Below are 43,679 nucleotides of genomic sequence, written 5' to 3'. Positions count from 1 at the left end.
AATCCCCTAGGGGATACCACCTTCTTTTTTCTAAAAGAACATAAACCACTTAAATGTGGTTTTTTTGTGCCTAAAATTAGGCGAGTTGGTAGCGTGTTAAAAAAGCTCCAATGACGAATATGAGTAAATTTCCCAAAAGAACTCATCGCTAATATCTCATCGATATCTGTAACCTAATTCAAACAGCTCTTATCCATCATATATCCTATTACGGATATACTCGATCACACCAATTACAGCAACCAAGCGAAAACACTATAAAATCCTCCAATTGATAACTTCAAATCCGCCTTAGAGAGCTTTCAAACTAGAACGATTCAAACCAATACTAAGCACTGCCTACTCACAACCTGCTATTCAATTCATCAATTAGTGACTTTATTAAATTCATTAACTAAATCGCTATTCAACTCTGTGCTTATAAAGTCTTATTTAACTGTAAATTTGAGACAAAAAAAGAAGCCATTAAGGCTTCTTCTATAAACAATGACGAAATTATTTTCCCAAGAGGACTGACATTATACAGCAGCTTTACTTAGGCTTTGATAATGCGACAACCTGAATATAGCCAGCGACAGTAATACCAATAAGCCAACTGAACCCACAACAACACCTTGCCATTCAGCTTGAACCCAAAACATCATCAAGTAAGGCCCTCCAAGAGCTGCGCCGAGATAATAACTACAAAGGTATAGTGATGTTGCTTTAGCCCTGTGAGAGGACGCCCTGATGGCCACAAATGAGTTACAACAGCTATGGGTTAAAAAGAATCCACTTGCTGTTAATAAAAAGCCTATAACGATAGCAAATAAATTATCAACTAAGGTCAGTAAAGTACCCAAGAACATCACAACTAATGCGCCGCGATATAAAAATTCCACCCCAAATTTAACCACCCACTTTGCAGATAAGTACGAAGTAAAAGTGCCACTGAGATAGCATAAGAAAATTAATGTCGCACCGAAACGACTAAACCCATACGGCTCAGCCATGAGGTGTAATTGAATAAAACTAAACTGGTTTACCATCATCATAAACGCTATGCCACCAATGACATACACTAAGCGCATTTGATGATCCGTTAAGTGATAAACAAAGCCGCCAATATCTTGTTTTATCTTCAAAAAGGTACTTTGCTTATCTAATTGTGGGGCATTTTTTTGCTCACATCGAGGTAATAGATAAGTCACCAAGGCGATACCCGTTAAGGTCACCAAAAAATTCACCATCATTGCTGACTGCCAATCAAAGTATTGTGACAATAACCCACCCATCAGGCGTCCACCAATACCACCAAGACTATTGGACATAATGTAAATACCTGCAGCTTTTAGCATAAAGCTCGCTGGCAGTTGCTCTTTAAAATAAGCCATCGCAATGGCTGGTACGGCAGCTAACAAAACCCCTTGCAGTAACCTCACCATCAACAAAGAGTCAAAGTCTTGTACAAAAATCAGTAAGATATTAGAGGCTGCGAGTAACCACATACTCACCATGATCGGCATTAACCGCCCGACTCTATCGGAAATAACCGCATACAACAGTAATGAAAATGCCAGTGAAAAACTGGTAAAAGATAGAATCAATGTAGCTCTAGCACCTGAAACCTCAAAGTGTTCAGCAATGGATGGCAACATCCCCTGCATGGCATATAGGTTTATATAAACCACGACAGATGCTAAGCACAAAGCCCAAATTAAGCGTATTTCAGATTTTGGCCGACAGGTTTTAGTCCTTGTAGATGCAGACAATTCAGGCACAACTTAAGCCTTAAATAAAAATTGATGAAGAATTTGATTATTACCCGAAAACCAACATAAGCAATGGCGGAAATATTAAGATGTGACTTATGCCCTAAAATGATTCTTAGGGCATTATATTTATAGGTTGAGTGAGTTAAACCTAACGAAAACTAATGAGGGACTTTTTTCATCACAACTTCAGTGGTGAACTTGTCGTTGTGGATGACTTGAAACTTTTCATAGGTTTGAAAAATTACCTGCTCATTGTAGGTAATCATTGCCACCACCCCATAATCCACCGCATCATCAATACCTTCAGCAGGTAAAGTAAACTTAAACGGCACTGGAGCTCTGGCAATATCGAAGGTCTTTTGTGAAATGATTGAACCTGGGGTATTAAAGTCAATAATGGCAATATTGATTTTACAGCCTTGAGGCAAGGCTATTTTTTCTAAGTAGCCCGCATAGCCATTAATAACCACTGGTGGCTCAGGTTGAACGGTGACACAAGCACTTAGCATTAATGTTAATAACGAAAATATCGCCATTTTAAATGAAAATTTCATAAATTATCCTTTTGTCATTCTAAGTAGGCCTTCTTGGGTTGCTGATGCAACTAAACGGCCTTGTTGGTCAAAAAACTGCCCCTTTACAAAACCGCGACCACCGCTAGCATTGCTGCTTTCAACACTGTAAAGCAACCAATCAGAAAAGTTAAACGGTCTATGGAACCACATCGCATGATCAATAGTCGCCATCCTAACGCCAGGCGTTAAAAATGAAACCCCATGAGGCTGAGCTGCGGTGACTAAAAAATTAAAATCAGAGGCATAAGCCAATAAATATTCTTGTACATTATGATCCGTTGGGATTTTACCACTGGCACGCATCCAGATATATCGTTTGGGCTCAGTGGAATCAGGCGCGATGGGGTGCGAAGGGTTAACTAAACGCATCTCAATCGGTGAGTCAGTCATAAACTTTTCAAGTATTCTTGCTGGGATCTTATCTCGCATACTCACAGCAAGTTCTTGCTGATTAAGTATGCCTTCAGGCCCGGGGACATTAGGCATTTCAGCTTGATGTTCAAAGCCTTCCTCTGGAGCTTGAAAAGAACAGGTCATATAAAAAATTGGCCTACCCTTCTGAATCGCTTTTACGCGTCTTGCACTGAAGCTGCCGCCATCACGCATATTTTCAACATCATAGACAATCGGTAACTTTTCATCACCGGCTCGTAAAAAGTAAGAATGTAAAGAGTGCACATGGCGATCTTCACTGACGGTTTGCTTAGCAGCGCTCAGCGCTTGCCCCATCACCTGGCCACCAAAAACATGACCAAAACCCAAGTCTTGGCTTTGACCGCGAAACAGCCCTAATTCAATTCGCTCTAGAGACAACAAAGACAAAAGGTCATTTAATACTTGGCTCATAATATTCCTAGCAGTTTATTTACTTATCACTAATATCATAGGTTAACTTAATAACCTTGGTTACTGGAAAATTTAATCGTAAATTGAGTCACATATAAAATTAAATCTACCTAGAAGAAAAAATAGCATAACTTTTTCATCATTTGCGAGATCATAACCCCGTACAAAATCTCAAAAAATTGCTATGCTATTAGTCCATTCTAATTTAAATCAACACCCTGAAGCCTTAATTATATGCAATCTTGGATTTTAGCTATTAGACCACGTACTTTACCGGCTGCGATTGGTCCATTATTAATTGGTAATATTTTAGCACTACATTTAGAACTTTTTAGTTTTACAATTGCTTGTATCTCGATGTTGTGTGCTATTTTATTGCAAATAGCCGTAAACCTAGCCAACGATTATTTTGACTACAAAAACGGTATTGATACCGATGAGCGTGTTGGTCCAGTTCGAGTTACCCAAAGTGGCATGATATCTCCCAACAGTGTTCGAAATGCGATGATTTTGTGTCTTATTCTCGCACTTATCGTCGGCTCAGCACTGATTTTACACGGTGGTTGGCCTATCGCTATTTTAGCTGTAGCCTCATTATTAGGTGCCGTCTGTTACAGTGGCGGCCCGTATCCATTAGCTTCTCACGGTTTAGGTGAAATCGCCGCATTTGTTTTTTTTGGACTAGTGGCCGTAGTAGGTAGTTATTACTTACAGGCTGGGGAAACCAGTATCAGCGCTTGGTTACTTGGCAGCGCCATTGGTATGTTCAATGCCGCGATTATGCTCGTCAATAATACCCGTGATATCCAAACAGATACCAAAGCTGGCAAAAACACCTTAGCGGTTCGTATCGGCCAAGCTCAGGCAAGAGTGCTTTATCAAGCCTTAGTGTATTTACCCTTTGGGCTCATCATTGGCGGTTTTCTGATGGGCTACCTTGCTGGTTTACCGGTTTTACTCGCCGGGCTTTCCATCGTTTATGCCCGTCAGTTAAGTGGCGAGTTCAGTAACACCAGTGGTGAAGCACTCAATCCAATTCTAGGCAGAACCGCAAAACTCACAATGATTTTTAGCTTGTTATTTAGCATAGGTTTAGTGTTTAGTTTGCCGCAATAATAAAATATCACCAATAAAAAGGGCTTCTACTATTTAGTAGAAGCCCTTTTTTAATCTATTGATTTACAATAAGTCTTAAACTGCTTTTGCAATTTAAACTTTAGATAAGGTGCGCGCTTTAGCACTCCAATCTAAATGATACTTTTCACCCGCTGGCTTGTCAGTGCGTTCAAACGTATGAGCACCAAAGAAATCGCGCTGACCTTGAAGTAAGTTAGCAGGCAAAGTTTCACATCGGTAACTATCATAATAAGCAATTGCCGAGCTAATACATGGCGCTGGCGTGCCTTGCATCACTGATGCGGCAACCGTTTTACGCCAATTCATATGTTTAGCCGATAAGCTAGCACTGAAGGTATCAGCCATTAATAAGTTCGGCAGCTCAGCATTATCTTGGTAAGCCTTGGTAATTTCTTGCAAGAAAGTGGCACGAATAATACAGCCTGCACGCCAAATTTTGGCTATTTCAGCAAAATCTAAAGTCCAGTTTTGCTCTTTCGCGGCCATTGCCATTAGCTGGAACCCTTGTGCATAGCAGCACACTTTGGCGCAATATAGTGCATCTTCTAAGTTAGCAATAAATGCTGCTTTTTCTGCATCAGAAAGGGTTACAACCGCAGGGCCAGCAAGTTTGCTGTTAAGCTGTACTCGTAAATCTTTTTGAGTACTTACCGCGCGGGCATAAACAGCTTCGGCAATCGTAGGCGCAGGGCAACCAATTTGTAAACTGCTTACCGCAGTCCAAAGGCCTGTGCCTTTTTGACCCGCTTTATCAAGGATCATCTCAACTAATGGCTTGCCTGTTAGTGGATCGTCTTGCTGCAATACTTCTGCACTTATCCCCATCAGATAGCTATTCAAGCTGCCATTATTCCAGCCATTGAAAATATCACCAATTTCATGGGCACTTAAGCCTAATCCGTCATGAAGCAATTGAAATGCTTCGCAAATTAACTGCATGTCCGCATATTCAATGCCGTTATGTACCATTTTCACATAGTGACCAGAACCGGCAGGACCTATGTATGTTGTACAAGGCTCGCCTTCAACAACTGGGTTACCAGGCTCAAAACGTTCAATGGGTAAACCTGTAGCAGGATCGACTTTAGCTGCTATGGCATTCCAGACAGGTGCTACATACTGCCATGCAGCTTTATCGCCACTAGGCATTAAAGAAGGGCCAAATCGAGCGCCAACTTCACCGCCAGAGACTGCAGAGCTAAAGAAAACAAACTGACCTTTATAACGTGCTTCACGTTCTACAGTATCAGTCCATAAACTATTACCGGTATCAACGACAATGTCATCTGACTCAATGCCCGCTTCAATTAATGATTTACACACTCCATCAACAGGTCCACCAGCAGGAACTGACAGCACAATAACACGTGGCTTAGTTAGAGATGACAGCATTTCGGTAAGATTATTACAAGCCAGCATTCGGGGGGCTGAATTGGCTTTTCTTTCCGCTTGTTCTTGATTAATGGCAGCATTAACTTTGACAGTATCTAAATCAAAAGCAGCAACCTGGTAGCCATTATCAACGATGTTTAACGCGAGATTCTTGCCCATAACACCAAGGCCAATAACGCCGATGTCTGAACTGAATGGTAGGGTATTCATTTATTATTTTCCAAAGGTCGCAGAGATTAATCGCGTATAGCGAATCCATTTGGACGGTGATTATACTGATTTGTGTAACTAAATTACAGTCATAATACGTGCATACACTTTTGCCAAAAGCGGCATATTAGATCACCAACAAGACTCTGAAAAAAATTATTCATATAAGACAACACCTTAATCTAGATTTTTAACTTTAGATAAGGAAGTGATGCTTTGTTTATCCGAGTAAAAGTTATTTTGCATTTCCTTTTACTGGCATTAAAAACACATATCAATCATTAAACCTGTTCACTTAACCAGCAATCCTAAATTGTATAGGTAAAGTGTACTTTCTCTAAATCCACCAGTTTTAACCAATTAAGCTAATGATTTAAAATTAGATTTTACCCCTCTGCCAATTAACACTTCTTGAATAAATTCCATTAAAAAATGTGATTAGGTTAATAAATACTACAATTAACCTGCAACCTATACCCCGAAATTGGTATATTCAAAAAATTCACATCAGCTACGGAAACTAATCAATGATTAACGCGACCACTCAAGACAAGCTTCAGCATCTTGATTACATGACATTATTAGTATTTTTAAGGCTATATGAATTTAAAAGTGGCAAGCTCACTGCTGAAGCTTTTAATGTTCCTCAATCAAAGATAAGCCGCTGTTTATCACGCTTGCGAGATGCATTTGATGACCCCTTATTTGTCAAAAAAGTAGCCGGTCTTGAAATTAGCGATAAAGCACAACGGCTCTACCCCATCATTAAAAAAATCGAGATAAACCACCTCGACTTAGCCCAAGAAATTGATAAAAGTAATGACAAACTTGATAACAAAGTTGTTATCCATGCTCCATCGGGCTTCACCAATGGCCTACTAAGAAATCTCTATCAATGTAGTTGCATGAGCGCCTGTGTGAAATCAGCGGTACTGCAAGACAATGGTCCCAATGATGAAGAAATGCTGCTAAATAGCCAATGTGATGTGGTGATAAGTTGCCAAGCATCTAGCCATGTAGGGATTCAAAATCAGAAAATATGTGAAGTGCGAGATACCTTCATTGTCGCAAGAGATGATCACCCAATTTGGAATGAGATATACAAACCTATTCTTGATAGAGTGCTGAACTACCCGGTTATTTTGACCGAAGTGTTACACTTTAATAGTGACATTGAAGCAACACCACTGAAACAGTTTGCCGATAGCCGTAAACGCGAGCTCGACGTTGCAGCCAAAACCAATAATCTCAATGAAATTAGTGACTTCCTCGTTGGCACTGATGCCATCACGTTAGTGGTATCACAAGGCGCGGTTGATCACTTAACTCAAAATGAAGCAATTAGGGCGCAAATGATACCGAAAACAGAGCGCGCCGAACTGATGCGTAATAAGCCTAATATGAACCTGTATATGCAAACCCGAAAATCAGAGCGCAAGTTAACTGATTGCGTTAAACATAAAATTGCACAACTGCTTACTCAGGGCGCCAATGGCAGCGATGAAGCCTGTCTATTTGAAAAATAAACACCAGCGACATAAACGCCGAGCAATGCTCACAACATTTAGGTGAGCAAACAATGCAAAGGCTATTACTGAGTTCAATAAATAATTTGATGCCGTTGCATCAAAAATAATAACCACAAGGTTTTTCAGTAAACTTATTCATAAAAAGCAGACTATTTGATTAAAAATAGTCTGCTTTTTTGTATCTATCCTTAAGGCCTTATCAGCTTGTTACTTCACTTAATCTCTGTAATGTTAATACTGCCTTTGCCATAGGCTGGGTGGCCTTTTTGCTGCTCTTCAGGTAATCGATTAATGCAATAATTGATATAGAAAATATTAAATACCACGGTGAAAAACTTGTTCATTTTGAAATCAATTCCAAAATTCACATGGGCATAGTCTTGTAATGCAGAACGGGCCCTAAATGACCAAAACACGTACAAGAAGAAAGCGCCAAAAAGTAACAAACTACCTACTCCACTCAATAACCCCATTGCACTGTGTGACAGCACACCACCAAAGCCAAAGCAAACCGCGATAGCGATAATAAAGTCGTCATCAGCGGTGCGAATTGATGTAATTGCATCCATTTTGGGATACTTAGCAAATAACCAAATTATCGGGTAAATACCACCAGTAAAAATGGTTAACCAAAATAGTCTGCTGGTTTTAGTATTAATCTTTTCTGGCAGTTCTTTAATGTTGTTCATAAAACTTGATCAAACCTTTGTCATATTTACTGGTTAACAGTCATCTTTCTCAATTTCAGCCACGAGTAACTGAATTCGAGAATACATCTAGTTTAACGATAGATAGAATACCCTTGCCGATTATAAAATAAAAAACATCTCAGTTTGATTAAATAACACTATAAATCAGCACTTAACTCTCAGTTTAGACCAAATTTAGTCCTTAATATCTTTATATTCGATAAAAAGGCGTTATCCATAAAAAAACGAGCCATCAGGCTCGTTTGTTAACATGACACACAAACTAAACCGTGAGTTCCTTGGCCAACGCATCAGCATAGCCCATCTTAGTTAATGCCGTGCGAATAATATCTAGCGTCATCGGATCTTCAATAGTGGCAGGCATAGTATATTCGTTATTGTCAGCAATCTTACGCATGGTGGCGCGCAAGATTTTACCCGAGCGGGTTTTAGGCAGTTTTTGCACCGCGCTGACTAATCGAAAAGACGCCACTGGGCCAATTTCATGTCTCACCAATGCTAGTAACTCTTGATATAAAACTTCATCAGATAACTCGACGCCATTTTTAAGTACCACTAGCCCTAACGGTACCTGACCTTTGAGTTTATCTTGCACCCCAATAACCGCCGCTTCTGCAACCGCTGAATGTTGGCACAATACCTCTTCAAAGCGCCCAGTAGATAATCGGTGCCCAGCAACGTTAATAATGTCATCTATGCGGCTCATAATATACAGGTAGCCATCTTCATCAATATAGCCCGCATCGCCCGTTAAATAATAACCTTGATACATAGATAAATAGCTCTCCACATAGCGTTTATCGTTGTTCCATAAGGTGGTTAAGTTACCCGGTGGCAACGGCAGTTTAATCACCACATTACCACTTTCATTGGCGCTAACTTGCTCGCCCATGGCATCGAGTACTTCGACCTGATAACCGGGTACTGGTCTTGCGGGCGATCCCGCTTTAATCTCGATAGGATCTATCCCCATCAAATTCGCCGCAACTGGCCAACCGGTTTCAGTTTGCCACCAGTGATCGATAACAGGTTTGGCCAATTTATCTTGGGCCCAATTGAGCGTGTCGGGATCGCAGCGTTCACCCGCAAGAAATACTTGCCCTAAACACGATAAATCAACACCTTTAACTAATGCTCCGTCAGGATCTTCGCGTTTAATGGCTCGAATGGCCGTCGGCGCGGTAAAAAAGCTTTTTACATTATATTGTTCGATGATCCGCCAAAAAGCCCCCGCATCGGGGGTACCAATGGGCTTACCTTCATACATCAATGTTGTTGCGCCAACTAATAATGGCCCGTAAACAATATAAGAATGACCCACAACCCAGCCCACATCTGATGCAGCCCAAAACACATCGCCAGCGCCGATATTATATATGTGCTTCATAGACCAGATTAGCGCCACCCCATGGCCACCATTATCTCTCACCACGCCTTTGGGTTGGCCTGTTGTACCTGAGGTATAAAGCACATACAGCGGATGGGTCGCTTCAACGGCGACGCAATCCACTGACGATGCATGGCTCACAGCACTTTGCCAGTCAACGTCCCTTGGGCTTTGTAAGTCTGCAGTATATTGAGGTCGATTGAGAATAACGCAATGGTCAACTTGGTGAGACGCTTGAGCTAAGGCATCATCTAATAGCGGTTTGTACTTCACCACGCCTGACGGCTCAATACCACAAGATGCCGATAAAATAAGTTTCGGTTTAGCATCATTAATCCGGGTGGCTAATTCATTGGCTGCAAAGCCGCCAAACACCACAGAGTGAATGGCGCCTATGCGGGCACAGGCCAGCATGGCATAGGCGGTTTCTGGCACCATCGGCATATAAATGACCACTCTATCGCCCTTTTCAATGCCAATGGATTGCATGTAACCGGCTAACCGGCTCACTTGGGATAGTAATTCTTGATAACTAATACTGTACTGATTTTGGGTTACAGGACTTATGTATTCAATGGCAATGCGATCACCGTGGCCAGCTAACACATGACGGTCAACAGCGTTATAGCAGGTATTCATTTCGCCACCAGCAAACCATTGATAAAATGGCGCATTAGCCTCATCTAACACACTATCAAACAGCTTATCCCAGGTAATGGCCTTGGCAGCCTTTCCCCAAAACCCTTGTTTATCCTGTAAAGAATCTTGATGCATTTCAATCCCTAAACCAGCCATAAGCTACTCCCCACTGAACGATTGACCTTTCACGCTAAGTCATACCTTTAAATAACTTACCGTGAGTAATATTGAATTAACTTCATTATGGCGTGGTTAAAAAAGTTTCCCCATTAGACCAAGGGATATAGAAATCTCAGCAATAACACATAAATAAAAACTTCAGTGTTATGATGCTAACTTAATGATAATTATAAGTTAGCACTAAAAATCACCATTAATTATTAACCTAATTAATGGCGTCTTTGCTACAATATTGAATTCACTATTCTGTCACTGCGCCATTCTTGCGCGCGGTAATCCCTAGGCCTTGGCAAGCTGTATTTACATTGTTTTTTAACAAAAACAGCCTTGGCAACTGGCGACAAACTTTACCTTTACGTAAACTTCATATATCTTGCATCAAAAGACGTACTTTTGGTGAAACGATGAGCGCAAATTTAAACCCACAATCCACTTATTCAATTAGTGATTTATCAAAGGAATTTGATATCACCACACGTAGTATTCGGTTTTATGAAGACCAAGGCTTAATAAAACCTAAGCGCCGCGGTCAAACACGTATCTATAGTTTAAAAGATCGTGTGCGCTTAAAACTGATATTACGAGGTAAACGTTTAGGTTTTTCGTTAGCGGAAACCCGTCGTTTGTTTGAGCTTTACGATGCAGATAAAAGCAGTACTTCTCAACTACAAACAATGCTCGATTTAGTAGAAGAGAAAAAAGCTTCTTTGCAGCAGCAAATGGACGATATCAAGGTGGTACTTATGGAACTGAACTCTGCTGAGCAGCAATGTAAGTCAGCCCTAGAGGAAAGTGTTAAATAGCGACTCATCATCGACAGCAAAAGATCCGTTTAACTGAATAATAACAGCAACAATATAAAAATTATAAGCCTAAGGAACAAGATAGTTTCACGGCGCAAATAGCTAATATTCAACAGGACACAAGACAATGACATCACTCTATACAAGCCTTAATTTCGGCCTGGGCGAAGACGTGGACATGCTTCGCGATGCCGTACATGATTTTGCCAGCAACGAGATTGCGCCCATCGCGGCGCAAGTTGATCAAGATAATGCTTTTCCTAACCACATGTGGCCAGTTCTAGGAGAGATGGGACTCCTTGGCGTCACCGTGCCTGAAGAGTATGGCGGCGCGAATATGGGCTACCTTGCCCATGTCGTCGCCATGGAAGAAATCTCCCGCGCCTCTGCTTCTATTGGCTTAAGTTACGGCGCACACTCAAACCTTTGCGTTAATCAAATTAACCGTAATGGCAGCGCTGAGCAAAAAGCCAAGTACTTACCCAAATTAGTTAGCGGTGAACATATCGGCGCACTGGCCATGAGTGAACCTAATGCGGGCTCAGACGTGGTGTCAATGAAGTTAAGCGCCCGTAAACAAGGCGACCGTTACATTCTTAATGGTAACAAAATGTGGATCACCAATGGTCCTGATGCTGACACCTTAGTGATTTATGCCAAAACTGATGCAGACAAAGGCCCACATGGCATCACTGCATTTATTGTTGAAAAAACCTTTAAAGGATTCAGCACCGCACAAAAACTCGATAAATTAGGCATGCGCGGCTCCAATACCTGTGAATTGGTATTTGAGAATTGTGAAGTCCCTGAAGAAAATATCTTAGGCGGCCTTAACAATGGCGTAAAAGTACTGATGAGCGGCCTTGATTACGAACGCGTGGTGTTATCAGGTGGGCCGTTAGGGATCATGAATGCCTGTATGGATATTGTCATGCCTTATATTCACGAGCGGGAACAATTTGGTAAATCCATTGGTCAATTCCAATTAGTCCAAGGCAAGCTTGCCGATATGTACACCGGCATGAACGCTGCTAAATCCTACATCTATAACGTGGCCAAATCTTGTGACCGCGGCGAAACCACCCGTAAAGATGCTGCTGGCGCAATTTTATATAGCGCCGAGCTTGCCACAAAAATGTCACTGGATGCGATTCAGTTACTAGGTGGCAATGGTTACGTCAATGAATATGCCACAGGGCGTTTATTACGTGATGCCAAGTTATATGAAATTGGTGCGGGAACCTCAGAAATTCGCCGCATGTTGATTGGACGTGAGCTGTTTAATGAATCCAAATAGCTGTTAAATTTGGATAGCTAATCCAAATAGCTGTTAAATTTGGATAGCTAATCCAAATAACTTCTAGAATTTAGCTAGTTAGCAGCACACTAAAAAATACAATCAACACCAAATTATTCAAAAGTTAACGTCAATAGCAAAGTGTTTAGTGCGTAGCGTGGTTGAGACCCCATCCCCCTTTAGACTCAGCCATGCTAACGCCTCACTTGACTCATTAAGGATATGAATTGTGACGCAATTGAGCAGCCGTATTAACGCCCGTAGTGACGAGTTTAAAGCCAAGCATGATGACATGGTGGCATTAGTTGATGATCTAAAAATCAAACTCACCCAAATTGAACAAGGTGGCGGTCCCGTCGCCCTTGAACGCCACCTGTCACGAGGTAAATTACTGCCCCGTCATCGAGTCGAAAAACTGCTCGATCCCGGCTCACCCTTTTTAGAAATATCCCAATTCGCCGCCTATGAAGTTTATGATGAAGCTGTGCCCGCAGCCGGTGTGATTGCCGGTATTGGCCGTGTAAGCGGTGTTGAATGTATGATTATCGCCAATGACGCCACCGTTAAAGGCGGTACTTACTACCCTATTACGGTGAAAAAGCATTTACGGGCCCAAGACATTGCCAGTCGCTGTCATTTACCTTGTATCTACCTAGTGGATTCAGGCGGGGCAAACTTACCAAGACAAGATGAAGTGTTTCCCGATCGCGATCATTTCGGGCGTATTTTTTACAACCAAGCGCAAATGTCAGCTAAAGGCATTCCGCAAGTGGCTGTGGTCATGGGTTTGTGTACAGCAGGTGGCGCCTATGTTCCCGCCATGGCAGATGAGTCGATTATCGTAAAAGAGCAAGGCACTATTTTTTTAGCCGGCCCGCCATTAGTTAAAGCCGCTACCGGCGAAGAAGTAACCGCCGAAGAATTAGGCGGCGCTGAAGTACATACTAAGATTTCTGGTGTTGCCGACCATTTAGCCCAAAATGATGACCACGCACTTGAGCTTGCCCGTAAAGCCATTTCACGCTTAAACCATCAAAAGCAAATTACAGCCCAGCTAAGTCCATCAAAGCCACCTAAATTCGATATCAGTGAATTGTACGGCATTGTCGGTACCGACCTTAAAAAGCCCTTTGATGTTAAAGAGGTTATTGCCCGGGTTGTTGATGACTCAGATTTTGATGAATTTAAAGCCAATTACGGTAATACGCTGGTTTGCGGCTTTGCCCGCATTCATGGCTACCCTGTCGGCATTGTGGCTAACAACGGCATTTTATTTTCTGAATCTGCCCAAAAAGGCGCGCACTTTATTGAATTGTGTTGCCAACGCAAAATCCCATTACTGTTCCTGCAAAACATCACTGGTTTTATGGTAGGTAAAAAGTACGAACATGAGGGTATTGCTAAGCACGGCGCTAAAATGGTTACCGCAGTATCTTGTGCCAATGTGCCTAAATTTACCGTCATCATTGGTGGCAGTTATGGCGCGGGTAACTACGGCATGTGTGGCCGTGCATTTGAGCCCACCATGATGTGGATGTGGCCCAATGCTCGCATTTCAGTCATGGGCGGCGAACAAGCTGCTGGTGTATTGGCCACAGTTCGCCGTGACGGTTTAGCCCGTAAAGGCCAAGACTGGTCTGATGAAGACGAGCAAGCCTTTAGAAAACCGATTGTTGAGCAATATGACAAAGAAGGTCATCCCTACCATGCCAGTGCACGCCTGTGGGATGACGGCATTATCGACCCTGCTCAAACGCGTGATGTAGTGGGTTTAGCGTTATCGGCGGCGTTAAATGCGCCTATTGAAGATACCAAGTTTGGTGTGTTCCGCATGTAATTGCGGTTATTCATTCAATATCAATAGGAGCATGCAAACATGGCAATAGCCAACCCATATCAATACATTCAATGCCAGCTTAACCAAGGCGTTGGTGAATTAATTTTAGACCGCGTTGAAAAACATAATGCCTTTGATGAAGTGATGATTAATGAAATGATCACCGCCATCGAAGCCTTTGCCGAAAACGACCAATGCCAGCAATTAATATTGCGCGCCAACGGTAAAAACTTCAGTGCTGGCGCTGACCTTAACTGGATGCGCAAGCAAGCCAAAATGGACTTTGAGCAAAACCTCAATGACGCCCATGAACTGGCTAAATTAATGCACGTGCTAGATAAGTTTCCTAAGCCGACTATCGCCTTAGTCAATGGCGCAGCCTTTGGCGGCGCACTGGGATTAATTTGCTGCTGCGATATTGCCATTGCCAATGAGCGCGCAAGCTTTTGCCTCAGTGAAGTCAAACTCGGTTTAATCCCTGCGGTTATCAGCCCTTATGTGGTGCGAGCCATGGGCAACCGCCAAGCACGACGTTATATGCTCACCGCCGAGCGCTTCAGTGCCACTGTAGCCTTAACTCATCAAATAATTCATGAAGTTAATGATGATTTAGACGCAGCAGCCCAGCCGTTTATCGAGGCCTTTAACGCTAACAGTCCCCAAGGCATGGCATGGGTTAAAACCTTAGTGTCCCACCTTGAAGATGGCGTGATAAATGACGCCACCCTTGCCCATACTAGCGAGCAGATTGCCCGCATACGTGTATCAGACGAAGGCCAAGAAGGCCTCAATGCATTCTTTGAAAAACGTTCACCATCATGGCGTGCTCAATCGACTAAAAGCAGCGCTAAGACTGATGCACAAGGAGCCCAATAATGTTTACTAAGATTTTAATTGCCAATCGTGGTGAAATTGCCTGTCGCATCATCAACACCGCCCGCGCCATGGGCGTTCGTACTGTAGCGCTTTATTCTGATGCCGATAAAGATGCCCGCCATGTCACCATGGCCGATGAATCTTTCCACATTGGTGGCAGCGCTCCGGCTGATTCATACCTAAAAGCTGATTTGATCATTGAAATTGCGAAAAAGTCAGCCGCTGAAGCGATTCACCCCGGTTATGGTTTCTTGTCTGAAAACGCTGACTTTGCTCGCAACTGTGAGCAAAACGGCATTGTATTTATCGGCCCAGGCAGTGATGCCATTGATGCTATGGGCAGTAAAAGCGCCGCCAAAATGATTATGGGCGCAGCCAATGTGCCATTAGTGCCCGGTTATCATGGTGATGACCAATCAGATGAAACCCTACTGGCTGAAGCTGAAAATGTTGGTTACCCCATGCTGATTAAAGCGGCCTATGGCGGTGGTGGTAAAGGCATGAAGATTGTTGAAAGCCAAGCTGAAGTGCTAGCAGCGATTAACTCAGCTCGTCGAGAAGCGGCATCATCGTTTGGTAATGACAAATTATTAATGGAACGCTACTTACGCCAGCCACGTCATGTGGAGCTACAAGTGTTTGCCGATACTTTCGGTAATACCATCTATTTATCAGATCGTGATTGCTCCATCCAGCGTCGCCATCAAAAAGTGGTCGAAGAAGCGCCAGCCCCAGGGCTGTCAGATGCACTGCGTAAGCAAATGGGTGAAGCGGCAGTAGCCGCAGCTAAAGCCATTGATTATGTGGGCGCAGGCACGGTTGAGTTTCTATTAGATACTGATGGCAGTTTCTACTTCATGGAAATGAACACCCGTCTACAGGTTGAGCACCCAGTTACAGAAATGGTCACCGGGCAAGACTTAGTAAAATGGCAACTAATGGTCGCTAGTGGCAGTGAGTTGCCCCTTACCCAAGCTGAAGTGCGTATTCATGGCCACGCCTTTGAAGCTCGTATTTATGCTGAAGATCCCCGCAATGAATTTTTACCCGCGTCAGGCAAGTTAACCTTCTTGCGCGAGCCGGATCAAAACCGTCATGTACGCATTGATTCAGGCATTCGCGAAAATGATGTCATTAGTAACTTTTACGACCCAATGATTTCAAAACTGATTGTCTGGGACGAATCTCGCCCCCGCGCACTGCAGCGCTTAACCCACGCATTAAGCTCGTATCAAATCAGCGGCCTTAAACACAATATCGAGTTCCTCGCTAATATTGCTGAGCATAAAGCCTTTTCAGACGCCAATTTTTGTACCGACTTTATCGAGCGCTATTCCGACAGTTTAATTGGCAATGTTACTGATGAGTCAGACAACGCACTGGCATTAGCGGGGCTTTATCAAGTATTAGCTCGCCAGCAAACGGCAAAATCCACCGCCACCAACAGCCACGACCCTTACTCACCGTGGGGACAAGTTAGTGGCTTTAGACTCAATAGCGCCAGTGTGCATCATGTTGCCCTACTCAGCGACAGCAGTGACGAGCAGCAATTGCACAATCTCGTCATCACCGATTTAGGCGATGCACTGCATCTTAACCTTAACGGCCAAGCATTATCGCTTGCAGGCACCATTAAAGATGACATGCTGCAGGCTGAAATTAATGGCCATAAAAGCAACATTCCCGTCAGCCATCAAGGTGATGACTTTACCTTGTTCTTACCGAGCGGCAGCTATCACTTTAAAGCGATATTAGCCCAAATAGCTGAAGACACCATTGATAGCGCCGACAAATTAAAAGCGCCAATGAATGGCACTGTGGTCACTCACTTAGTTGAGGTGGGCGATAGCGTCACTGAAGGCCAAGGCTTATTAGTGATGGAAGCGATGAAAATGGAATACACCATTGAAGCGCCATTTGATGGTGTGGTCAGTGAATTTTACTTTCAAAGCGGCGAGCTCGTCACCGATGGTGCCCAACTGCTAAATGTCGAGCCAACAACACTTGATGTCACAGCGCCTGAATCTGCTGACTCGGAGGCATAAATGTTACCGAGCAATCTCCCGACTCAGGTCAGTATTTTTGAAGTTGGTGCCCGTGACGGACTGCAAAATGAAACCACGGTCTCTATTGAAAACAAAATTACTCTTATTGAGCAGTTAGCCGCTGCCGGTGTTAATCGTATTGAAGCGGCCAGCTTTGTTTCACCTAAGTGGGTGCCACAAATGGCCGACTCAGGTGATATTTTACGGCAAATTAAGCGTAAACAAGGCGTGGTCTACTCTGCCCTCACCCCAAATTTAAAAGGGCTGGAACTTGCCCTTGACGCTGGCGCAGATGAAGTGGCCATCTTTGGCGCCGCATCAGAAAGCTTCAGCCAACGCAATATTAACTGCTCGATTGACGAGTCAATCGCCCGCTTTGAGCCAGTCATGGCGCTCGCTAAAGCGCGAAACATTAAGGTACGCGGTTATGTTTCCTGTGTACTGGGCTGCCCCTATGAAGGCGAGATAAAGAGCACAGAAGTGGCCCGCGTGTCTGAAATACTTTACAAAATGGGCTGTTACGAGATCTCCCTCGGAGACACCATTGGTGTTGGCACGCCACTAAAAGCCCGTAAGATGGTTGAAACCGTCGCTAATTTAGTGCCTGTCGATAAACTGGCGCTACACTTTCATGACACCTACGGCCAAGCATTAGCCAACATTCAAGCCTGTTTAACCACAGGCGTAAGCGTAATTGACTCATCGGTCGCAGGCCTTGGCGGCTGCCCTTATGCCAAAGGCGCATCGGGTAATCTCGCCACTGAAGATTTAGTTTATATGCTCCATGGCATGGGCATAGAAACTGGCATTGATTTACACAAACTTGCCCAAGCAGGCAATCAAATCAGCCAAGTATTGGGCCGCACCACAGGTTCAAAAGTCGCCCAAGCGCTAACGGTATAGGCCATTGTTTAAAGTCAGTGCTTAATAGCGCACATTAAAACGATATAAATTTGCAAACCGCAAACTGAAAAGGACAAGATTATGGCAGGACTCAACAAAGTCGTTCACAGTTACCAAGAAGCCCTAAACGGCCTCAATAACGACATGACAATTATGGTCGGTGGCTTTGGCCTGTGTGGTATCCCTGAAGGCCTGATTAATCATATGGTGACCACAGGCGTAACTGGGCTTACCGCAATTTCAAACAACGCTGGGGTTGATGATTTTGGTTTGGGCTTATTGTTAAAGCAGCGCCAAATTGCCACCATGATTGCCTCATACGTGGGTGAAAACGCCACTTTTGAACAGCAAATGCTATCAGGTGAGTTAAATGTCATCTTAACCCCACAAGGCACCTTGGCTGAAAAAATTCGTGCTGGCGGAGCGGGTATCCCAGCCTTTTTCACTGCAACTGGTTACGGCACGCCAATCGCTGATGGTAAAGAAACCCGTGAAATTAAAGGCCGTCATTATGTGCTTGAAGAGTCACTAACCGCCGATTTCGCCTTAGTTCGTGCATGGAAAGCCGATACCATGGGTAACTTAATCTTTCGTAAAACAGCGGCTAACTTTAATCCTATGATGGCTACCGCAGGCAAAATTACCGTGGTAGAAGCGGAAGAAATTGTCCAGCCGGGCGAGCTAGACCCAAACCATATTCATACCCCTGGTATTTATGTTGATCGGGTGATTCAAGCAAGTTTTGAGAAACGTATTGAGCAGCGCACCGTTAAACCTCAACCTGACAACCAAGCATAAGGAGCAAGATCATGGCTTTATCAAGAGAACAACTTGCTCAACGTGTAGCGCAAGAAATGCAAGACGGCTTTTACGTTAACTTAGGTATCGGTATTCCGACCTTAGTGGCTAACTACATTCCTGCAGGCATGAGCGTGATGCTGCAATCTGAAAACGGCCTATTAGGTATGGGCGAGTTCCCAACTGAAGACACCATTGACGCCGACCTCATCAACGCAGGTAAGCAAACAGTCACCGCAGTTGATGGCGCATCATTTTTCTCATCGGCTGAAAGCTTTGCCATGATCCGTGGCGGCCATGTCGATTTAACCGTGCTCGGCGCTTTTGAAGTTGATGTAAACGGCTCAATCGCCTCTTGGATGATCCCAGGTAAATTGATTAAAGGCATGGGCGGCGCCATGGATTTAGTGGCAGGCGCTGACAATATTATTGTCACCATGATGCATGCTGACAAAAAAGGTAACTCTAAGTTATTACCTTTATGCGAGCTGCCATTAACCGGCTACGGCTGCATTAAACGTGTCATGACAGATTTAGCCTTTATGGAAATCAAAGACGGCGCATTTCACTTATTAGAACGTGCTCCAGGTGTGAGTGTTGAAGAGATTCAATCTAAAACTGCAGGTAAGTTGGTTGTGCCAGAGCATGTACCAGAAATGGTGTTTTAACTTCTAGCCAAAAGTTAATTTATTGGCCTTTTAAAAATCAAAAGCGAGCTTCATTGGAGGTTCGCTTTTTTGTTTGGTGTGATTTAAGTTTTATTTGAGAGTGCACCAAACTGCGTTTGGATTGATTGAGGTTTAAAAGATTAACGTCGTGGCGCTTCGCCCACACCAGACGAAAGGGAAACAACAGCATTTCCCTTCTCGATATCCCTTGCCGCTCCAACGAAGTTATTCTGAAAAGCGAATAAGCTGCGCCCTTATTCGAAAATAACTAACGCTTACGATGGGGCGTCCCTTCCCCCCGAAAGCTAGCCAGACATCCATGTCTGGACTTACGCTATTTTCTTCAACAACCACAGCAACTTCGAATGGAGATTGTTGAATCGGCAGGTTTGTTTTTAATTAGATATTCAATTTACTTTACCTAAACTTATTTTCTTCACTTACTGCCTTCTAAATAAACTCTTCCGTATACATAATAAATATACATAATCCAACAGGTATCAATCACTATAAGAATCAACATTGGTGAAAATTTATCAAAGAAACCTAAGATTGCTGAATACAATCCAGTGGAAGCATAAACACATAAGAAAGTAAGTTTGAAATCTGCATCATATTTAAACAGTTTTATTTCTTCCTGTGAAAAAAGCACGAGTAAAAATATAATTCCACTTACAGCTCCGACTGCATAATGTCCCGAAAAAGTGAAAAATAGACTTCCTTGCATAAACATAATTGGAATTATCGACGACTGTATAAAAGAATAGGTATCTTGACGCTCACAGCCTTCATAAGGGTTTTCCATTTATATAATTCCTTTTAATAAGTCGAGGCTTCATTATTTACAGCAATATCAAGCCATGTATTTGTCACTCTATCGCAATACGTCAGGGACAGAGTAAGGATAAGTGGGGCGGAACAAACTTTCTCTATCCAACACCAAATGAACCTGCGGGCTCGACGGCTTCCTTTGTAAGACTTTAAATACGTAGAACTAATTTGCGTGATGGAGGCAAACCATTGCATTAATCATAAATAGCTTTCTGATATGTTGAATCAAAGCCAACTAATAATTTTTCGACATAAAGTAGATTAAGCTCATTTGGCTTGAAATTTTTCCTCGCCGATATTTTGTCTCTGTACTTAATCAGAGCTTCTTTATCTCGCATCAAAAATGCTATATTCGCATTCACAAAGTCATTCCACATTAAAGGAAAATCATCCAAATCTTCCTCAATATCGATGACAGAGTTTGCATAAACAATTGCAGCTTCATATTCACCATTAAAGGCTTTCATTTGCGCTAGATGCCACCTTAAAGAACTTTTATTGGATTGATTAGCAATTATATATAACTCTAAAAGTTCAGCAGCTTCTTTAAAGCAAAACATCTTCTCAAGTGGACGAAAACCGTTATTCTCAGTTTGATCGAACTCTTCATATGTAAAAGCTAACTCATTTTGAATTTTGCTTTTTAGCAAAATTTCACATTCATCAGCAAGTAAATCACTAGAGGTAATCAGCACTAACATGATAATTAATCTTTTAAGCATAAGTTTGAACCATATCCTTTGCTTCATAAACTTAACAATCTGATAAGACTATAGAATATTCACATTAGAGTAAACTAATTAGAAAATCTCCAATTTCACCTGCGGATTCAATTATCTCCGTTGGAAGTTGCTGAGGGCGTTGAAGAAAATAGCGTGAGCCAGACATGGATGTCTGGGTAGCTTTCGTTTGGCCATGGATGGCCTATCGAAAGCGTCAGCTATTTTCGAATAAGGCCGAAGGTGACAACTTCGCCGGAGCGGCATGGGATGGTTCTTAGAAAGAGTAAGAGGGGGATTGCTGTTGTTTCCCCTCTTGGTCGGGTGTGGGTGGATAACCCACGACGTTGATTTAATGTGGCGAAACGCCACGACTTTAGCAACCGTCAGGTTGTAATCAAATCAAAGTAAACTAATCCAAACACTACAATGCTGATGATTAATCTCAGCAGTTATAAAGTACTAATATTAATCATCACGGGTTAGCACTTCTAATAATTCAATTTCAAAGAATAGATCAGAATTAGGCGGGATTTTATCGCCAATTTTGCGCTCGCCATAACCAAGGTGAGCAGGGACTGACAGTTTACGTGTTCCGCCGACCTTCATTGGGTTGTCCCCAATAATACCTTGATACCAACCTTGGATAACCCGTTTAGCGGTGATCACCACTTGAAATGCTTCTGAGCTATCAAATACGCTGCCATCGGCTAATTTACCGGTATATTTACAGGTGATTAATGCACCTTTTTCTGCGGCTTTGCCTTCACCAACCGTGATGTCGGTAATATTAAGTTCTGCAAGGGAGGTCATACGAATGCCTTTTCTATAAAATAATGTCGCTATGATAACAGCAAATTGACTCAATTCAGATGCTAAAAATAACTCATAGTCAGTATTTTGCAGCGTTTTTCATCGCTAAATGCTGTTGTAAACATGCTTAGATACTGCCAAACGTTTTTAGCCTATCTTCATTGTCGCTGGGGTAATGACCGCCATTGTTAAATAAGTGGGATCAAGAAAAATGGTTCTTAGAAAAGTAAGAGGCGGATTGCTGTTGTTTCCCCTCTTCGTCGGGTGTGGGTGGATAACCCACGACGTTGACTTTAGCAACCGACAGCTTGTAATCCTGCCACTAACTCTCAATCACCAATCACCAATCACCAATCACCAATCACCAGCTATCAAGTTACATCCAATCAAACAAACCATCAAACAAACCATCAAACCATCAAAAATCAGCCACAAAAAAGGGAATACCTTGGCATTCCCTACTTCACTAACTCACTAGCTAAAGCTTTGATTACAACTTTAACCAAAACGATGGCAACAAATCTCAACTTAGCCATTCAATCGGCAGATTGAAAACCTAGAAGTGATATCTCACCCCAGCAATGGCTTCTAATTTCACTTTAACATCATCAAGTATATACAAGGTCGGTTGTGCTTCAGCAAAAAAGGTAAAACGCTCCACTTTAGCGTGAGCACCAAACACCGCTCTAGCACCTAACTGAATATCATCTTTATGTGAGTCAGCAATTTTACCCCCAAGGCCCCAATAAAAATTTGGGTTATCTTGGAAATTAAAGGTTCTATCCATAGTAAAAGATAACTCGTCAAATCCAACACCAATCTTGTAATCATCAATTTTGACATTGATACCTGAATCACTACCCACCATTAAACCCACTTGTGGCGCGGCGTTAACTGATGAACTGCTAAAAAGACTGAATAAAGCGATGAGGGTTAAAGCCAGTGTTACGGATCTCATGTGATACCTTGCTAGATGCTAAATGGGGCAACATCCTAGCGAGTTAGCACAAGGGAGTAAATCAATTTGTGCTAACTCAATGACAAAAAACACTATGTATTAAAAGTATCAAAAACAAAAAATGCTGCTTTTACAATGGCTTACTAACAGACTTATAACTCTTTCGCTGCATTATTACTAGCGGCATCAACTGATTTATTTACCGATAAACCTTGAAACTTTTCAGTAAAATTAATCAACTGCCCCGTCAATAAACTCATGCTGTAACCCAGCATAGCGCCAATTAACAATGGCGGTAATATTGCAGCAATATCGCCTCCCATGGCAAAAGTGACACAACAGCCAATAAATGCCCCAGGAATGAATGCCAGCTTTTGATAGCTTGCCTGTAAACACATTGCTGAGGTTGCGATAGCTGTAAAGAGGTAACCAAATGTCGGTGACACAAACAAGCTACTGCCAGCAATAATTAACCAGCCCCAAAATACACCTGATAAATTAGTGCTCATGGCCATGAACATACCTTTTATGCCTGATTCAGCCTGAGCAAAAAAAGTACTACAACTTAAAAAGCCAATCCAAGTAACTAACTGAAATACATCGGCCACACCAGCCCATAATCCCGCCAAAAGCCCTGCTGAAATGGCTATCTGCCAACGATGTTTCATAGTTTTCCCCTTGCACATAGTTTATAAAATAAAATGAAGAGTTCTTTAAAAAATACAATTGCGCATAATGTACGCTATTTGCAGCCTGAGTAAAAGTGATCACACACGTGTTTTAATTAATTGCCCACCTGCCGCAACCACAGCGTTAGCACTATATTCAATATTAGTGATTCAAAATAAACTATTAACCACAATGAAAATTAGGAACGGTTAACGGCTTCGTACAAAAAAACAACAAATAATCAAAATCTTGCAGTCTGCAACTGCTACAAGAAAGTGATAACCATCAAACTTTAGTAACAAATTACCCTCTAATTTGTAGATATTTGTATCTTCATGCTTCAGCCGACATTTATCACCACTGGAGTCCATTAGTCTGGTTATATTAGACATAATGATATCAATGAGGGCTTTAATGAAATCCACTCTCTCAACCTCAAGGTTAGACCTTGCAACCAATAGCCTCGACTGGGTTATGGGTCAAACGATTAAACGCTCTTTAAGCTTGAAAAATGCGGTTGAAGTTGATGTTGACGCCAAAGACTATATCCCTGAACAACCCATCGAAACCCTCTATATTCACATTCCTTTTTGCCATACTTTATGCCGTTTTTGCTCATTCCATAAAATCAAATTTGTTGAAGGCATTGCCAGAGAGTATTTCAAAGCCCTGAGAAAAGAAATTAGAGAAGTTATTGCCAAAGGCTATACCTTTAACCGGGTTTATATTGGCGGTGGTACTACGACCATTTTAGAAGATGAGTTGATTAAAACCATCGAGATGATTAAATCGATCACCACGGTACGCGAGGTCTCTTGCGAAAGCGATCCAATCTACTTTAAAGAAGGCAATCCACATTTACTTAAAGGCTTAGTGGATAGAATGTCCATTGGGGTGCAAAGCTTTGACGATAAGATTTTAAAAGCCAGTGGCCGTTTTGAAAAGTTTGGCTCGGGATTACAGCAAGCTGAATACGTTAGCCGCGCCATTGAGGTCATCCCCACTGTAAACCTCGATATGATGTATGGCTTTAAGGTGCAAACGCCTGAGTCAATTGCTTGGGATCTTGAGCAAACGATTCGCTTAAGCCCTGATCAAATTACTACTTATCCACTGACTATCGGCATTGGTAAAAACCGTAAAAAAGCAGGTAGCCTTGCAGGTGAGCCTAATGAGCTTTGGCCGCAATTTCTAGCTGTTAAACAAGCGTTAGGTGACAAGTACATAATGGAGTTCCCATGGACATTTAGCCGTAATTTTGGCCAACCAGTTGAAAACAAATATGTGCTCGACGGTGAAGATTGCTTTGGGGTTGGCTCTGGTGCCTTTGGCCGCTTTGGCGAGCAATTCAACATTTCCAGCTTTGATATCCCAACCTATATTGAGCGTATCAATGCCGGCCATAGTGGTACCTGTTATACCAAACCTCTTGAGCAAAAAGCGCTAATACAACATCACTTAATGATGATGATGGGTCATGGTGTATTAGATAATCAACAATTTAAAGCCCATACTGGTAAAACATTGTGGCAGGCATTTCCCTTAGAAATGAGTTACTTGCATGCAGCTGGAGCAATAAAGAAACAAGGCAGTAACTACCGCACTACCACTGAAGGGCAATTTATTGCGCTGAAAATGTTCTCCGGTTTCTTAGCGGGAATGGACTATCTGCGCGAGCAAGCAAGGGAGTTGCCGTTATCACAACAGCAAGACCGCGAATTAACTGAATCAGTACTTACGTGCACTAACTAAATGCTATAACTAGGGCGATAAACGTGGTTTTGAGTTAAACTTTAGCAGCCATTGCCACAATACTGAATCGATGTAGCATTCACAGGGATGTGAGTGCTAGTTTCAAATCAATCACTCAAATCAATCACTCAAATCAGCTTTAATTCAAAACTAGCTCAATACAACCCATTGACTATATTACCTATTAGCATAATAGAAGCACATCAATCTCACTTTTCAATAGCCATCCACATTCAATAACGACACCTGACGCTATAATTGCCGCTGTAAAGTTAACAAACCGCCGATAAATAATTACTGAGTTTTTGCTCAAAGTTAGTTATGGTTAAACACCTGTTTAATTCTTGAACATCAATTCTGTCACTATGCGAGTAAGCACAGAAATATCATAAGAAAGGATCCTATTATGCCGATTTATCAAGCCCCCCTTAGAGATTATCAATTCATATTATCTGAATTACTTAATATTTATCAGCAACCTAACTTATCAGGTTTTGATGAAATCGACCCTGAGCTTGCTGATGCTATTTTGCAAGGCGTGGCCGATTTCACTACCGAGATTATGTTGCCGCTTAATGCTTCAGGTGATCTTGAAGGTTGTCAGCTTGTGGATGGCAAAGTGATTACCCCAAAAGGATTTAAACAGGCGTATAAACAATACGTTGATGATGGTTGGGCCACATTAACCTGTGATCCTGAATATGGCGGTCAAGGCTTACCCGAAGTTATTGGCACCTTTGCCACCGAAATGAAAACCGCCACCAATATGGCCTTTGCCATGTACCCAGGGTTAACCCATGGTGCTTACTCAGCTATCCACGTTCATGGTAGTGATGCACTGAAACAAAAATACCTTGCCAAGCTGGTCAGTGGTGAGTGGACTGGCACCATGAACTTAACTGAGTCTCATGCTGGCACTGATTTAGCTTTACTGCGCACTAAGGCAACCCCAGCTGCAGATGGCCAATTTGCCATTAGCGGTGAAAAAATATTTATCTCATCTGGTGATCATGATTTAGCGGAAAATATCATTCACTTGGTATTAGCTAAATTACCTGACGCTCCAGAAGGCGTTAAAGGGATCTCATTGTTTGCGGTACCTAAGTTTATGGTTAACGATGACGGCAGTTTGGGTGAAGCTAATAGTTTATCTGCCACCGGTCTTGAACATAAAATGGGTATTCATGGTAACTCCACCTGTGTGATGCATTTTGATAATGCTCTAGGTGAATTAGTCGGCGCACCTCATCAAGGTTTAAAGGCAATGTTCACCATGATGAATCAAGCCCGCTTAGGCGTCGGCATTCAGGGTTTAGGCGTGTCTGATATCGCTTATCAAAACGCATTGGAATATGCTAAAGGTCGCATTCAAGGCCGCGCGTTATCTGGTGCTAAACAACCAGAGCAAGCCGCTGACTCTATTTTAGTTCATGGCGATGTGCGCAGAATGCTGTTGTCGCAAAAAGCATTTAATGAAGGCACCCGCGCCTTAATGGGCCAGCAAGCGCTTTGGCTAGACTCTGCTGAGCGCCATACTGATCCCGCACAAGCAAAACAAGCTTCAATGCTGGCAGCGCTATTTACCCCAATAGTAAAAGGCTTTGTCACCGACCAAGGCTTTAAAGCCTGTGTTGATGCGCAGCAAGTTTATGGCGGCCACGGATATATTAACGAATGGGGCATGGAACAATTTGTCCGCGATATTCGCATTGCGATGATTTATGAAGGCACCAATGGCGTACAAGCATTGGATTTAGTTGGCCGTAAATTACTCTCAGATAAAGGCGCTGCACTGACATTGTGGTCAGGGATGGTTAAACAACTCATCCAAGAAAACAGCGCCAATGCAAACATGCAGCCTTACATTGCCGGCTTAATGGATGCGGCAGGCGATTTAGAAAAAGCCACTGGCTTTATCGTCAAATCTGCCAGCACTAATCCAGATATTATTGGAGCAGCTTCTATGGCCTACATGCAGTTATTTGGCATCACCACGCTGGCGTGGATGTGGACCCGTATTGCCGCCACCTCGTTTGCAGCTATTGAAGCTGGTACTGAAGAAACGGAGTTCTATAAAGGCAAACTTAAAACCGCTCAGTTTTATATGAGCTACTGGGGCAGTCAGACTCGAAGCTTACGTAAGCAAATTGAAGCAAGTAGCGAACATATTGCCAGCTTTGATGACGCGGATTTTTAATCGCTGATAACGATACATTCAAACTACGCCCTAATAATATCTGAGTTACTGGGGTAGCCAGGCTCGAAGTTTACCTAAGCAAATTGAAGCGAGTAGCGCATATTGCTAATTTTGATGAGGCGGATTTTTAACGCTGCTTTGTAAGTAACTACCAAAAACAAGTCCAAACAAAAACAGCGCCTATAAATCAATATAGGCGCTGTTTTATTTAAGAGTAACTCGTTAACTGCAACGAACTAGTCCCAAAGAAATTCTCTAAAATGCTTACGGCACACCGACTCGTAACTTTCGTTACCGCCAATGGCAACTTGCTCACCATCACGCATAGGCTTACCGTTGCCATCCAGTCTTAACACCATGTTGGCTTTACGGCCACAATGGCAAATAGTTTTAAGTTCTACCAATTTATCAGCCCAGGCTAATAAGTATTGGCTTCCGGTAAACAATTCACCTTGAAAGTCGGTTTTTAAACCATAGCACAGCACTGGAATATCAAAATTATCAACCACATGGGTTAACTGCTTAACTTGCTCTTTACTTAAAAATTGCGACTCATCAATTAATATGCAGTGCAGCTTTTGTTCAGCAAGTTGCTTTTCAATAAAATAAGCAAGGTTATCACCATCACTAAAAACATGGGCTTCGGTTTCAATACCAATACGAGAAGCCACTTTGCCAATACCATAACGATCATCAATTGACGCTGTCATGACTAAGGTATTCATTCCACGTTCACGGTAGTTGTACGATGATTGCAGTAGCGAAGTTGATTTACCTGCATTCATTGCAGAATAGTAGAAGTAGAGTTGCGCCAAAACGGTGTGTCCTTATGGTTATTTACCGTGGCAGTTTATCATTTTTTCAGCAGCGAAATAAGCGTTAGAATAGATAAACTCATGTCGGCATCACAAAAAATCATCTCTGTGCAGCTGCGCTTTTGAGCTAATCACCTCTCGCAGCAGTAATTACATGTTAAATCCAGTTAACATGTCACATTTATTAAACAGTTAACGTTAAAAAAGCCATCATAGTTCACGCTTTTTGTATTACTTCAGATACGATTAAGAAACAATTGATAGATTGTTTGAACAATAAAATATAATAGGAAGTCTAAACACTATGCATAAAACACTTGTTGCTGCAGCTATTGCTGCCACAATCGTCGTAGGTGGATGCTCAATCTCAAATACTGATACAACCCAAGCTGAAAACGTCACTATGATACAAGCAGATAATCCTTTTTTTGCTCCAAGCAGCTTGCAATATCAAACCCCTAATTTTGCTGACATAAAAAATGAGCACTTCTTACCTGCGCTTGAGCAAGGTATCAATGAGCATTACCAGCAAATCTTGGTTATTGCTAACAATCCAGCGCCTGCAACCTTTGAAAATACCATTGTTGCCATGGAAAAAAGCGGTGAACTATTAGGCCGTACATCGAAGGTTTTTTATAATTTAACCGGTTCAACAAGTAACCCTGAGCTACGTAAAATACAGGGCATTATGGCGCCTAAAATGGCAGCCCATTCTGACAACATTAATTTAAATGCTGCACTTTTTAGCCGCATTGAACAGATTTATAACAGCCGTGAAGGCTTAGAAATTAGCCCTGAAGCAAAACGCTTAATTGAAGTTTATCATCAACGTTTTGTTCTAGCGGGCGCTAAACTAACAGAAGCGCAAAAACAGCAAATTCGTGTATTGAATGAAGAGCAGTCAACCTTGACTAACGAATTCTCACAGCGACTAATGCGCTTAAGTAAAGAAATCGCCGTAGTCGTTGAGGATGAGTCAGAGCTTGCGGGTTTATCAGCAACCGCCATTAAATCAGCAGCCATTGATGCCAGTGCAGCAGGCCATGAAGGTAAATACTTACTTAGCATTACCAACACCACTCGTCAGCCTGTATTAGCCCAACTAGACAACCGTCAGTTACGTCAACAAGTATGGCAAGCATCTGCTAACCGCGGTTTAACGGGTGACAATGAAACCGCTTCTTTAGTGGCTCGTTTAGCGCAACTACGTGCCGAAAAAGCCCAATTACTGGGTTATGACAGTTGGGCAGATTACCGCTTAGCGCCACAAATGGCCAAAACCCCAGATGCGGTTTATAAGATGTTTGGCTCAATGGTGCCTGCTGTAGTTGAAAACACCCAAAAAGAAGCCGCAGACATACAAGCAATGATCACCAAAATGGGCGGCGACTTTACCCTTGAACCATGGGATTGGGCTTATTATGCCGAGCGTGTACGTAAAGAAAAATTTGATTTAGATGAGGCATCAATTAAGCCTTATTTTGAATTTAATCGTGTACTGGAAGATGGCGTGTTTTTCACTCTTAAAGAATTGTATGGCGTGACCTTAACACCAAGACCTGATCTGCCTGTTTATCACCCTGATGTAAAAGCGTATGAAATGTTTGATGAAGATGGCAGCAGTATGGCTATCTTTTATGCTGATTACTTTTCTCGTGAAGGTAAACGTGGCGGCGCTTGGATGAACTCGTTTGTGGGTCAGTCTGAGTTATTAAACAACAAGCCTGTGGTAGTTAATGTGATGAACATTAAGAAAGCCCCTGAAGGTCAGCCAACATTTGTGAGCTACAGTGAAGTCACCACCATGTTCCATGAAATGGGCCATGGTACCCACGGTATGTTCTCAAAAGTTACTTACCCATCACTTGCGGGCACCTCAGTATCACGTGACTTTGTAGAGTTCCCATCGACATTTGAAGAAGACTGGGCAGCGCACCCTAAAGTGCTGGCTAACTATGCTAAGCACTATGAAACAGGCGAAGTCATTCCTGAGGCACTACTAGAAAAATTACTTGAGTCTCGCAGCTTTAATCAAGGGTTTGACACCTTAGAGTATATGGCGGCAGCACTAGTTGATTTAGAGTGGCATTCACTTGCTGCTGATGTGCCATTACAAGATGTGGCGAGCTTTGAAGCAAGCGCCCTGAAAAAACACGGTGTTGACATTAAAGCGGTACCACCTCGTTACCGCTCAAGCTATTTTGCTCACGCTTTCCCGGGCGGCTACTCTGCAAGTTATTACGCTTACATGTGGAGTGAAATCCTTGCAGCTGATGCCTTTGCTTACGTACAAACTCAAGGCGGTCTAAACCGTGAAATTGGGATGAAGTATCGCAAAACCATTCGTGAAGTGGGTAACTCAGTACCACCAATGGATGCGTATAAAGCCTTCAGAGGTCAAGAGCCGACGACTGATGCATTACTTGAGCGTCGTGGTTTAAACTAACGCTATTAGAACCTTGTGGCTTAACATCATTTAAGTTTGGTTAAAGCTAATTTTATTTAGCACTTAAACTTAAATCCTAAAAATGCCGCTCATTTGAGCGGCATTTTTTTATCTCAATTTTCACCTAGATCCGAGTACGCTGATTAGCAGTACCTGTTAATCCCTATAATTGCTAACCCTTGCACTCACCATTGGCAGAAACAGTCATTCACTCACAGTGCTAATCGCTGCTTCTCTTCGCTAACAATAACTGCTGCATAAACAAAACATGTGAGCTTAAACCTTTGAGGTTCACTCTAGTGATTCGACTTAGATATTTAGCTTATATATACCACTTTATTATGCAGCCTTGATTTTAAAACATAAAAAATGCCGCTCATCTGAGCGGCATTTTCATACAAGTTAGCTATATCTAAAGTTCGCGATAAGCTTAAATCAAACCGAGTTAGCTTACGCTATTTAGTGATCAACTTCAGTCCAATAACGCTTAATACAAATAGCACACTACAGGTGACCAAGCCCATGGCCACTGACGCGGTAAAACCTAATACACCGTAGCCAATAATACTAATGACCGCCACGATTAACGCATAAGGTAATTGCGTCATTACGTGATCGATATGGTGACAACTCGCCCCCGTTGACGACAAGATAGTGGTATCTGAAATCGGTGAACAATGATCGCCAAATACTGCACCAGATAACACGGCTGCAAGCATAGGTAACATCATAGTGCTATCACTGCCCATCGCCATATCAGCTGCAATTGGCAACATGATACCGAAGGTACCCCAGCTGGTGCCGGTTGCAAATGCGGTTAGGCCTGCTAATAAAAATAATACTGCAGGTAGCATCGCAAATGGAATATTGCCTGTGGCTAAACTGGCCATGTATTTACCGGTTTCAAGGTTGCCAATAACCGTTGAAATCGTCCAAGCAAATAACAAAATATAAATGGCAGGTAGCATTGATTTAGCGCCAAGTTTGATGCCAGTGAACACCATAGGCAGAGCAATTTTTTGCTTCACAGTTAATACTAAGGTGACCGCTAACCCCACCAGTGAACCGTAAAATAGTGACGAGCTCACTTCAGTATTTTCAAATGCTCCTAAAATGCTAAAAGGTAAATCATTAGCTGATAATGCATCAGCGCCTGACGCCACCATGAAATAGAAGGTTGCCGCAACTAACACTAATATAGGTAAGAATAAGCCAATGATTTTACCGGTTTCCGCTTCTGGTAAATCGGCTGTGGCTCCTGGTGGTAAGCCTTTAGATTCGTCGAACAACTCACCCTTTTGGGCATTTTGTTCATGCTTACGCATTGGGCCAATATCTAAACCAAATAACGCCACACACACCAATAATAATAATGCAAAAATGGCATAAAAGTTCATTGGGATCATTTGCAGGAACACACTTAAATGCCCTGTATCAGCAAAGCCATGAGCCGTTAAAATCCCGCCGATCAGGGCGATAATGTACGCCCCCCAGCTTGAAACAGGCGAGATAACACAAATTGGTGCCGCTGTTGAATCCAATAAGTAGGCTAATTTAGCCCGTGAAATGTGGTAACGGTCGGTGATTGGACGTGCAATAGATCCCACCACAATACTGTTAAAGTAGTCATCAATAAACACTACAACACCAAGGAAGATAGTCATCAACTTGGCATCACGTTTATTGCGAATACGTTGATGAGCCCAATCAGCAAAGGCGCGAGCTGAACCACTTACCGTGATTAATGCCGTGATCATGCCCAAAATCACCAAGAAACCTAAAATTTGTAGGTTCCATGAATTGAGCGCGCCATCATCCCAAACTAGACCCGTGACGGTAGTCAGTAAATTTGAGGCTGCAGCGCTAACTGAAAAATCACCGAGTAAAAACACCCCGGTGATAATACCTAAGCCCAATGAAAGTAAGACTCGGCGAGTTAATACTGCGAGCAAAATAGCCACTACTGGTGGCAAAAGCGAGAGAGCCGAATCGGCGTAACTTGTTATCATCATTTCTTATAATTTCTTCGTTGAGTACGAATGGAGAATAACTGATAAGGCAAGTTTACGTTGAATACGTAAACGAAATTCTTTTCAGTAGCACTCCACAGTAATATCAATATCGTTGTCGATATATATTCTTCTACCCTTTCGGATAGAAATTACCATGACAGTGCAGTCCCTTTCGGTAACTGCCCCAATAAATGGTTTTGATAGAATCCATTTACTTCGGCACTAAATCCTTTCCGAATAAGTTATTGGCATCACCCAACTCACCCGTACTGATACTTAATGCACCTCTACTTATGCTAACAACAGAAAGGCTCTGTATATCAACACCCCATCATACAAACATAAGCAGTAGCATCATTGCCAGATAAAACTTGATTATCTTGTAATATATAACATCACAACTAAAACCGCGCACATTGACGCAGCACCAGTGTAACCTTTTATTAGCAAGGGTTCATATTTAACGCAGTGGTAATTTTTGCTCACTGATAGAACAGCACCGCAAATAACAACGCATTAGTATAAATTGGCAGCAACTATCTACGGAACATTAAAAAAGGCTTTTACCTCTCGGTAAAAGCCTTTTAGTGCCGTTTTTTATTAGTGGATATTAACTCACTAAAAAACTAGCGTAAGCCATAATCCTATTATAAAGAGCATTATTTAGGACTCTTATTTAGGGCTCTAATTAAGGACTATAGCAAATTAGTTAGCTCAGGGATCGCTTCAAACAAATCAGCTTCCAGACCATAATCTGCAACCTGGAAAATCGGCGCTTCAGGATCTTTGTTGATTGCCACAATGACTTTAGAGTCTTTCATACCAGCAAGATGCTGAATAGCCCCTGAGATACCTACAGCAATATACAGATCAGGTGCGACAATTTTACCAGTTTGACCTACTTGTAAATCATTCGGTACAAAGCCAGCATCAACAGCTGCGCGCGAAGCACCAACAGCAGCAGTTAATTTATCAGCAAGCGCTTCTAAAATAGCAAAGTTCTCACCACTGCCCATACCGCGGCCGCCGGAAACAATCACCCCAGCACTGCCAAGCTCAGGACGCTCTGATTCAGTTAATGTTTGCGAAACAAATTCTGCCGCTGCTGTGGCAACAAAATCAACCATAACCGCTTCTGCACTGCCGTCATTGGTTGCGGCATCAAAAGCACTGGTTCGTACTGTTAGCACTTTAACCGCATCTAAACTTTGCACTGTCGCTAATGCCGAGCCGGCATAAACAGGACGCACGAAGGTATCTGGGCTTACAACTTCAATCACTTCAGAAATTTGCGCCACATCTAATAACGCCGCGACTCGTGGCAGGGTATCTTTACCGACACTGCTAGCCGCAGAAATAATATGTTCGTAATCACCTGCAAGGTTAACCACTAACTGTGAAAGGTTTTCTGCTAGTTGCGCTTGATACACAGCATTATCAGCAACTAATACCTTGCTTACGCCTGTTAATGCTTGCGCTGCGGTAACTGCTGCAGCGCAATCACTACCAGCAACTAACACATGCACATCACCACCAATGGCAACCGCTGCGCTTACTGCTTTAGCGGTATCTAATTTTAAGCTTGCGTTATCATGTTCAGCTAATACTAAAATAGTCATAATTAGATCACCTTCGCTTCATTTTTTAACTTTTCAACTAATTCAGCCACTGAATTCACCATGATGCCAGCTTTACGCTCAGCTGGAGGGGTGACTTTTATAATGGTTTGATGTGCTTTTAAGCTTACGCCTAAATCATCAATTGAAAGTGTCTCTAATGGCTTACGCTTAGCTTTCATAATATTAGGTAATGATGCGTAACGAGGTTCATTTAAACGTAAATCAACCGTAACCACCGCTGGTAATGGCATTTTTATTGTTTGTAAGCCGCCGTCAATCTCACGGGTTACTTCTGCACTGTCTGCCGTTAATGTTAGCTCTGATGCAAACGTTGCTTGAGGCATATTCGTTAATGCAGCTAGCATTTGACCGGTTTGGTTATTGTCGCCATCAATAGATTGCTTACCAAATATCACTAATTCTGCTTGTTCTTTTTCTTGAACCGCTTTTAAAATTTTAGCAATCGATAACGGCACTAACTCGTCATCAGTCAGGACATGAATAGCACGGTCGGCACCAAGCGCCATCGAGGTACGTAATTGTTCTTGAGCATTTTTAGCTCCAATAGTGACCACAACAATTTCCGTAACACTTCCTGCTTCTTTCAATCTTACAGCTTCTTCAACTGCAATTTCACAGAATGGGTTTAACGCCATTTTCAAATTAGCAGTATCAACATTTGTGTTGTCAGCGTTTACTCTGACCTTCACATTTGCATCGACTACGCGCTTTACAGGCACCAATACTTTCATGGGATTTCCTTTTACACCTTCAATGTATGTGGACGGCACATTGGTTTTAACCAATGTAATATGGCTCAACTTTACGGCCTGTTAACGTTAACGTCAACCTAAGTCAAACACTTGTTTATATTTTTTTTGGCTCAATGTGCGCTTAAAAGAACTGACATCTGCACAATTTATATTAAATAAGGTACCTAAAAGGTAGATTAATTAATTTTTATCTACTTATTGATGATTTTATTTGATCCATTCAGATTTAGTTTCTATTATTAATGACTATTCAAGTAAACTTATTTTTTTACTATTAAATATTGTGCTTTATTGACATGCTTAATGGTCAATTAAATTTGACACTCCAATGCTAAATAATTAAGCAATGTAGCGATTTTGATAGGTATTCTTTAATCTCTAAAGCATTACTTGAAAACTTATTATTTAATAACCATTAGGATGCACATTGATATGAGTGACTTTTTAGAAATACTAACCCATGGTCGTCGTTTTAAAGCTGCAGTTAAAGAGTTGTCTGTAGAAGATTTACGTGAGCTTTCAGTAAAGCTTGAAAAAATCATTACAGAAAGAGAAGAAGACGAAAAAGCAGAACAAGAAGCCAATGCAGAAAGAAATGCACGCATTGCTGAAATTCTAGCGCAAATTGAAAACAGTGGTTTATCAATTGAAGACTTAGGTGAAGTATCAATTAAGCCTGCACCAAAAAAACGTGCGCCGCGCCCTGCTAAATACCAAATTGAAGTTGATGGCGAATTAATCCAGTGGACGGGTCAAGGCCGTATGCCAACTGTGTTCAAAAACCAAGTTGATAATGGCAAAACAATGGAAGACTTCTTAATTCCTGGTATGGAATAACACTTGCTGTTTTGACATCCTTCATATAGAAAAAGCTTACTTTGGTAAGCTTTTTTCTTATCTGTATTCTATTCCCACCTGCTAGCAAGCATTGTAAACTATACTACATTCACCTCTTTTGAATTAGGCTTTACTATGAACGTTTCTCGTCCTGTTTTTTCTTTAGCTATAAGCTCAGCAATATTATTATCTGGTTGTGCTAGTGAATACACTTTTAATAGTAACCTAGACACTAAGGCAATTGATGACTATTTCAAACCTGGAAATGTGGTTCTATATAAAGAGAACCAACGCCCTAAAGGGTCATTTGAGGTGTTAGGCCTAGTTGAAGGTGAATCATGCCAACAAACTGCTGATGGGGTTCCTGCAAGCATTGCAGATGCGAGAACCGATGCACGAAAACAGGCGGTCGAGCTAGGTGCCAATGGGCTAATGATCAAAAAATGCCTATTAACAGAACAACAGGTCGACAGCTGCTACAGCCAAGCAATTTGTGTCGGCCAAGCAATTAAAACCGCTACTGAGCAGTAGATACTTGTTAATAATTTAGTATTAGAGCAACCGACTATTAATGGCTAATGGTCAAAGAAATTAAACCATCAGGCTAGGTGTCTAAGTCATTTTATTTATGCTGTTATCCGAAGCATTTTAAAGACATTAACACCCGCTTTGCTTAAAACCTTACATTGGCTAATGGCTCTTTAGTATTAAATTAACAAAGCATTGAACATTTATTCGGTTCAATGCTTGATTATGCCCCCTCTTAATTTATTAGTAACAACACTTGACGGTTTCTTAGACATGAAAACAGATCCTAACGCGCAAAACTTTAGCTCTCAAATAGAGGCCGTCGGGTATTGTCGTACCCCTTACAAACAAAAGTTTGGTATCCCAAGACAACCAGGGTTGGTAAATATTAAAGGTGTTATTGAATTAGCCCCTCAAGTCAATAACCTTGATGCGGTTAGAGGTATTGAACAATATTCACACTTATGGCTGCTTTTTTGTTTTCATGAAAACCTACAGCAAGGTTGGAAAAATACCGTCAGACCACCAAGATTAGGTGGCAATGAAAAGTTAGGCGTATTTGCCACCCGCTCTACATTCAGACCTAATGGTATTGGCCAGTCAGTGGTTAAATTGCATAAGGTTATTCAGAAAAATGGCAAAGTTTGTCTTGAAATATCCGGCATGGATTTATTAGATGGTACCCCCATTATTGATATAAAACCTTATATTCCATTTTCTGACTCAATAGAAAGTGCGACAGGTGGCATCGCTCAAGATGCGCCAAAATTAATTGATGTACAATTTTCAAGCTTGGCAAAAGCGCAAATTGACGCCCACTCATCTAAGCTCAATAACAGTGATTTAATTCAACTTATTACTGACGTGTTAGCTCAAGACCCTCGACCTGCTTATAAAAAAGCCAAAGCAGATCCAAAATTATATCAAGTGGCCTTATATGATATTGATATTTTTTGGACCGTCACTGAGCAGCAGATTAATGTTATTGAAATTAAACCCACCAGCGTTGGTCAAAACTAATATGAAGTCTGATTTGAACAGCACCCTTGATACAAACAAAAGTCCTGATTATCAAACTCAGCATAAAAAACGTTTATCTTGGATGCCGTGGTTGTATTTTTCCTTAAAAGACAAACAATTTACCTGGGCTAAACCCTGGCAAGATGAAGTTCAGCAACAATTTGAGCAGCTTGAAACCATTAAGTTTGGTCAGCAGTGTTTTATCGCCCCCGAAGCCAATGTGTTTGCAGAGCCTGGGCGCAATATAACTATGGGAAATCAATGCATGATTGCCGCCGAGGTGTTTTTACATGGGCCGATAACCCTAGGCAATGAAGTGGCCATTAATCATGGCTGCTCTTTTGATGGCGGTCGCTGCGGCATCACCATTGGTGATAAAACCCGTATCGCCAATAACGTCACGATTTATGCTTTTAACCATGGCATGTCAGCAGAGCAAGATATCTATCAACAACCCAGTCAATCAAAGGGTATTGTCATTGGCCGTGATGTATGGATTGGCGCCCAAGCTGGCATTGTTGATGGGGTTACTATTGGCAACCAAGCCATTGTTGGCATGGGTAGTATTGTGACCAAAGATGTTCCCGAATTTGCGATTGTTGCCGGTAACCCTGCCAAAATCATTGGCGACCGACGCGATAAATAGTTGCTTTAATTTATCGCCCATATCATTTTGCCATAGCCCTATGGCTATCTTTGTCAGGTATCGCTTAATTATCTGGTGACTTCATCGTTACAGGTGATAAAATGTCGCACATTAATAGCTACTAAGTGGACATTGGGAATGCGAGTTAGCAAGTACCTGCTTTCAACACAAAAAGAAACACCTGCAAATGCAGAAGTCATCAGCCATCAATTGATGTTACGTGCCGGCTTTATCCGTCGTAATGCATCAGGCCTTTATTCATGGTTACCGAGTGGTTTACGTGTATTACGTAAAGTCGAAGCCATTGTTCGTGAAGAAATGAACAAAGTCGGTTCTATTGAAATTTTGATGCCCCTAGTACAGCCGGCCGATCTTTGGGTTGAAACAGGACGTTGGGAAAAATTTGGTCCTGAATTGCTCCGCTTCCAAGATCGTCATAACCGCGACTTCGTTTTAGGCCCAACCCATGAAGAAGTGATTACTGATTTAGTCCGTAAAGAAGTGAGCTCTTATAAGCAATTACCACTGACATTATATCAAGTACAAACAAAATTCCGTGATGAAGTCCGTCCTCGTTTTGGCGTGATGCGTGCACGTGAATTTTTGATGAAAGATGCCTATTCTTTCCATTTAACCCAAGAGTGCATGGATAAGACTTATGCAGACATGCATCAAGCATACTGCAACATCTTTAATCGTATGGGTCTTGCTTTCCGTCCTGTTATTGCTGACACGGGTTCAATTGGTGGTAGTACCTCACATGAGTTCCATGTTCTTGCTAACAGTGGTGAAGACTTGATCGCTTATTCAACTGAAAGTGATTATGCCGCAAACATTGAAAAAGCAGAAACTGCAGCACCAACTGGCACATTAGCCGCACCAACACAGGAAATAACTGTCGTTGATACGCCAAATGCCAAAACCATTGCTGAATTAGTCGAGCAGTTTGAACTTGAAATAACTAAAACAGTTAAAACCTTGATTGTTAAGGGCGCAACTGAAGATGCACCATTGGTAGCATTAGTTATTCGTGGCGATCATGAGTTAAACGAATTAAAAGCTGAGAAGCATGAGCTCGTTGCCTCACCACTTGAGTTTGCCACTGATGCTGAAATGGTTGCAGCTGTAGGTGCAGGTCCAGGTTCAATCGGCCCTGTAGGCCTTGAAATGCCTATTATCATTGACCGTGACGTCGCGCTAGTGAGCGACTTTGCTGCTGGTGCTAACCAAGAAGGTAAGCATTACTTTGGCATCAACTGGGAGCGCGATTTACCAATGGCACAAGCGATGGATATTCGTAACGTGGTTGAAGGTGAAGCAAGCCCAGATGGTAAAGGTGTTTATGCGTTTGCACGTGGTATTGAAGTCGGTCATATCTTCCAACTTGGTACTAACTACTCAGAAGCAATGGGCGCAACCGTACTTGATGAAAACGGTAAGTCAAAAGTGATGCAAATGGGTTGTTATGGCGCTGGTGTTAGCCGTATCGTTGCCGCTGCAATCGAGCAAAACCATGATGACCGCGGTATGAAGTTACCTGAGTCACTGGCGCCGTTCACTGTGGGGATTTTACCGATGAATATGCATAAGTCTCATCGCGTAAAAGACATGGCTGAGCAGCTTTACGCAGACTTAAGTGCCCAAGGCATTGAAATCTTATTAGATGACCGTAAAGAGCGCCCAGGCGTGATGTTCAATGACATGGAGCTAATTGGCTTGCCTCATGTAATTGTTATTGGCGATCGTAATATCGATGCTGGCGTGTTTGAATATAAAAACCGCCGCACTGGTGAAAAACAAGATATCCCGTTTGATCAGATTGTCGACTTTATCAAGTCAGCAATTAATGGCTAATCATTCGCTTTAAAACTATGCCGTAAAAAACGCACCTTTTAAGGTGCGTTTTTTTTGGTTTTCATTTCATATTTTACATGTAACTACTGTCGATTATGTTATTTTGATTGGTATAACCAGTTATTGCTATACATACTGATATCATCAGCTTATCAAACAGAGGAGAGCATAGTTGTCAGATTCAATTGCACTGGTATTAGGTGGCGGTGGCGCACGGGCTGCGTATCAGATTGGCGTGTTAAAAGCGCTAGTTCAGCTTTATCCGCGTAATCATCATATCCCGTTTGATATTCTAAGTGGTAGCTCAGCAGGTGCAATTAACGCAACGTCATTAGCTACCCATGCCTCTTGTTTCCATTTAGGGGTTCGCAAACTTGATTGGGTTTGGCGGCACTTTGAAACCCATAAAGTCTACAGTTCATCGTTTTGGAATGTATTAAAACACTTATCAAAAATGGCCTTAAAAGGGCTACAAAGTGATAAGGTCAATACCGAAGCGGGCAGCCTGCTTGATAATCAGCCATTACGAAAACTACTGAATCAATTAATCGATTTTCAGCGTATTGAACGCAACATCGGTAGTGGCGCTTTAAAGGCCATTAGCTTAGATGCATCAAGTTACAATGACTCATATTCCTACAGTTTCTATCAAGCTAGCCATCATATTAACGACTGGCAACGGGCAAGAAGACAAGGTACCCGCACCACATTAACCACAGATCATTTGATGGCGACCTCAGCTATCCCATTGGTTTTTCCATCGGTAAAATTAAAACAAGCCTATTTTGGTGATGGCTCAGTACACCAATTGTCGCCGTTATCCAGCCCGATACATCTAGGAGCCAGAAAAATTATGGTGATCAATCTAGATAGCCCTCATAAACAAAGGCACAGTGATATAGATGCTCACCCAAAAACAGCAACCATTGCAGGTCATTTACTGGATACCATTTTCTCAGACACTTTAAACAGTGATTTAGAACGCTTAGAGCGGATAAACAGCACCTTAGACCTTATTCCACCCGCCGATGCTAAGCTGGTTAATTTGCGTAAAATTGACACCTTAGTCATTAAGCCCAGTGAAGATTTAAGTGTTATTGCCGCGCGCTACTTTCAAGACTTACCTCTCGCCATCAGAATATTATTGAAATTTATTGGCATTAATCGTCAATCAGACTCAAGTATCGCGTCATACTTATTATTTGAAAAATCCTACACCAGTGCCTTAATTGATCTCGGTTATAAAGACGCTATGAACCAAATGGATACCATCAAAACCTTTTTTGAACTGGAAACCTAAATAGGCTTCTTGGCTAAATGATTAGTGCAGCACGACTCACTTTGAGATGAACTCACTGCCAAATACGCTGCTATTACAAATAATAAAAAGCAAGTTGCCACGCAACTTGCTTTTTTGGTGGAGAGTGTTTCCACAGGTGCCGCTTAATAAGTATTAGAAGCGTGAAGTGCCACCAATATAGAAACCATCTTCAAAAGCACGATCTGAACGACCATCATACTGGAAGGTCATATTTCTATAACCGAAAAAAACCGCCATATTAGGGTTAAAGTCATACTGCACTTTTCCACCTAATTCGGTGTAACCATCGACATCCGAAAAAGACAATACTGACGGCGCATAATAAGCATCAGCATGCAGCGATATTTTATTGCCTAGCGCAAAGCCATAGTGTCCACCGACGGCAATGACACTGCCATTAGGACTATTATCAAACCAAACACTGGATAACTTAGGGCCAATTTCAATTGAATGCGGACCAGTTTGATGGGTCATATGCATGGCAAACTGCGCCAAATTACCCTTTTTATCTGAATACACATAACCGGCTTCAAGATTAACATTAGGGTTAATATTGGTCTTAATGTCAGCAGATACCACGTGCTCACTGAGCCCTAAAGAAAACTCAGTAGCATTAACATTGACGCAAAACACACTCGCTGCAATAACAGCCATCATTTTTTTATTCATTTATAACCTCAAACCTAAGTGCTTATGGGCCAAGATTATACTGAGCTAATTAAATAGTCTTTATAAAAAGGCCTAACACGAGCGCCTAGATGGATTAACACACAATTAAACCACAACCAAGTTACAATAAATAAGAGTTAGCAATACCTGTAAGTTAATATATCAAGTCGCGGTTGAGTATAACTTAATCGGTAAAATTAACTGCTCTCGTTGATGGCAAGCCCAGATCAGCTTATGCGTTTATTAAATCCGTATTTTAAATTGTGCACAATCCAATTTGCAGTTATGATAAAACTTAAAAGTATTATTATCGTTTTAGGAGTTGACCATGAGCCAAACATTTTATCAGCAAAGCGCAGTAGACATTCAAGGTAACACTGTATCCATGGATCAATTTAAAGATCATGTGGTATTGGTTGTTAACACCGCTAGCGAATGCGGCTTCACCCATCAATATAAACCCCTTGAGCACCTGTATCAGTTATATAAAGAGCAAGGTTTAGTGATATTAGGGTTTCCATGTAACCAGTTTGGCTCCCAAGAAAAAGGCGACGAAGCTACCATTAGCAAATTCTGTGAACTGAATTTCGGGGTTAGTTTTCCATTATTTAGTAAGGTGGACGTTAATGGCGCCAATGCCGCACCTATCTATCAGTTTCTTAAGTCTTCAGCTAAAGGGTTGCTGGGCAGTGAGTCAATTAAGTGGAACTTCACTAAATTCTTAATAGACAAAGAAGGCAAGGTGTTAAAGCGTTATGCACCGACCATGAAACCTGAAAATTTAGTAGAACAAATTGAGTATCTACTGAAAAAGTAATAGTTACCGCATTAAATCGACACTTAATGTATTTTTAATCTACTGATTTAATTGCATAAAAAAATTATTGATAAAAAATATAAAAAAATTGATGTTTTTTTGAACTATTTCACTTTGAGATGCTCATAGTATATAGACAGTGTTTTCACTTTCATCATCTCCCTGGGACTTCTAGCGCGGTCCCTTTGATCTCAAAGTGGATCAATAGGCAATCGTTTGATTGCCTTTTTTTATGGCGCTAATTTTTGATGAGACTGGTTTGTTAAAGCAAAGTTTATAAAGCCCCCCTTAATCCTGACGATGTTCGCCATAAAAGAACAATAAAGGTTATCACAAAAACCCAATAAAAACAGATACATAAAAATGTATAGCTTTCGATCATTCTAAATATTTAAAAAATAATAAATTTTATTGAACCATTTGCAGCTTAGCCTCTCTTAGTAATGTAGCTAGTCAGTAATAGGCTAACCCCTCATCAAGGTTATTTCGATACTGAGCTTTTATAGATTTAATCTCCCCAATTATTTCGCTACTCGAATTTGGTAACTCTTTTTCATCATCACTCCCAATTGGGACATTGCTAACACGCTAGCGCACCGTTAACAGTGACCCGCATAGAAATACTTCTGGCAATCCACTGGGTTGCCATTTTTTTTGCGCCAAGTTTATCTCAGCTTGAATATGACCTGAGATTAAACACCAATTCAAACTGCTGATTTAAAACTAAATTGCAGTAATAAAATCCAATCAAACCAGCTAGCCAAAAAAATTTTAAAATAATTTACCGCGGTAATGAA

At 41.8% G+C, this 43,679-nt stretch carries 36 protein-coding genes and 1 riboswitch; of the genes, 20 read left to right on the top strand and 16 right to left on the bottom strand.

Annotation, left to right across the window (positions count from 1 at the left end; translation table 11 throughout):
• Positions 1–518: 518 nt before the first annotated feature.
• The 3 genes from BCU94_RS16635 to tesB all read right to left on the bottom strand — a co-directional run bounded on the left by BCU94_RS16635 (position 519) and on the right by tesB (position 3,175).
• Entirely contained in the window at positions 519–1,751 is a 1,233-nt protein-coding gene (locus tag BCU94_RS16635; protein WP_241901100.1) for an MFS transporter, read from the bottom strand.
• 161 nt (positions 1,752–1,912) lie between these two features.
• The gene (locus tag BCU94_RS16630; RefSeq protein ID WP_076540422.1) at positions 1,913–2,308 is read right to left on the bottom strand and encodes a YbaY family lipoprotein; all 396 of its coding nucleotides are present in this window, start codon (positions 2,306–2,308) and stop codon (positions 1,913–1,915) included.
• A gap of 3 nt (positions 2,309–2,311) precedes the next feature.
• The gene (tesB, locus tag BCU94_RS16625; protein WP_102477013.1) at positions 2,312–3,175 is read right to left on the bottom strand and encodes an acyl-CoA thioesterase II; all 864 of its coding nucleotides are present in this window, start codon (positions 3,173–3,175) and stop codon (positions 2,312–2,314) included.
• Positions 3,176–3,409: 234 nt separating this feature from the next.
• Between tesB and BCU94_RS16620 the strand changes: the two genes are divergently transcribed.
• Positions 3,410–4,291 carry a 1,4-dihydroxy-2-naphthoate polyprenyltransferase gene (locus BCU94_RS16620; protein WP_102439476.1) on the top strand — a complete coding sequence of 294 codons (882 nt, stop codon included), beginning with the start codon at positions 3,410–3,412 and terminating at the stop codon, positions 4,289–4,291.
• A 93-nt stretch (positions 4,292–4,384) separates the two neighbouring features.
• Here BCU94_RS16620 and gndA read toward each other — a convergent pair whose 3' ends face one another.
• On the bottom strand, positions 4,385–5,914 hold the full coding sequence (gndA, locus tag BCU94_RS16615) for an NADP-dependent phosphogluconate dehydrogenase (protein WP_102477012.1): 1,530 nt from the start codon (positions 5,912–5,914) through the stop codon (positions 4,385–4,387).
• Between the two features lie 527 nt (positions 5,915–6,441).
• Between gndA and BCU94_RS16610 the strand changes: the two genes are divergently transcribed.
• Positions 6,442–7,440, top strand: a complete 999-nt coding sequence (locus BCU94_RS16610; protein WP_102477011.1) for a LysR family transcriptional regulator — start codon at positions 6,442–6,444, stop codon at positions 7,438–7,440.
• 215 nt (positions 7,441–7,655) lie between these two features.
• On the opposite strand, the gene BCU94_RS16605 is transcribed toward BCU94_RS16610, so the two are convergent.
• Both BCU94_RS16605 and BCU94_RS16600 read right to left on the bottom strand, forming a co-directional pair.
• On the bottom strand, positions 7,656–8,132 hold the full coding sequence (locus tag BCU94_RS16605) for a hypothetical protein (protein ID WP_102477010.1): 477 nt from the start codon (positions 8,130–8,132) through the stop codon (positions 7,656–7,658).
• 283 nt (positions 8,133–8,415) lie between these two features.
• On the bottom strand, positions 8,416–10,335 hold the full coding sequence (locus BCU94_RS16600) for a propionyl-CoA synthetase (RefSeq protein WP_102436308.1): 1,920 nt from the start codon (positions 10,333–10,335) through the stop codon (positions 8,416–8,418).
• A gap of 428 nt (positions 10,336–10,763) precedes the next feature.
• On the opposite strand from BCU94_RS16600, the gene BCU94_RS16595 reads away from it, so the two are divergent.
• The 8 genes from BCU94_RS16595 (at position 10,764) to BCU94_RS16560 (ending at position 19,586) form a co-directional block, all read left to right on the top strand.
• On the top strand, positions 10,764–11,162 hold the full coding sequence (locus tag BCU94_RS16595) for a MerR family DNA-binding transcriptional regulator (RefSeq protein WP_102436306.1): 399 nt from the start codon (positions 10,764–10,766) through the stop codon (positions 11,160–11,162).
• A 127-nt stretch (positions 11,163–11,289) separates the two neighbouring features.
• Positions 11,290–12,459 carry an isovaleryl-CoA dehydrogenase gene (locus BCU94_RS16590; protein WP_102477009.1) on the top strand — a complete coding sequence of 390 codons (1,170 nt, stop codon included), beginning with the start codon at positions 11,290–11,292 and terminating at the stop codon, positions 12,457–12,459.
• A gap of 229 nt (positions 12,460–12,688) precedes the next feature.
• Positions 12,689–14,296: a carboxyl transferase domain-containing protein gene (locus BCU94_RS16585; RefSeq protein ID WP_102436302.1), complete on the top strand. Its 1,608-nt coding sequence runs from the start codon at positions 12,689–12,691 to the stop codon at positions 14,294–14,296.
• A 39-nt stretch (positions 14,297–14,335) separates the two neighbouring features.
• Entirely contained in the window at positions 14,336–15,172 is an 837-nt protein-coding gene (locus BCU94_RS16580; protein WP_102436300.1) for an enoyl-CoA hydratase-related protein, read from the top strand.
• Positions 15,172–17,217 (top strand): acetyl/propionyl/methylcrotonyl-CoA carboxylase subunit alpha, encoded by a 2,046-nt coding sequence (locus tag BCU94_RS16575; protein WP_102477008.1) that lies wholly within the window; start codon positions 15,172–15,174, stop codon positions 17,215–17,217. The genes BCU94_RS16580 and BCU94_RS16575 overlap by 1 nt, the downstream gene beginning before the upstream one ends.
• A complete protein-coding gene (locus BCU94_RS16570) occupies positions 17,218–18,120 on the top strand; it encodes a hydroxymethylglutaryl-CoA lyase (protein ID WP_102436296.1) in 903 nt (300 codons plus the stop codon).
• Positions 18,121–18,201: 81 nt separating this feature from the next.
• On the top strand, positions 18,202–18,918 hold the full coding sequence (locus tag BCU94_RS16565; RefSeq protein WP_102477007.1) for a CoA transferase subunit A: 717 nt from the start codon (positions 18,202–18,204) through the stop codon (positions 18,916–18,918).
• An 11-nt stretch (positions 18,919–18,929) separates the two neighbouring features.
• Positions 18,930–19,586: a 3-oxoacid CoA-transferase subunit B gene (locus BCU94_RS16560; RefSeq protein ID WP_102436292.1), complete on the top strand. Its 657-nt coding sequence runs from the start codon at positions 18,930–18,932 to the stop codon at positions 19,584–19,586.
• A 436-nt stretch (positions 19,587–20,022) separates the two neighbouring features.
• Here the strand turns inward: BCU94_RS16560 and BCU94_RS16555 are convergent, their stop codons facing one another.
• From BCU94_RS16555 to BCU94_RS16535, 5 genes are all read right to left on the bottom strand, one after another.
• The gene (locus tag BCU94_RS16555) at positions 20,023–20,391 is read right to left on the bottom strand and encodes a hypothetical protein (protein WP_102477006.1); all 369 of its coding nucleotides are present in this window, start codon (positions 20,389–20,391) and stop codon (positions 20,023–20,025) included.
• A gap of 220 nt (positions 20,392–20,611) precedes the next feature.
• The gene (locus BCU94_RS16550; protein WP_133149800.1) at positions 20,612–21,118 is read right to left on the bottom strand and encodes a hypothetical protein; all 507 of its coding nucleotides are present in this window, start codon (positions 21,116–21,118) and stop codon (positions 20,612–20,614) included.
• A gap of 486 nt (positions 21,119–21,604) precedes the next feature.
• Complete coding sequence (locus BCU94_RS16545; protein WP_102477004.1) at positions 21,605–21,949, bottom strand: FKBP-type peptidyl-prolyl cis-trans isomerase; 345 nt, start codon at positions 21,947–21,949, stop codon at positions 21,605–21,607.
• A 556-nt stretch (positions 21,950–22,505) separates the two neighbouring features.
• Positions 22,506–22,907: a hypothetical protein gene (locus BCU94_RS16540; protein ID WP_102440648.1), complete on the bottom strand. Its 402-nt coding sequence runs from the start codon at positions 22,905–22,907 to the stop codon at positions 22,506–22,508.
• A gap of 152 nt (positions 22,908–23,059) precedes the next feature.
• Positions 23,060–23,575 (bottom strand): DUF1097 domain-containing protein, encoded by a 516-nt coding sequence (locus tag BCU94_RS16535; protein WP_102477003.1) that lies wholly within the window; start codon positions 23,573–23,575, stop codon positions 23,060–23,062.
• Positions 23,576–23,990: 415 nt separating this feature from the next.
• On the opposite strand from BCU94_RS16535, the gene BCU94_RS16525 reads away from it, so the two are divergent.
• Together BCU94_RS16525 and BCU94_RS16520 are read left to right on the top strand one after the other, a co-directional pair.
• A complete protein-coding gene (locus BCU94_RS16525; RefSeq protein ID WP_102477001.1) occupies positions 23,991–25,328 on the top strand; it encodes a coproporphyrinogen III oxidase family protein in 1,338 nt (445 codons plus the stop codon).
• A gap of 406 nt (positions 25,329–25,734) precedes the next feature.
• Positions 25,735–27,525, top strand: a complete 1,791-nt coding sequence (locus tag BCU94_RS16520) for an acyl-CoA dehydrogenase C-terminal domain-containing protein (protein WP_102477000.1) — start codon at positions 25,735–25,737, stop codon at positions 27,523–27,525.
• 236 nt (positions 27,526–27,761) lie between these two features.
• Here BCU94_RS16520 and BCU94_RS16515 read toward each other — a convergent pair whose 3' ends face one another.
• Positions 27,762–28,340: a thymidine kinase gene (locus BCU94_RS16515; protein ID WP_076540377.1), complete on the bottom strand. Its 579-nt coding sequence runs from the start codon at positions 28,338–28,340 to the stop codon at positions 27,762–27,764.
• Between the two features lie 304 nt (positions 28,341–28,644).
• Here BCU94_RS16515 and BCU94_RS16510 point away from each other — a divergent pair, with 304 nt between their 5' ends.
• Positions 28,645–30,786, top strand: a complete 2,142-nt coding sequence (locus BCU94_RS16510) for a M3 family metallopeptidase (RefSeq protein WP_102476999.1) — start codon at positions 28,645–28,647, stop codon at positions 30,784–30,786.
• Between the two features lie 455 nt (positions 30,787–31,241).
• On the opposite strand, the gene BCU94_RS16505 is transcribed toward BCU94_RS16510, so the two are convergent.
• The 3 genes from BCU94_RS16505 to BCU94_RS16495 form a co-directional block, all read right to left on the bottom strand.
• Positions 31,242–32,798: a Na+/H+ antiporter NhaC family protein gene (locus tag BCU94_RS16505; RefSeq protein WP_102476998.1), complete on the bottom strand. Its 1,557-nt coding sequence runs from the start codon at positions 32,796–32,798 to the stop codon at positions 31,242–31,244.
• Between the two features lie 77 nt (positions 32,799–32,875).
• Positions 32,876–33,096, bottom strand: a riboswitch (Lysine riboswitch).
• A gap of 397 nt (positions 33,097–33,493) precedes the next feature.
• Positions 33,494–34,417 carry an FAD-binding protein gene (locus BCU94_RS16500; protein WP_102476997.1) on the bottom strand — a complete coding sequence of 308 codons (924 nt, stop codon included), beginning with the start codon at positions 34,415–34,417 and terminating at the stop codon, positions 33,494–33,496.
• Positions 34,418–34,419: 2 nt separating this feature from the next.
• Positions 34,420–35,169 (bottom strand): electron transfer flavoprotein subunit beta/FixA family protein, encoded by a 750-nt coding sequence (locus tag BCU94_RS16495; RefSeq protein WP_102440655.1) that lies wholly within the window; start codon positions 35,167–35,169, stop codon positions 34,420–34,422.
• A gap of 453 nt (positions 35,170–35,622) precedes the next feature.
• On the opposite strand from BCU94_RS16495, the gene BCU94_RS16490 reads away from it, so the two are divergent.
• The 6 genes from BCU94_RS16490 (at position 35,623) to BCU94_RS16465 (ending at position 41,375) form a co-directional block, all read left to right on the top strand.
• Entirely contained in the window at positions 35,623–36,027 is a 405-nt protein-coding gene (locus tag BCU94_RS16490) for an H-NS family nucleoid-associated regulatory protein (RefSeq protein WP_076540367.1), read from the top strand.
• A 135-nt stretch (positions 36,028–36,162) separates the two neighbouring features.
• Complete coding sequence (rcsF, locus tag BCU94_RS16485; RefSeq protein WP_102440656.1) at positions 36,163–36,558, top strand: Rcs stress response system protein RcsF; 396 nt, start codon at positions 36,163–36,165, stop codon at positions 36,556–36,558.
• A gap of 270 nt (positions 36,559–36,828) precedes the next feature.
• Complete coding sequence (gene tsaA / locus BCU94_RS16480) at positions 36,829–37,575, top strand: tRNA (N6-threonylcarbamoyladenosine(37)-N6)-methyltransferase TrmO (protein WP_102477014.1); 747 nt, start codon at positions 36,829–36,831, stop codon at positions 37,573–37,575.
• A 1-nt stretch (position 37,576) separates the two neighbouring features.
• Positions 37,577–38,221 carry an acyltransferase gene (locus tag BCU94_RS16475; protein WP_102440662.1) on the top strand — a complete coding sequence of 215 codons (645 nt, stop codon included), beginning with the start codon at positions 37,577–37,579 and terminating at the stop codon, positions 38,219–38,221.
• Between the two features lie 138 nt (positions 38,222–38,359).
• On the top strand, positions 38,360–40,075 hold the full coding sequence (locus BCU94_RS16470) for a proline--tRNA ligase (protein WP_102476996.1): 1,716 nt from the start codon (positions 38,360–38,362) through the stop codon (positions 40,073–40,075).
• 172 nt (positions 40,076–40,247) lie between these two features.
• Positions 40,248–41,375 (top strand): patatin-like phospholipase family protein, encoded by a 1,128-nt coding sequence (locus BCU94_RS16465; RefSeq protein WP_102440658.1) that lies wholly within the window; start codon positions 40,248–40,250, stop codon positions 41,373–41,375.
• A 153-nt stretch (positions 41,376–41,528) separates the two neighbouring features.
• Here the strand turns inward: BCU94_RS16465 and BCU94_RS16460 are convergent, their stop codons facing one another.
• Positions 41,529–42,065 (bottom strand): YfaZ family outer membrane protein, encoded by a 537-nt coding sequence (locus BCU94_RS16460; protein ID WP_102440659.1) that lies wholly within the window; start codon positions 42,063–42,065, stop codon positions 41,529–41,531.
• Positions 42,066–42,393: 328 nt separating this feature from the next.
• Here BCU94_RS16460 and BCU94_RS16455 point away from each other — a divergent pair, with 328 nt between their 5' ends.
• Complete coding sequence (locus tag BCU94_RS16455; protein WP_102440660.1) at positions 42,394–42,882, top strand: glutathione peroxidase; 489 nt, start codon at positions 42,394–42,396, stop codon at positions 42,880–42,882.
• Positions 42,883–43,679: the final 797 nt, after the last annotated feature.

The organism is Shewanella sp. 10N.286.52.C2 (assembly GCF_002874545.1).
In the GTDB taxonomy this organism is placed as follows: domain Bacteria; phylum Pseudomonadota; class Gammaproteobacteria; order Enterobacterales; family Shewanellaceae; genus Shewanella.
The sequence above is the reverse complement of the archived record's forward strand: the minus strand, read 5'-3'. Positions and strand labels throughout refer to the sequence as shown.

Excerpts from the sequence above, each read along its gene's own strand:
- gndA (WP_102477012.1), bottom strand. The coding sequence starts at position 5,914 with ATGAATACCCTACCATTCAGTTCAGACATCGGCGTTATTGGCCTTGGT.
- BCU94_RS16520 (WP_102477000.1), top strand. The coding sequence starts at position 25,735 with ATGCCGATTTATCAAGCCCCCCTTAGAGATTATCAATTCATATTATCT.
- BCU94_RS16590 (WP_102477009.1), top strand. The coding sequence starts at position 11,290 with ATGACATCACTCTATACAAGCCTTAATTTCGGCCTGGGCGAAGACGTG.
- BCU94_RS16580 (WP_102436300.1), top strand. The coding sequence starts at position 14,336 with ATGGCAATAGCCAACCCATATCAATACATTCAATGCCAGCTTAACCAA.
- BCU94_RS16540 (WP_102440648.1), bottom strand. The coding sequence starts at position 22,907 with ATGAGATCCGTAACACTGGCTTTAACCCTCATCGCTTTATTCAGTCTT.
- BCU94_RS16475 (WP_102440662.1), top strand. The coding sequence starts at position 37,577 with ATGAAGTCTGATTTGAACAGCACCCTTGATACAAACAAAAGTCCTGAT.
- tsaA (WP_102477014.1), top strand. The coding sequence starts at position 36,829 with ATGAAAACAGATCCTAACGCGCAAAACTTTAGCTCTCAAATAGAGGCC.
- BCU94_RS16565 (WP_102477007.1), top strand. The coding sequence starts at position 18,202 with ATGGCAGGACTCAACAAAGTCGTTCACAGTTACCAAGAAGCCCTAAAC.
- BCU94_RS16600 (WP_102436308.1), bottom strand. The coding sequence starts at position 10,335 with ATGGCTGGTTTAGGGATTGAAATGCATCAAGATTCTTTACAGGATAAA.
- BCU94_RS16495 (WP_102440655.1), bottom strand. The coding sequence starts at position 35,169 with ATGAAAGTATTGGTGCCTGTAAAGCGCGTAGTCGATGCAAATGTGAAG.
- BCU94_RS16595 (WP_102436306.1), top strand. The coding sequence starts at position 10,764 with ATGAGCGCAAATTTAAACCCACAATCCACTTATTCAATTAGTGATTTA.
- BCU94_RS16500 (WP_102476997.1), bottom strand. The coding sequence starts at position 34,417 with ATGACTATTTTAGTATTAGCTGAACATGATAACGCAAGCTTAAAATTA.
- BCU94_RS16555 (WP_102477006.1), bottom strand. The coding sequence starts at position 20,391 with ATGGAAAACCCTTATGAAGGCTGTGAGCGTCAAGATACCTATTCTTTT.
- BCU94_RS16505 (WP_102476998.1), bottom strand. The coding sequence starts at position 32,798 with ATGATGATAACAAGTTACGCCGATTCGGCTCTCTCGCTTTTGCCACCA.
- BCU94_RS16630 (WP_076540422.1), bottom strand. The coding sequence starts at position 2,308 with ATGAAATTTTCATTTAAAATGGCGATATTTTCGTTATTAACATTAATG.
- BCU94_RS16510 (WP_102476999.1), top strand. The coding sequence starts at position 28,645 with ATGCATAAAACACTTGTTGCTGCAGCTATTGCTGCCACAATCGTCGTA.
- rcsF (WP_102440656.1), top strand. The coding sequence starts at position 36,163 with ATGAACGTTTCTCGTCCTGTTTTTTCTTTAGCTATAAGCTCAGCAATA.
- tesB (WP_102477013.1), bottom strand. The coding sequence starts at position 3,175 with ATGAGCCAAGTATTAAATGACCTTTTGTCTTTGTTGTCTCTAGAGCGA.
- BCU94_RS16545 (WP_102477004.1), bottom strand. The coding sequence starts at position 21,949 with ATGACCTCCCTTGCAGAACTTAATATTACCGACATCACGGTTGGTGAA.
- BCU94_RS16455 (WP_102440660.1), top strand. The coding sequence starts at position 42,394 with ATGAGCCAAACATTTTATCAGCAAAGCGCAGTAGACATTCAAGGTAAC.
- BCU94_RS16535 (WP_102477003.1), bottom strand. The coding sequence starts at position 23,575 with ATGAAACATCGTTGGCAGATAGCCATTTCAGCAGGGCTTTTGGCGGGA.
- BCU94_RS16575 (WP_102477008.1), top strand. The coding sequence starts at position 15,172 with ATGTTTACTAAGATTTTAATTGCCAATCGTGGTGAAATTGCCTGTCGC.
- BCU94_RS16570 (WP_102436296.1), top strand. The coding sequence starts at position 17,218 with ATGTTACCGAGCAATCTCCCGACTCAGGTCAGTATTTTTGAAGTTGGT.
- BCU94_RS16610 (WP_102477011.1), top strand. The coding sequence starts at position 6,442 with ATGATTAACGCGACCACTCAAGACAAGCTTCAGCATCTTGATTACATG.
- BCU94_RS16550 (WP_133149800.1), bottom strand. The coding sequence starts at position 21,118 with ATGTTAGTGCTGATTACCTCTAGTGATTTACTTGCTGATGAATGTGAA.
- BCU94_RS16620 (WP_102439476.1), top strand. The coding sequence starts at position 3,410 with ATGCAATCTTGGATTTTAGCTATTAGACCACGTACTTTACCGGCTGCG.
- BCU94_RS16605 (WP_102477010.1), bottom strand. The coding sequence starts at position 8,132 with ATGAACAACATTAAAGAACTGCCAGAAAAGATTAATACTAAAACCAGC.
- BCU94_RS16460 (WP_102440659.1), bottom strand. The coding sequence starts at position 42,065 with ATGAATAAAAAAATGATGGCTGTTATTGCAGCGAGTGTGTTTTGCGTC.
- BCU94_RS16560 (WP_102436292.1), top strand. The coding sequence starts at position 18,930 with ATGGCTTTATCAAGAGAACAACTTGCTCAACGTGTAGCGCAAGAAATG.
- BCU94_RS16525 (WP_102477001.1), top strand. The coding sequence starts at position 23,991 with ATGAAATCCACTCTCTCAACCTCAAGGTTAGACCTTGCAACCAATAGC.
- BCU94_RS16470 (WP_102476996.1), top strand. The coding sequence starts at position 38,360 with ATGCGAGTTAGCAAGTACCTGCTTTCAACACAAAAAGAAACACCTGCA.
- BCU94_RS16490 (WP_076540367.1), top strand. The coding sequence starts at position 35,623 with ATGAGTGACTTTTTAGAAATACTAACCCATGGTCGTCGTTTTAAAGCT.